This window comes from Mycolicibacter nonchromogenicus, assembly GCF_002101775.1.
Classification (GTDB): Bacteria; Actinomycetota; Actinomycetes; order Mycobacteriales; family Mycobacteriaceae; genus Mycobacterium; species Mycobacterium nonchromogenicum.
Genome location: NZ_LQPI01000021.1, coordinates 1 through 55246, shown reverse-complemented (window position 1 = coordinate 55246; position 55246 = coordinate 1). Strand labels below are relative to the sequence as shown.

General features: G+C 67.5%; 59 protein-coding genes and 1 pseudogene (1 of these 60 cut by a window edge). 15 read left to right on the top strand and 45 right to left on the bottom strand.

All coding sequences use genetic code 11. From position 1 onward, the window contains the following. Both AWC18_RS01870 and AWC18_RS01865 read left to right on the top strand, forming a co-directional pair. Nucleotides 1-532: pseudogene (locus AWC18_RS01870) on the top strand (ABC transporter ATP-binding protein) (its annotated part extends 146 nt beyond the left edge of the window); the annotation flags it as partial. 146 nt (nt 533-678) lie between these two features. Beyond that, a complete protein-coding gene (locus AWC18_RS01865) occupies nt 679-3177 on the top strand; it encodes an ABC transporter permease (protein ID WP_085137295.1) in 2499 nt (832 codons plus the stop codon). 5 nt (nt 3178-3182) lie between these two features. Here AWC18_RS01865 and AWC18_RS01860 read toward each other — a convergent pair whose 3' ends face one another. The 7 genes from AWC18_RS01860 to secY form a co-directional block, all read right to left on the bottom strand. Next, nucleotides 3183-3665: a hypothetical protein gene (locus AWC18_RS01860; RefSeq protein ID WP_133054965.1), complete on the bottom strand. Its 483-nt coding sequence runs from the start codon at nt 3663-3665 to the stop codon at nt 3183-3185. Continuing rightward, a complete protein-coding gene (locus tag AWC18_RS01855) occupies nt 3662-4324 on the bottom strand; it encodes a class I SAM-dependent methyltransferase (RefSeq protein WP_085137290.1) in 663 nt (220 codons plus the stop codon). Before AWC18_RS01855 ends, AWC18_RS01860 begins: the two co-directional genes overlap by 4 nt. Beyond that, nucleotides 4311-4901: a DUF4389 domain-containing protein gene (locus AWC18_RS01850; protein ID WP_085137308.1), complete on the bottom strand. Its 591-nt coding sequence runs from the start codon at nt 4899-4901 to the stop codon at nt 4311-4313. Before AWC18_RS01850 ends, AWC18_RS01855 begins: the two co-directional genes overlap by 14 nt. An 88-nt stretch (nt 4902-4989) precedes the next feature. Further along, on the bottom strand, nt 4990-6237 hold the full coding sequence (locus tag AWC18_RS01845; RefSeq protein ID WP_085137288.1) for an FAD-dependent oxidoreductase: 1248 nt from the start codon (nt 6235-6237) through the stop codon (nt 4990-4992). A gap of 60 nt (nt 6238-6297) precedes the next feature. Next, the gene (gene map / locus AWC18_RS01840) at nt 6298-7098 is read right to left on the bottom strand and encodes a type I methionyl aminopeptidase (protein ID WP_064998468.1); all 801 of its coding nucleotides are present in this window, start codon (nt 7096-7098) and stop codon (nt 6298-6300) included. Beyond that, nucleotides 7098-7649, bottom strand: a complete 552-nt coding sequence (locus AWC18_RS01835; RefSeq protein WP_064998467.1) for an adenylate kinase — start codon at nt 7647-7649, stop codon at nt 7098-7100. The genes map and AWC18_RS01835 overlap by 1 nt, the downstream gene beginning before the upstream one ends. Next, a complete protein-coding gene (secY, locus tag AWC18_RS01830) occupies nt 7646-8974 on the bottom strand; it encodes a preprotein translocase subunit SecY (RefSeq protein ID WP_064998466.1) in 1329 nt (442 codons plus the stop codon). The genes AWC18_RS01835 and secY overlap by 4 nt, the downstream gene beginning before the upstream one ends. A gap of 319 nt (nt 8975-9293) precedes the next feature. Between secY and AWC18_RS01825 the strand changes: the two genes are divergently transcribed. The 3 genes from AWC18_RS01825 (at nt 9294) to AWC18_RS01815 (ending at nt 12438) form a co-directional block, all read left to right on the top strand. Continuing rightward, nucleotides 9294-10217, top strand: coding sequence for a class I SAM-dependent methyltransferase (locus AWC18_RS01825; protein ID WP_064998465.1), 924 nt, complete (start codon nt 9294-9296; stop codon nt 10215-10217). 5 nt (nt 10218-10222) lie between these two features. Further along, nucleotides 10223-11131 carry an SAM-dependent methyltransferase gene (locus AWC18_RS01820; RefSeq protein WP_064998464.1) on the top strand — a complete coding sequence of 303 codons (909 nt, stop codon included), beginning with the start codon at nt 10223-10225 and terminating at the stop codon, nt 11129-11131. Between the two features lie 74 nt (nt 11132-11205). Further along, a complete protein-coding gene (locus AWC18_RS01815) occupies nt 11206-12438 on the top strand; it encodes a serine hydrolase domain-containing protein (protein WP_085137286.1) in 1233 nt (410 codons plus the stop codon). A gap of 15 nt (nt 12439-12453) precedes the next feature. Here the strand turns inward: AWC18_RS01815 and sppA are convergent, their stop codons facing one another. The 13 genes from sppA to AWC18_RS01750 all read right to left on the bottom strand — a co-directional run bounded on the left by sppA (nt 12454) and on the right by AWC18_RS01750 (nt 21949). Continuing rightward, entirely contained in the window at nt 12454-14223 is a 1770-nt protein-coding gene (gene sppA / locus AWC18_RS01810; protein WP_085137284.1) for a signal peptide peptidase SppA, read from the bottom strand. Nucleotides 14224-14329: 106 nt separating this feature from the next. Beyond that, a complete protein-coding gene (rplO, locus tag AWC18_RS01805) occupies nt 14330-14770 on the bottom strand; it encodes a 50S ribosomal protein L15 (protein ID WP_064998461.1) in 441 nt (146 codons plus the stop codon). Then, entirely contained in the window at nt 14767-14949 is a 183-nt protein-coding gene (rpmD, locus tag AWC18_RS01800; protein WP_019738973.1) for a 50S ribosomal protein L30, read from the bottom strand. The genes rplO and rpmD overlap by 4 nt, the downstream gene beginning before the upstream one ends. A gap of 2 nt (nt 14950-14951) precedes the next feature. After that, nucleotides 14952-15647, bottom strand: a complete 696-nt coding sequence (gene rpsE, locus AWC18_RS01795; protein ID WP_105295603.1) for a 30S ribosomal protein S5 — start codon at nt 15645-15647, stop codon at nt 14952-14954. 34 nt (nt 15648-15681) lie between these two features. Next, nucleotides 15682-16089 carry a 50S ribosomal protein L18 gene (gene rplR, locus AWC18_RS01790; RefSeq protein WP_064998460.1) on the bottom strand — a complete coding sequence of 136 codons (408 nt, stop codon included), beginning with the start codon at nt 16087-16089 and terminating at the stop codon, nt 15682-15684. Between the two features lie 2 nt (nt 16090-16091). Then, nucleotides 16092-16631 (bottom strand): 50S ribosomal protein L6, encoded by a 540-nt coding sequence (gene rplF, locus AWC18_RS01785; protein ID WP_064998459.1) that lies wholly within the window; start codon nt 16629-16631, stop codon nt 16092-16094. A gap of 13 nt (nt 16632-16644) precedes the next feature. Further along, complete coding sequence (rpsH, locus tag AWC18_RS01780) at nt 16645-17043, bottom strand: 30S ribosomal protein S8 (RefSeq protein ID WP_013830245.1); 399 nt, start codon at nt 17041-17043, stop codon at nt 16645-16647. Between the two features lie 19 nt (nt 17044-17062). Beyond that, entirely contained in the window at nt 17063-17248 is a 186-nt protein-coding gene (locus AWC18_RS01775) for a type Z 30S ribosomal protein S14 (protein WP_024440399.1), read from the bottom strand. Between the two features lie 2 nt (nt 17249-17250). Next, entirely contained in the window at nt 17251-17814 is a 564-nt protein-coding gene (gene rplE, locus AWC18_RS01770; protein WP_064998458.1) for a 50S ribosomal protein L5, read from the bottom strand. 2 nt (nt 17815-17816) lie between these two features. Then, complete coding sequence (rplX, locus tag AWC18_RS01765; protein ID WP_064998457.1) at nt 17817-18134, bottom strand: 50S ribosomal protein L24; 318 nt, start codon at nt 18132-18134, stop codon at nt 17817-17819. Then, on the bottom strand, nt 18135-18503 hold the full coding sequence (gene rplN, locus AWC18_RS01760; protein WP_024440402.1) for a 50S ribosomal protein L14: 369 nt from the start codon (nt 18501-18503) through the stop codon (nt 18135-18137). It lies immediately after the preceding gene. 229 nt (nt 18504-18732) lie between these two features. Continuing rightward, nucleotides 18733-19599: a formylglycine-generating enzyme family protein gene (locus AWC18_RS01755; protein WP_085137282.1), complete on the bottom strand. Its 867-nt coding sequence runs from the start codon at nt 19597-19599 to the stop codon at nt 18733-18735. A 1-nt stretch (nt 19600) separates the two neighbouring features. Continuing rightward, nucleotides 19601-21949: an arylsulfatase gene (locus AWC18_RS01750; RefSeq protein WP_085137280.1), complete on the bottom strand. Its 2349-nt coding sequence runs from the start codon at nt 21947-21949 to the stop codon at nt 19601-19603. A 224-nt stretch (nt 21950-22173) separates the two neighbouring features. Here AWC18_RS01750 and eccE point away from each other — a divergent pair, with 224 nt between their 5' ends. Beyond that, entirely contained in the window at nt 22174-23364 is a 1191-nt protein-coding gene (gene eccE / locus AWC18_RS01745; protein WP_085137278.1) for a type VII secretion protein EccE, read from the top strand. Nucleotides 23365-23432: 68 nt separating this feature from the next. Here the strand turns inward: eccE and rpsQ are convergent, their stop codons facing one another. From rpsQ to rpsJ, 11 genes are read right to left on the bottom strand one after another with little or no spacing between them, the layout of a single operon-like run. Then, the gene (gene rpsQ, locus AWC18_RS01740) at nt 23433-23750 is read right to left on the bottom strand and encodes a 30S ribosomal protein S17 (protein ID WP_085137276.1); all 318 of its coding nucleotides are present in this window, start codon (nt 23748-23750) and stop codon (nt 23433-23435) included. Continuing rightward, on the bottom strand, nt 23750-23992 hold the full coding sequence (gene rpmC, locus AWC18_RS01735; protein WP_085137274.1) for a 50S ribosomal protein L29: 243 nt from the start codon (nt 23990-23992) through the stop codon (nt 23750-23752). The genes rpsQ and rpmC overlap by 1 nt, the downstream gene beginning before the upstream one ends. Then, nucleotides 23992-24408, bottom strand: coding sequence for a 50S ribosomal protein L16 (gene rplP, locus AWC18_RS01730; protein ID WP_064998451.1), 417 nt, complete (start codon nt 24406-24408; stop codon nt 23992-23994). Before rplP ends, rpmC begins: the two co-directional genes overlap by 1 nt. 2 nt (nt 24409-24410) lie before the next feature. Continuing rightward, nucleotides 24411-25253, bottom strand: coding sequence for a 30S ribosomal protein S3 (gene rpsC / locus AWC18_RS01725; protein ID WP_064998450.1), 843 nt, complete (start codon nt 25251-25253; stop codon nt 24411-24413). After that, a complete protein-coding gene (gene rplV, locus AWC18_RS01720; protein WP_085137272.1) occupies nt 25253-25864 on the bottom strand; it encodes a 50S ribosomal protein L22 in 612 nt (203 codons plus the stop codon). Before rplV ends, rpsC begins: the two co-directional genes overlap by 1 nt. Continuing rightward, a complete protein-coding gene (rpsS, locus tag AWC18_RS01715; protein WP_006245110.1) occupies nt 25861-26142 on the bottom strand; it encodes a 30S ribosomal protein S19 in 282 nt (93 codons plus the stop codon). Before rpsS ends, rplV begins: the two co-directional genes overlap by 4 nt. A 17-nt stretch (nt 26143-26159) precedes the next feature. Then, nucleotides 26160-26996: a 50S ribosomal protein L2 gene (gene rplB / locus AWC18_RS01710; RefSeq protein ID WP_024440413.1), complete on the bottom strand. Its 837-nt coding sequence runs from the start codon at nt 26994-26996 to the stop codon at nt 26160-26162. 27 nt (nt 26997-27023) lie between these two features. Beyond that, nucleotides 27024-27326: a 50S ribosomal protein L23 gene (rplW, locus tag AWC18_RS01705; RefSeq protein ID WP_064998448.1), complete on the bottom strand. Its 303-nt coding sequence runs from the start codon at nt 27324-27326 to the stop codon at nt 27024-27026. After that, a complete protein-coding gene (gene rplD / locus AWC18_RS01700; protein WP_085137270.1) occupies nt 27326-27982 on the bottom strand; it encodes a 50S ribosomal protein L4 in 657 nt (218 codons plus the stop codon). Before rplD ends, rplW begins: the two co-directional genes overlap by 1 nt. After that, nucleotides 27982-28635 (bottom strand): 50S ribosomal protein L3, encoded by a 654-nt coding sequence (gene rplC, locus AWC18_RS01695; protein ID WP_064998446.1) that lies wholly within the window; start codon nt 28633-28635, stop codon nt 27982-27984. Before rplC ends, rplD begins: the two co-directional genes overlap by 1 nt. Before the next feature lie 26 nt (nt 28636-28661). Next, nucleotides 28662-28967, bottom strand: a complete 306-nt coding sequence (rpsJ, locus tag AWC18_RS01690; RefSeq protein WP_003883485.1) for a 30S ribosomal protein S10 — start codon at nt 28965-28967, stop codon at nt 28662-28664. Between the two features lie 400 nt (nt 28968-29367). Between rpsJ and AWC18_RS01680 the strand changes: the two genes are divergently transcribed. Next, a complete protein-coding gene (locus AWC18_RS01680; RefSeq protein WP_085137268.1) occupies nt 29368-29841 on the top strand; it encodes a hotdog fold domain-containing protein in 474 nt (157 codons plus the stop codon). A gap of 58 nt (nt 29842-29899) precedes the next feature. On the opposite strand, the gene purH is transcribed toward AWC18_RS01680, so the two are convergent. The 5 genes from purH to AWC18_RS01655 form a co-directional block, all read right to left on the bottom strand. Further along, complete coding sequence (purH, locus tag AWC18_RS01675; protein ID WP_085137266.1) at nt 29900-31465, bottom strand: bifunctional phosphoribosylaminoimidazolecarboxamide formyltransferase/IMP cyclohydrolase; 1566 nt, start codon at nt 31463-31465, stop codon at nt 29900-29902. Next, on the bottom strand, nt 31462-32049 hold the full coding sequence (gene purN / locus AWC18_RS01670; protein WP_064998443.1) for a phosphoribosylglycinamide formyltransferase: 588 nt from the start codon (nt 32047-32049) through the stop codon (nt 31462-31464). Before purN ends, purH begins: the two co-directional genes overlap by 4 nt. A gap of 121 nt (nt 32050-32170) precedes the next feature. Beyond that, entirely contained in the window at nt 32171-32641 is a 471-nt protein-coding gene (locus tag AWC18_RS21905) for a hypothetical protein (RefSeq protein WP_234806401.1), read from the bottom strand. Nucleotides 32642-32723: 82 nt separating this feature from the next. Continuing rightward, entirely contained in the window at nt 32724-34190 is a 1467-nt protein-coding gene (locus AWC18_RS01660) for a cell division protein PerM (protein WP_085137305.1), read from the bottom strand. Between the two features lie 45 nt (nt 34191-34235). Continuing rightward, the gene (locus AWC18_RS01655) at nt 34236-35153 is read right to left on the bottom strand and encodes a DUF5336 domain-containing protein (protein WP_085137264.1); all 918 of its coding nucleotides are present in this window, start codon (nt 35151-35153) and stop codon (nt 34236-34238) included. A gap of 155 nt (nt 35154-35308) precedes the next feature. Between AWC18_RS01655 and AWC18_RS01650 the strand changes: the two genes are divergently transcribed. Continuing rightward, nucleotides 35309-36157, top strand: a complete 849-nt coding sequence (locus AWC18_RS01650) for an LLM class F420-dependent oxidoreductase (protein ID WP_085137262.1) — start codon at nt 35309-35311, stop codon at nt 36155-36157. A 152-nt stretch (nt 36158-36309) separates the two neighbouring features. Here AWC18_RS01650 and AWC18_RS01645 read toward each other — a convergent pair whose 3' ends face one another. The 3 genes from AWC18_RS01645 to sucC all read right to left on the bottom strand — a co-directional run bounded on the left by AWC18_RS01645 (nt 36310) and on the right by sucC (nt 40013). Further along, complete coding sequence (locus tag AWC18_RS01645; protein WP_085137260.1) at nt 36310-37842, bottom strand: acetyl-CoA acetyltransferase; 1533 nt, start codon at nt 37840-37842, stop codon at nt 36310-36312. An 89-nt stretch (nt 37843-37931) separates the two neighbouring features. Further along, nucleotides 37932-38834, bottom strand: coding sequence for a succinate--CoA ligase subunit alpha (gene sucD / locus AWC18_RS01640; RefSeq protein ID WP_064998438.1), 903 nt, complete (start codon nt 38832-38834; stop codon nt 37932-37934). A gap of 3 nt (nt 38835-38837) precedes the next feature. After that, complete coding sequence (sucC, locus tag AWC18_RS01635; RefSeq protein ID WP_064998437.1) at nt 38838-40013, bottom strand: ADP-forming succinate--CoA ligase subunit beta; 1176 nt, start codon at nt 40011-40013, stop codon at nt 38838-38840. Between the two features lie 269 nt (nt 40014-40282). Between sucC and AWC18_RS01630 the strand changes: the two genes are divergently transcribed. Both AWC18_RS01630 and AWC18_RS01625 read left to right on the top strand, forming a co-directional pair. Then, nucleotides 40283-41299 carry a M23 family metallopeptidase gene (locus AWC18_RS01630; RefSeq protein WP_085137258.1) on the top strand — a complete coding sequence of 339 codons (1017 nt, stop codon included), beginning with the start codon at nt 40283-40285 and terminating at the stop codon, nt 41297-41299. Between the two features lie 53 nt (nt 41300-41352). After that, nucleotides 41353-41904, top strand: a complete 552-nt coding sequence (locus tag AWC18_RS01625) for a hypothetical protein (protein ID WP_085137303.1) — start codon at nt 41353-41355, stop codon at nt 41902-41904. Nucleotides 41905-41912: 8 nt separating this feature from the next. Here AWC18_RS01625 and pcrA read toward each other — a convergent pair whose 3' ends face one another. Next, a complete protein-coding gene (gene pcrA / locus AWC18_RS01620; protein ID WP_085137256.1) occupies nt 41913-44246 on the bottom strand; it encodes a DNA helicase PcrA in 2334 nt (777 codons plus the stop codon). Between the two features lie 257 nt (nt 44247-44503). Between pcrA and AWC18_RS01615 the strand changes: the two genes are divergently transcribed. After that, nucleotides 44504-44767 (top strand): chorismate mutase, encoded by a 264-nt coding sequence (locus tag AWC18_RS01615; RefSeq protein ID WP_064998435.1) that lies wholly within the window; start codon nt 44504-44506, stop codon nt 44765-44767. Nucleotides 44768-44855: 88 nt separating this feature from the next. Continuing rightward, nucleotides 44856-46520 carry a glucose-6-phosphate isomerase gene (gene pgi / locus AWC18_RS01610; RefSeq protein WP_085137254.1) on the top strand — a complete coding sequence of 555 codons (1665 nt, stop codon included), beginning with the start codon at nt 44856-44858 and terminating at the stop codon, nt 46518-46520. Between the two features lie 3 nt (nt 46521-46523). Here the strand turns inward: pgi and AWC18_RS01605 are convergent, their stop codons facing one another. The 5 genes from AWC18_RS01605 to AWC18_RS01585 all read right to left on the bottom strand — a co-directional run bounded on the left by AWC18_RS01605 (nt 46524) and on the right by AWC18_RS01585 (nt 51805). Beyond that, nucleotides 46524-47273, bottom strand: coding sequence for an SDR family oxidoreductase (locus tag AWC18_RS01605; RefSeq protein WP_085137252.1), 750 nt, complete (start codon nt 47271-47273; stop codon nt 46524-46526). Between the two features lie 48 nt (nt 47274-47321). After that, nucleotides 47322-48185, bottom strand: a complete 864-nt coding sequence (locus tag AWC18_RS01600) for an Fpg/Nei family DNA glycosylase (protein WP_085137250.1) — start codon at nt 48183-48185, stop codon at nt 47322-47324. Between the two features lie 64 nt (nt 48186-48249). Next, nucleotides 48250-48651: a phage holin family protein gene (locus AWC18_RS01595; protein WP_076049786.1), complete on the bottom strand. Its 402-nt coding sequence runs from the start codon at nt 48649-48651 to the stop codon at nt 48250-48252. Nucleotides 48652-48722: 71 nt separating this feature from the next. Then, the gene (locus tag AWC18_RS01590; RefSeq protein ID WP_085137248.1) at nt 48723-49007 is read right to left on the bottom strand and encodes a hypothetical protein; all 285 of its coding nucleotides are present in this window, start codon (nt 49005-49007) and stop codon (nt 48723-48725) included. A gap of 35 nt (nt 49008-49042) precedes the next feature. Then, the gene (locus AWC18_RS01585; RefSeq protein ID WP_165757965.1) at nt 49043-51805 is read right to left on the bottom strand and encodes an ATP-binding protein; all 2763 of its coding nucleotides are present in this window, start codon (nt 51803-51805) and stop codon (nt 49043-49045) included. Between the two features lie 214 nt (nt 51806-52019). Between AWC18_RS01585 and AWC18_RS01580 the strand changes: the two genes are divergently transcribed. The 3 genes from AWC18_RS01580 (at nt 52020) to AWC18_RS01570 (ending at nt 54595) form a co-directional block, all read left to right on the top strand. Beyond that, on the top strand, nt 52020-52922 hold the full coding sequence (locus AWC18_RS01580; RefSeq protein ID WP_076049783.1) for an AurF N-oxygenase family protein: 903 nt from the start codon (nt 52020-52022) through the stop codon (nt 52920-52922). Beyond that, nucleotides 52919-53644 (top strand): DUF4873 domain-containing protein, encoded by a 726-nt coding sequence (locus AWC18_RS01575; protein ID WP_234806400.1) that lies wholly within the window; start codon nt 52919-52921, stop codon nt 53642-53644. The genes AWC18_RS01580 and AWC18_RS01575 overlap by 4 nt, the downstream gene beginning before the upstream one ends. Before the next feature lie 78 nt (nt 53645-53722). Continuing rightward, nucleotides 53723-54595 carry a TIGR03619 family F420-dependent LLM class oxidoreductase gene (locus tag AWC18_RS01570; protein WP_085137244.1) on the top strand — a complete coding sequence of 291 codons (873 nt, stop codon included), beginning with the start codon at nt 53723-53725 and terminating at the stop codon, nt 54593-54595. Nucleotides 54596-55246 lie beyond the last annotated feature (651 nt).

The window sequence follows — 55246 nt, the reverse complement described above, 5'->3', positions numbered from 1 at the left end:
GCACCTGCTCGGGGCGCTCGACTCCCCCAACAGCGGTTCGCTCCTCTTCGACGGCACCGAGATCGGCCGCCTCGGGGATGAAGAGGCGTCGGCGTTTCGTCGACACCGGGTGGGATTCGTCTTTCAGTTCTTCAATCTGCTGCCGACCCTGTCGGCGTGGGAGAACGTGGCCGTTCCGAAGCTGCTCGACGGCAGCCGACTCGACTGGGTCCAGCGCGAGGCGATCGGGTTGCTGGAGCGGGTCGGACTGGGCGATCGAGTCGATCATCGGCCGGCGGAACTGTCCGGCGGTCAGTTGCAGCGCGTCGCGATAGCACGGGCGCTGATGATGGATCCGTCCCTGATTCTCGCCGACGAACCGACCGGAAACCTCGATTCCGCGACGGGCTCTGCGATTCTGCAACTGCTTGCCGAGGTGGCGCATGAGGGCGGCGGCCGCGCCCGGATGGTGGTCATGGTGACCCATGACCGCAACGCCGCGGCGGCCACCGACCGCGTGATCGGCCTGCAGGACGGCCGGGTGGGCTCAGACAGCTGGTCGCCGCCCAACGGCAGCGGCGATCGCAAGCGCGGCGAAGCCGGGCGCAGCGGGTCGCCGCCGAAAAACTCCGCCGATCGCAAGCGCGGCGAAGCCGGGCGGCGTTGGGCGCCGCGCAATGGTCGGGTCACGGTCCCACGATGATCTCGGCTGTCGCCGCCACCGCGAGCCGGCTTCGACTGTTCAGTCTGCGCGAACTGGCCGTCCACCGGCGGCGCACCCTGGCCTCGGTCACCGTCATGGCCGTGTCGGCGATGTATTTGGTTGCGGTGCTGGGCATCTTCGGGTCGATCACCGGTTCGGTGACCCGGCTCTCCGACGGGATCGCCGGGATCGCCGCACTCGAGGTGTCCGGCGTCACCGATGCCGGGTTTCCCGACTCGCTGGCAGCCGAGGTGGCCCGGGTTCCCGGCGTCGCGACCGCCGCCCCACTGATCCGGGCGACCACTCCCACCCCCACGGGGACGATGCTGCTGTTCGGCGCGGACGCGAGCAGCGTCGCGCTGGCCGGGGCTCTGGCCGATGCGTTGGCACATCCGCCGACGGGGCCATCACCCACGCCGAGCGGCGTGCAGGTGGGACCCGGCGTCGGCCATGGCAAAGGGGACGGATTCCGGCTGGGCACCACCTGGGTCACGGTGACACAGGTACTCACCGGCAAGCATCTCGCCGATCTCAACGGCGGCAACTACGTGCTGGCCCCACTTGCCCTGGCGCAGAACATCACCGGACGCATCGGCCAGCTGGACTCAATACTCATCACCACCACGCCGAACGCAGACCCCGCTGCGGTGCGCGCCGCGGTGACTTCGGCCGTCGACGGACGAGCGATCGTCGCCGAGCCACGGATGCGAGCCACCCGCACCGGTGACGGCGTTCGGCTGATGAACTACATGGCGCTGATGGGTGCGGCGGTGGCGTTGGTGGTGGGCGCGTTTCTGGTCTACACCACGATGACCATGGCGATCGCCCAACGCCGCCCGTCCATCTCGACACTGCGCGCGATCGGGGGCCGACGCTCCACCATCGTCACCGACCTGATCGGGGAAGCCGCGGCCCTCGGGGTACTGGGCGGAGCCGTTGGGGCGGCCTTGGGAATAGTCCTGGGTCACTTGGCGATCCACCGCCTGCCACCGGCCATCACGCAGGGACTCGAAGCCCGGGTCGAGTATTGGCTACCCGGCTACGCACTGCCGGTCGCCATCACCGCAACGGTTCTCAGCAGCGTGGCCGCCGCCGCTATGGCGGCGCGTCAGGTCTACAGGGTGTCACCGATCGAGGCGTTGGCGCCGGTTGGGGCGTCCACCGCTGACACCGTGCCCCGCCGGGTGCGGACGGTGAGCGCCCTCGTGGCCGTCGCGCTGATCGCGGTGTCCTCGTCGATCATCGTCGGACATCGCGGCAACACCTCTCTGGCCGCGATGATTGCGGTGTTCTGCGCCGAGATCATCCTCGGTTTCGCCCTGACCGCGGCCCTGGTCGGGGCGGCGGCCGCCACCGCCCGGACGTTCGGAACGGTCGGCGCGGTCGGAGCCGCGACCATCCAGCGCGCGCCGCGTCGGGTCTGGGCGACCGTGATGACCGTGCTGATCGCGGTGGTCACCACCGTGGTGATCACCGGCACCGACAACGACATGATCTCCTCGGCGCGCGCCATCTTCGCGCCCGTTGCGGAAGTCGACGTGTGGGTCAGCGCGAACACCCCCGACAGCTTTCCCACCGACGCGCTGCCGCAGGGCCTGCAGGAGCGGGTGGCCGCCGTGCCGGGGGTGGCCCGGGTCTGCCCGGGCGCCTACGGGTTTGCGGTGATAGGCGGAACCCGGGTGATGCTCGACGGCTTCTCCTCCGGATCCGCCGATCCGCTGTATCGCGCACTCGACGAGCAGACGCGCCGCGATGTGCTCGCCGGCCGGGGCGTGGTGCTCTCCCAGAACCTGGGCGCGACACTGGGTGTCGGCGTCGGCGACGAGCTGCATCTGCAGACACCGCGCGGCCCGCGGCGGGCGGCGGTGCTGGCGCTGGTGCCGTACTTCTCGACGGTCATCGGGACCGTCGGGATCGGGCTCGACCAGCTGCGCGCCTGGTTCGATCGCCCGGCGGTGACCACGCTGCAGGTGACCGCCGCCGACGATGTCGATGTGGCGCGGTTGCGCACCGACATCCGCCGCCTGGTCCCCGAACCGAACTACGTCTACGACGGTCGCACCGCTATGGCGGGCCTGGAGGCGCCGCTGCGTCAGAGCATGGTGATCGCCAACGCGGTATTGCTCATCGTGGTGTTCGTCGCCGCGGTGGCCCTGTTCACCACTCTGACGCTCTCGGTGCTCGAACGCCGCCGCGAGATCGGCGTGCTGCGGGCAATCGGCGCCGATCGGCGCTTCACGCTGCAGATGGTGCTGGCCGAGGCGGCCGGCATCGGTGTGATCGGTGGCCTGGTGGGGCTGGCGGTCGGCCTGATCGACCAATGGCTCTACAGTCTGGTCAGCGCTGAGATCATGAATTTCACCGTCACATTCCGACCCAGCGCGCTAGCACCGGCCTACGCCGTGGGTGCGGTGGCGATCAGTCTGCTCGGCTCGGTGCCGCCCGCACGACGAGCCGCCCGGCTCAACATCATCGACGCGGTCGCCTCGGAATAGCGTGCTCAGACCAGCCCCAGCTCGATGAGGTCGATGAAGAACTCGGCAAAGGGATCCGTGAACGGCAGAGAGAACGAGAAGTCCAGATCCGGATAGTCCGGAACGATGAACGTGTTCACCGTCTCGCCGGCCACCCCGATGCTCGCCGCCCCGAACCCCAGATTGTCCTCCGGGTCGGTGCCCGACGTCAGAATGTCGATGAACAACGGCGTCTCAAAGACGACCGCGACGTAGTTGTCGTCGGAGGGGTCGCCGGCCGAGGTCAGGGTGAACAACCCGAAATCAGTGGTGTGACTGATGAAGTCCGGGTCGTCGACCGTGGCGAACAGGACCGCCCCGAGATCGATGATGTCGTCGTAGAGCCACTGATCGGATCCGGTGCCGCGACCACCCCCGTCCGCGTAGGCCGGCGGGCTGATCGCCAACGGGGCGAGCCCGGCAGCCAAAGCTGCGCCGAGACCCACGCGGCTCGCAACTGTCCTACTCATGGCAACTCCAATCTTTCGAGGTTGTTCAGCCCGCGGTCATGGCGCACGGTGGCAAACCCCTGCAGCTGCGGTGTGCACGGCGGCGGTACTGGCGTACGGCGAATGCTGGACAGCATGGTTGTGTCGAACCCTGCGGCGGCAATGGCATCCAATGTCCGGCGGTTCGGCCGGCAGCCGGATGCCAGCCATGCCCACGGTTTCGCGATCAGGTCCTGGAATCGGCCCATGGCGCCGTCACCGCGGACATGCTCGAGAACCACCAGCCGACCCCCTGGCGCCAGCACTCGGTGGATCTCGGCGAGCGTGGCATCGACGTCGTCGACCGAGCACAACACGAGCCCTACATGTACCGAATCGAAACTGTTGTCCGGGAAGGGAATCGATTCGCCTACTCCGTCGACGATCTCCACCGTGACGCGGTGGCGACGGGCGGTGGCGGCCGCCATTCTGCGCATCGCCGGCTCCGGCTCGACGGCCGCGACCGACGTCACCGCTGCGGGCACGAACATCAGGTCCGCTCCGGGTCCGAGGCCGATCATCAGCAGCCGGCCCATGGCGTGGCTCATGGCTGCCCGCCGGTACCGCCGGTAGAACAGTCGGTCGAAGAACGGCATTCCGAGGCGATACACGTACGGGAACAGTGGATTACGGCGCGCCATCGGTCACCCACAGCTCACCCTGGTCCAGCCGAAACGGCGGATACTCGTCACGCATCAACGAGACGTACACGGCCACCCGGTAGCGCCACCGAACGATGCCCAACAGCAGATCTGACATGCCGGCCGGGATCGTTCCGGTGATCAGCAGCGTGACCGCGGTGATCACGCACAGCAGCTGCAGCGCAGGCTCCAGAGCCCAACACATCAGGATCTGCGGCAGCCCCAACAACCACCATTTGACCAGTACCGCCCGCTTGTCGAGTTGTTCGGGATAGTCGACCTGCAGATCGGCCGGATAGTCGGGCCGAGACGCCAGCGTGAAGGGCGGGAATCTGTCGGTGCTGTTCATCGGAAAGCGGTAGTTCATGACTCGCCATGACCAGCGCAGCACACCCACATTGAAGTCGAAGATCGGGCGCGGATATCGACCGGTGATCGCAATCGCTACGCCGGCAACGAAAGTCAGCGGCAGGTAGGCCAGATACAGGCCGATCAGGATCGGGTAGTGCGGGGTGGCCAGCAGACACCACTTGAACAGCCAGAGCCAGCGCGAAGGGTGGTCGAATTCGCCGCGCACCCGTACCGGATCGGTCGTTGCCGCAGCGACGGGATGCGTGGCCACCACCTCGACCTCTTGCGCGGGAAGTGCCATCTGTCCGCCCTCCTCAATGACCGTGATCTGTTGTCTGGCCGGCGGTTCGGCTGACATCGATCGGCCCGAGCCCGCGGCTGATCTCCGCCGACATCCGGTGATGACTGACCCAGCGCAGAAACATGGTCAGTCCCCAGGTGTGCAGGCGGTCCGGGATGAATGACGCCGGTCGCAACACCAGCTCACTGTGGGACAGCTGCAGCGCTGTCACCCGGGACACCGCCGCCACCTTGCGGCGGCGAGTGTTCTCGTACCGGCGCAACGCGCGCGCCAGGTCGTCCGGCGACGGTGCCGGCCGGAGATCTCCGAGCACCTTGCACAGCACCATGGTGTCGAGCAGCGCCTGGTTGGTCCCCTGCGCCATGGTGGGCGGCATGGTGTGCGACGCGTCGCCGATCAGCGTGAGCACGCCTCGACCCGCCCCCGGACTCCGATGGCGAAAGTGCGGGTAGGGCGATCCGGCCAGGTCGTCGTCGGTCAGTGCGGCCAGCACTCGATCGACCGGAGTGGACCAGCCCGCGAACTGTCGGCGGATCATGTCGATCGGGGATGGCGGCCGAACGAAGTCCGGTGACCACGGCAGGTCGAACCACCACTGCAGCTCGCAGCCACCGGCGGGCCACAGCCCGAGGTTTCCGTGCCTGCCGACCATCATCAGCGCCACCCGCTTGTCGGCGACGACGTCGGCGAGACTGACCAGCCCCTGCCAGCTGCTCCAGCCGGTCGGCTCGGCCGGTGGCGAGTCGCTGAGTTCCCGCACCCTCGAATGCAGTCCGTCCGCACCGATCAACACATCGCCGCTGACCGAGCTGCCGTCAGCGAAGTCGACTCGGGCCGCGCCGTGGGTTGCGCTCACGCCCACCGCGCGGGCGTTGCACCGGATGCGCTCAACCGGGAAATCGTCCAGCAGACGTTCCAGCAGGACCCGGCGCGGGACCATCCGAACCGGGGCACCCAGCCCGCGCGTCATCGCGGTCAAGTCGAGAGTGGCCAGTGGCCGTCCGGTGGAGGTCGTCACCTGGACCTCAGACAATGACTGCCCAACGCCCGCCATGTCGACACCCAGCTGCCCCAGCACCGTCGCGCCGTTGGACCAGATCGTCACGGCGCCGCCGCCGGGCTGAAGCTGTGGCCGCCGCTCGAAGACGGTGACGTCGTGCCCGTCCCGCAGCAGCCCGCGAGCAAGGGAAAGCCCCGCAACGCCTGCGCCGACTACCAGGATGCGTAAGGCTGATGGCGCGCTCGAGGCTCGCACCTTCATGACACGGTTCAGCGCGGAGTTTGGTTCATTCCCCCACCGGTCGGCCGACGGCCGCTACGGTCAGCCGGCCGGGCTGGTCAGAATCCTGGGCCCGTCCTCGGTCACCGCGACGCTATGCTCCCAGTGCGCGGCGCGTGACCCGTCGGCGGTGACCACGGTCCACTCGTCTTCGAGGATCACCGTCTGGTCGGTTCCCAGGGTCAGCATCGGCTCGATGGCCAGCACCGAGCCCGCCACCAGCAGCGGTCCGCGACCCGGGGCTCCCTCGTTGGGCAGGAAGGGGTCCATGTGCATCTGGCGGCCGATACCGTGACCGCCGTAACCCGCGACGATGCCGAAGGAGCGCTTGAACTGCGTCGAGGCGGCGCGGGCGCCCATTTCGATCGCGTGCGACACGTCGCTGAGGCGGTTGCCCACCACCATCGCCGCGATTCCTGCCTCCATCGCCTGCCGGGTGGCCGCGGACAGGTCTTGGTCGGCGGCGCTCACGGTTCCGATCCCGAACGTGACCGCGGCATCACCGTGCCAGCCGTCCAGGATCGCCCCGCAGTCGATGGACACCAGGTCACCCTCGGCCAGCACCTCGGCCGCCGTCGGGATACCGTGCACCACCCGGTCGTTGACCGAGCTGCAGATCGACGCCGGGAACCCGTGGTAGCCCAGGAACGATGGCGTGGCGCCCGCGTCCCGGATCACCGATTCGGCGATCTCGTCGAGTTGCAGGGTGGAGACTCCAGCGACCGCAGCTTCACGGACCGCGGCCAGCGCTGCGGCGACGACGGCGCCCGCCGCAGCCATCGCGTCGAGCTCACCCGGGCTGCGAGACGGCACGGCCTTGCGCCGCTTCGCCCACCCGACCACTACTGTCCCAGGGCGTTCAGGGCCCGGGCGAACACCTCATCGGGCGTGCCAAGCGCGTCCACGACGTGCAGGTCGTGCTCGTCCTGGTAGTAGTCCAGCAGCGGCGTGGTCTCCTCGCGGTAGACCGTCATGCGGTTGTGGATGACTTCGGCGGTGTCGTCGGCGCGCCCACGTTCCTTGAGCCGCTTGAGCAGCTCGCTCTCGGTGACGCGGAACTCGAGCACGGCATCCAGTTTGGTCTGGCGGCGCTCCAGCATGGTGTGCAGCGCCTCGGCCTGCTCCACCGAGCGGGGGTAGCCGTCCAGGATGAACCCGTTTGCGGCGTCGGGCTGGTCGATCCGGTCCTCGACCAGCGCGTTGGTCAGCTCCGGCGGCACCAGGTCGCCCGCATCGAGGTACTGCTTGGCCTGCTTGCCCAGCTCGGTGCCCTCGGCGATGTTGTGGCGGAACAGATCGCCGGTGGAGATCTGCGGGACGCCCAGCTTTTCCGCCAGCTTCACGGCCTGGGTGCCCTTGCCGGCCCCCGGCGGTCCCAGCAGTACGACTCTCACTTGAGGAACCCTTCGTAGTTGCGCTGCATGAGCTGGCTCTCGATCTGCTTCACCGTGTCCAGACCGACGCCGATCATGATCAGAACCGCGGTGCCACCGAACGGCAGGTTCTGAACGGTGCCCGAGTTGCCCATCTGCAGGAACAGGTTGGGCAATACCGAGATGACACCAAGGTAGATGGAGCCGGGCAGCGTGATCCGGCTGAGCACATAGCGCAGGTAATCCGCGGTCGGGCGTCCCGGCCGGATGCCCGGAATGAAGCCGCCGAACTTCTTCATCTCGTCGGCCCGCTCGTCGGGATTGAACGTGATCGACACGTAGAAGTACGTGAAGAAGATGATCATGCCGAAGTACAGCGCGATGTAGACCATGTTGGACGGGTCGGACAGGTAGGTGCTGACGAATTTGTCCCACCAGCTGTTACCGGGCCCGCTGCCACTGCGTACCAACTGGGTGATCAGCTGCGGGATGTAGATCAGCGACGAGGCGAAGATGACCGGGATGACGCCGGCCTGGTTGACCTTCAGGGGCAGATACGTCGACGTGCCGCCGTACATGCGCCGGCCCACCATGCGCTTGGCGTACTGCACCGGGATACGGCGCTGGCCCTGCTCGACGAAGACCACGCCGACCACGATGACCAGCGCGGCCAGGCAGACCATGGTGAACACCACGCCGCCGCGAGAGTCGAGGATGGTCTTGCCCTCGATCGGGATGCGGGCGGCGATACCGACGAAGATCAGCAGCGACATGCCGTTGCCGATGCCGCGCTCGGTGATGAGCTCACCGAGCCACATCACCAGCACCGCGCCGGAGGTCATCACCAGCACGATCACCAGCAGGGTGAAGATGCTGTGGTCGGAAATGATGTCGTGGCGCAGGCTGCAGGTCTGCAGCAGTCCACCGTTGGCGGCCAGCGCCACGATGCTGGTGGCCTGCAGTACGGCCAGCGCGACCGTCAGGTAGCGGGTGTACTGCGTCATCTTGTTCTGGCCGGACTGGCCTTCTTTACGCAGCTCCTCGAAACGCGGGATCACCACGGTGAGCAGCTGCACGATGATGCTGGCGGTGATGTAGGGCATCACGCCGATGGCGAACACCGTCAGCTGCAGCAGTGCGCCGCCGGAGAACAGGTTGATCAGGGAGTACACCTGCGCGGCGTCGCCACCGCTGACTTCCTTGATGCACTGCTGGACGTTCTGGTAGTCGACGCCGGGCGACGGGATCGCGGCTCCCAGCCGGTACACCACAATGATGCCCAGCGCGAACAGGATCTTGCGCCTCAGGTCGACAGTCCGCAGTGATGAGATGAAAGCCGAGAACACTCTTCTCCTCCTGCGCAGCCGAGGTCCGGTCGCGGCGTTCCAATGGGCTGTTCTGTCCCAGCCCCGGTTAGTCCTGGGTTAGTCCTGCGTTTTCGCGTCCACGTGCCGGCCGATCACGACGAGGCCACGCGAGTCCTAAGCGCGTCAGCAGTCTACGAGAGTAACAGCTGCGCACCACGGACCGGGCGGGCGTTGGCGGCACTGCCAGGCTTCGATCAGCGTAGCGGCGTAGAGTCATCGATGGCTCGTTAAATGCACTAACTATGTTCCCCGGCGGCGCTCGCCCGGCAGCCAGATAGACAGACAGGAGTGCGCACCTATGGCACGTACCGACAACGACACCTGGGACCTGGCCTCCAGCGTGGGTATCACCGCCACGGGCGTGGCCGTGGGCCGTGCGATCGCCAGCAGAGCAGATCATCACCTGATCGATGACCCGTTTGCCGAACCGCTGGTGCGCGCCGTGGGCCTGGATCTGTTCACCAAATTGGCCAGCGGTGAGATCGGACCGGACGACTTCGGCGACCAGGCCCCGATGGACCTGGCCCGGATGGCCGACAGCATGGCCGCCCGCACCCGATTCTTCGACGACTTCTTCGTCGAGGCGGGCGCCGCAGGCATCCGCCAGGTCGTCATCCTGGCCTCCGGGCTGGACTCGCGCGCCTACCGGCTGGACTGGCCGGCGGGCACCGTCGTCTATGAGGTTGACCAGCCGGAGGTCATCGAGTTCAAGACCCGGGTGCTGGGCGAGCAGGGTGCACAGCCCACCGCCGACCGGCGGACCGTCTCGGTCGACCTGCGCGAGAACTGGCCGGCGGCGCTGCGGGCGGCAGGCTTCGACCCCGCCCTGCCGACCGCCTGGAGCGCTGAGGGACTGCTGGGCTACCTGCCCCCGGACGCACAGGACCGGCTGCTCGACACCGTCACCGCATTGAGCGCGCCCGGCAGCCGGCTCGCCACCGAGAGCAACCCGGGGCTCGACGCGGACACCGAAGAACAGGCCCGAGCGCGCATGCGGGAAGCCGCGGAGCGGATGCGCAGCCACGGGGTCGACATCGACATGGCCGAGCTGCTCTATTTCGGGGACCGCAACGAAGCCGGCAGCTATCTGGCCGGCCACGACTGGCGCGTCGACAGTCACGACGTCAGCGCACTGTTCGCCCAGTACGGGCTGCCACCGCTGGATATCGACGATGAGCCCGGCTTCGGCAAGCTGGCCTACATCAGCGCGGTTCGGGGCTGAGCACCATGGCACGCACCGAGAACGACAGCTGGGACCTGGCTTCCAGCGTGGGCACCACCGCCACCATGGTCGCCGCCGCCCGCGCGCTGGCCTCCGCGGAAGCGAATCCGCTCATCTCCGACCCTTTCGCGGCGCCCCTGGTGCGCGCGGTCGGGATCGACTTCTTCACCAGGCTGGTCGACGGCACGCTGGACCCGGAGGTGGCCGCGGAGGCCGAGTCCGCGGCCGGCCCGATGACCGCCGTGATGGCAGTACGCACCCGGTTCTTCGACGACTTCTTTCTGCAGGCCGCGGACGCCGGCGTCCGGCAGTCGGTCATCCTGGCCGCCGGACTGGACTCGCGGGCCTACCGGCTGGGTTGGCCGCCGGGAAGTGTGGTCTTCGAAATCGACCAGCCGGATGTGATCGAGTTCAAGTCGGCAACGCTGGCCGGCTTGGGAGCCCGGCCTACCGCCGTCCGCCGCGCCGTGGCCGTCGATCTGCGCGACGACTGGCCGGCTGCATTGCGCGCCAGCGGTTTTGATGAGACGAAACCCACCGCGTGGAGCGCCGAGGGCCTGCTCGTCTATCTGCCGCCGGATGCGCAGGACCGGCTGTTCGACCACATCACCGCATTGAGCGCCCCCGGTAGCCGGGTGGCCACCGAATACCACCCCGACGGCGCGGCGGCGCTGGGCGCCTCGAACCAGTCACTGGGACAGCGCTTCGCCGACCAGGGCCTGGATCTCGACATCGCCACCCTGGTGTACTCCGGCGAGCGAAACCCGGTCGGGCAATATCTGACCGAGCGTGGGTGGCAGGTGCGCGAGCGTGGCCGAGAGACCGTGTTCGCCGACTACGGCCGCACCTTCCCCGACGGTGAGATCGTGGCCCGGCTGCGTAATTCGGTTGCCATCGAGGCGATTCGCACCTGAGCCTCGCAACCGGTGTTTCGGGCGAAATCGCCATTCGGCGATAGCGGGGTGACCAGCGACGGTATAACCACCCCATGGCGCTCAAGGTCGACGTTCCCCCCGATCTGATCGGCGGCGACGTCGATGCGGGCTACGGCAAGGTCGCCGATGCGTTCCGGGCCAACTTCGCCCGCGGCCGTGAGGTGGGCGCCGCGGTCTCGGTGTACCGCGACGGAGTCAAAGTGGTTGACCTGTGGGGCGGCTACCGCGACGGTGGCGCCCGTGAACCCTGGCAGCGCGACACCATGGTCAACGTCTTCTCCAGCACCAAAGGCGTGGCGGCCCTGACCGTGGCGCTGGCGGTCTCGCGGGGACTGTTCGGGTACGACGACAAGGTGGCAACCCACTGGCCGGAGTTCGGCCAGGCCGGCAAAGGCGACATCACGGTCCGCCAGCTGCTGGGTCATCAGGCCGGCCTGAGCTCGCTGAAGCCCGCACCCAAGCTGGCCGACGTCGCCGTCCCGGATCGGCTGGCGCCCATGCTCGCCGCCCAGAAGCCGCTCTGGGCCCCCGGCACCCGACACGGGTATCACGCGATCACGTTGGGCTGGTACGAATCCGAACTGATCCGTCGTACCGACCCGGCGGGTCGAACCCTGGGCCGGTTCTTCGCCGACGAGATCGCGCGGCCCCTCGGCCTGAACCTGCACATCGGCCTGCCGAGTTCGGTGACCCGCGATCACGTGGCACTGCTGCACCAGTGGAAGCGCGCCGAAACCCTGCTGCATCTCAATGTGATGCCCCCGGCCCTGGTGGCGGCGGCGTTCAACCCGTTCGGTCTGCTGGGACGAGCCAGCTCCATGCCACGCGACATCAAACCCTGGGACGGAGACTACGACCGCGACGACGTGCGCACCGTGGAGATCCCATCGGCCAACGGGATCGGTTCTGCTTCGGCGATCGCGCGGCTCTACGGCGCCGCAGCGACCGCGGATCCGGCCTTACCGCTGAGCCCCGGAGTGCACGACGAGCTTGCGGCGATGCCGGCACCGCCATCTCGGGGGGAACGCGACAAGGTGCTGGGCGTCGAGGTGGTGTTCTCACTGGGGCTGTCCAAGCCGGCGTTCGGCTCGGCCTTCGGGTCCTCGGACAGGGCTTATGGCACGCCGGGTTTCGGTGGCTCTTTCGGATTCGCCGACCCCGACACCGGAATCGGTTACGCCTACGTGATGAACCGCCTGGGCTTTCACCTCTACAGCGATCCTCGCGAACTCGCGCTGCGCCAGGCCTTGTTCCGCGACGTGCTGGGTGCCCGGCTGCAGTCCTGAAAGGTCAACCGCACGTCACCAGCGCGACTCCCCCAGCCACAGCACCTGCGCACCGTTGACGGAGCGGTCGAGCTGGTCGACCAGCCCGGTCACCGACCGCACCAGCAGGGCGCCGACGGCATCGGACAGCGCCGCCGCCGGCTGCGACGACTGACGCGGCCGGACGAACTCCCAGAACGACGAACCGGGGTAGGAAACGGTGCGGACCGCAGCTTCCGGGTCGAGGCCGGCCAGTACCTTGGCGCGGCGCACCGCAGTGCGCAGCCCGCCCAGCTCATCGACCAACCCCCGCTCGGCAGCGTCGGCGCCGGTCCACACTCGCCCACGCGCCACCGCATCCACCGCATCGGTGGACATGTTGCGGCCCTGCGCCACCCGGGCCACGAAGTCGTTGTAGAACAGATCGGCTTCGGTCTCGACCTGATCTTGCTGCTCGGCGGTGAACGGGGCGTTGATCGACCAGGCGTCGGCGTTGGCACCGGTGCGCACCGAGTCCGTCCCCACCCCGAGGCGGTCCTTGAGCGCACGGGCGACCAGCTTTCCGGTCACCACCCCGATGGATCCGGTGATGGTGGCCGGGTTGGCCACAATGGTGTCGGTGCCGGCGGAGATGTAGTAACCGCCGGACGCCGCGACCGCCCCCATCGAGGCCACCACCGGCTTGCCCGCTGCGCGGGCCTGCTGCACTGCTCGCCAGATGGTTTCAGACCCGGTGACCGAACCACCGGGACTGTCCACCCGCAACACGATCGCGGCCACCGCATCATCGGCGGCGGCCTCGCGCAGCGCCGCGGCAATCGTGTCGCCGCCGACGTTGCGGTTGCCCAGCGGCGACAACTGCGGCCCGCCGGAGCCGCTGACGATTGCCCCGGACACCGTCACCACCGCTATTGCCGGTTTGGCCTTGCGTCCGGGCAGCGTGGGTCCTGACTCAGCCGTGGCGTGGGCATAGCGCCCCAGGTACAGGCGCGGAGGCGCACCGTCGTCGTCGGCGCCCGTGGCGCCCTCGGCGCCGGCCAGCTCGGCGATCCGGTCATAGGCCTCGTCGCGGAATCCGATCCGGTCGATCAGACCCGCCTGGACTGCGTCGTCGCGCAGCAGTGGTGCCCGGTCGGCCAGCGCGTCGACGACATCGGCATCGAGCTTGCGGGATTCGGCGACGGCGGCGCGCACCTGTGCGTGCAGGCTCTGCACCAGCGCGGTGTCGGCCTCGCGGTGCGCGTCGGTGTAGGAATCCTGGGTGAACAGGTTGGCCGCCGACTTGTATTCACCCCGGGCCACGAACTGCGCCTCGATGCCGGCCTTGCCCAGCGCAGTGCGCAGGAAGGTCGCGTTGGTGGCGAAACCGATCAGCCCCACCGTCCCGGACGGCTGCATCCAGACTTCGCCGAAGGCCGAAGCCAGGTAGTAGGACAGCGTGCCCGGGTAGGTTTCTGCCCACGCCAATGTTGGTTTGACGGCGGCAAAGTCGGCGATCGCCGCCCGCAGCTCCTGTACCGGCCCGGCGGCCGCCGACGACAGCTGCACGCGTGCGATCAGGCCGGCGACCCGTGGATCTTCGGCCGCACGGTGGATGGCGGCCACCACATCACGCAGCACCGGCGGCCGCCCGCCGGATCGGATCAGGGCCAGCGGATCGAAGGCCCCGGTCTCGTGGGGCAGTTCCTGCAGGTCGAGTTCGAGGATGACGCCGTCGGGCACACCGTGGTGCCGGGCGGTGTCGATGCGGCGGGCGACGCCGCGCAGGTCATCCAGGCCGGGCACGCCGGTCAGCAGGGAGAACATGATTTCGAGCCTACCGTCGGCCTGCGAGACGGCCGCCAGACGCAGAATCGCACCCCACCGAGGAGGTGGGGTGCGATTCTGTTGCTGCTTGTGCGGGGGGCGAACCCTACAGCTCGGTGGCGGTGCCGCCGGCTGCGGTGATCTTGTCCTTCGCGCTGCCGCTGAACTTGTGGGCGGTGACGTCGGCCTTGACCGTCAGCTTGCCGTCACCGAGCACCTTGACCAGCGTGTTCTTCCGGACGGCGCCCTTGGCGACCAGCTCGTCGAGGCCGATGGTGCCGCCCTCGGGGAACAGCCGGTTGATGTCGCCGACGTTGACGACCTCATACTCGGTGCGGAACCGGTTACGGAAGCCCTTCAGCTTGGGCAGCCGCATGTGGATCGGCATCTGCCCACCCTCGAACCGGACCGGCACGTTCTTGCGTGCCTTGGTGCCCTTGGTGCCGCGACCCGCGGTCTTACCCTTGGAGCCCTCACCACGACCGACGCGGGTCTTCTTGGTGTTCGACCCGGGCGCGGGGCGCAGGTCGTGCAGCTTGATGGTCATTCTGCTTCCTCCACTTGCACGAGGTGGTGAACAACCCGGATCAGCCCACGGGTCTGCGGGTTGTCCTCACGCACCACCGATTGGCGGATCTTGCGCAGGCCCAGGGTGCGCAGGCTCTCGCGCTGCTTCCAACGCGCACCGATGGTGCCGCGGACCTGGGTGATCTTCAGGTTAGCCATGATTACGCCGTGCCTTCCCGCGCCGCGGCGGCAGCCAGAGCTTCGCTCTCGCGACGAGCCTTGAGCATCGCGGCCGGCGCAACGTCTTCGATGGGCAGGCCACGACGGGCCGCCACCTCTTCGGGACGCTGCAGCATCTTCAGCGCGGCCACCGTGGCGTGCACCACGTTGATCGCGTTGTCGCTGCCCAGCGACTTGGACAGGATGTCGTGCACGCCTGCACATTCCAGCACGGCACGCACCGCGCCGCCGGCGATGACACCGGTACCCGGGCTGGCCGGGCGCAGGAACACCACACCGGCGGCGGCTTCGCCCTGCACCGGGTGGGTGATGGTGCCACCGATCAGCGGCACCCGGAAGAAGCCCTTGCGGGCCTCCTCCACACCCTTGGCGATCGCGGCGGGCACTTCCTTGGCCTTGCCGTAGCCGACGCCCACCAGGCCGTGGCCGTCGCCGACGATCACCAATGCGGTGAAGCTGAACCGGCGGCCACCCTTGACCACCTTGGACACCCGGTTGATCGCGACGACGCGCTCCAGGTAGTTGCTCTTGTCGCCGTCCCGGTTGTCGCGGCCGCCACGGCCGCCGTCGCGGCCGCCCCGTCCACCGCGGTTGTCACGGTTGTCGCGCCCGTCGCTGCGGGGGGCACTGCCCGTGTCGGGACCTGCCGAGGAGGCCCCTGTCGGCTGCTCCGCCATCATGCGGTCCTTCCAGTCATCGTCAAGTCAGTCATCAGAAGTTCAATCCGCCCTCACGTGCCGCGTCGGCGAGCGCCGCGATACGTCCACCGTAGGTGTAGCCACCGCGGTCGAACACCACGTTCTGCACGCCGGCGGCCTTGGCGCGCTCGGCGATCAGTTGGCCGACCCGCACACTGTGGGCCTTCTTGTCGCCGTCCACACCCCGCACGTCGGCCTCGATCGAGGACGCCGCGGCCAGCGTGTGACCAGCGAGGTCGTCGACCAACTGGACGTGGATGTGCCGCGCGGAGCGGTGGACGACCAAGCGCGGACGCTCGGGGGTGCCGGCCACCTTCTTGCGCAGGCGCGCGTGCCGACGAATCCGGTGCGCACGGCGAACCTCGGAGATGTTCTGCCCGACGGGCTTGCGGTCCGGGGTGCCTGTCTGTGATTGCGCCATCGCTACTTACCTGTCTTTCCGACCTTGCGGCGAACCTGCTCACCCTCGTAGCGCACGCCCTTGCCCTTGTAGGGGTCGGGGCGGCGCAGACGGCGGATGTTCGCCGAGATCTGGCCGACCTTCTGCTTGTCGATGCCCGAGACCGAGAACTTGGTGGGCGTCTCCACCGCGAAGGTGATGCCCTCCGGAGCCTTGATCAGCACCGGGTGGCTGTAGCCCAGCGCGAACTCCAGGTCGCTGCCCTTGAGCGCGACGCGGTAGCCGACGCCGAAGATCTCCATCTTGCGGACGTAGCCCTCCGACACACCGGTGACCAGGTTGGCCAACAGGGTGCGGCTCAGGCCGTGCAACGACCGGTTGCGCCGGTCGTCGTCGGGCCGGCTCACCACGAGGGCGCCGTCGTCGTTGCGAATGACGGCGATCGGCTCCGCAACGGTGAGCTCCAGGGTGCCCTTGGGTCCCTTGACCGATACGTTCTGACCATCGATGGTCACGTCGACCCCGGCGGGAACCGGGACCGGCTGCTTACCAATACGCGACATGTCTGCTACTCCCTCACCACACGTACGCGAGGACTTCGCCGCCCACGCCCTGCCTGGCCGCCTGACGGTCGGTCAGCAGACCTGAGGACGTGGAGATGATCGCCACGCCCAGGCCACCGAGCACCCGGGGCAGGTTGGTCGACTTTGCATAGACCCGCAGGCCCGGCTTGGACACCCGGCGCAGACCGGCGAGGCTGCGCTCCCGGTTCGGGCCGTACTTGAGGTTGACCACCAGCGCCTTGCCCACTCGGGCGTCTTCGACGTGGTAGTCGGTGATGTATCCCTCGCGCTTGAGGATCTCGGCGATGTTCGCCTTGATCTTCGAGTGCGGCAGGGTCACCTCGTCGTGGTACGCCGAGTTGGCGTTACGCAGACGGGTCAGGAAGTCCGCGATGGGATCCGTCATAGTCATTTAGGCTGCTCCTCCACCCTCACCAGCTGCTCTTCTGCACACCGGGCAGCTCGCCGGCGTGCGCCATTTCGCGCAGGCAGATTCGGCACAGGCCGAACTTCCGGAGCACCGCGCGCGGGCGGCCGCACTTGTTGCAGCGGGTGTAGGCGCGCACCGCGAACTTGGGTTTGCGGGCGGCCTTGATAACCAACGCCTTCTTAGCCATGGTCAGTTCTCCTTGAACGGAAAGCCGAGAGCCCGCAGCAGCGCTCGTCCTTCGTCGTCGTTGGTCGCCGAAGTGACGACGGTGATGTTCATCCCCCGCGGGCGGTCGATGGAGTCCACGTCGATCTCATGGAACATCGACTGCTCGGCCAGCCCGAAGGTGTAGTTGCCGGAACCGTCGAACTGCTTGGCCGACAGCCCGCGGAAGTCGCGGATACGCGGCAGAGCAATCGAGGTGAGCCGGTCCAGGAACTCCCACATCCGGTCACCGCGCAGGGTGACCCGGGCGCCGATCGGCATGCCCTCGCGCAGCTTGAACTGTGCGATGGACAGGCGGGCCTTGCGGATCTCCGGCTTCTGGCCGGTGATCGCGGCCAGGTCGTTGACCGCGTTGTTGATCAGTTTGGCGTCCCGGGCGGCTTCGCCGACACCCATGTTCACCACGACCTTCACCACGCCCGGGATCTGCATCACGTTGGCGTAGTTGAACTCTTTGTTGAGCGCGTCGCGGATCTCTTCGCGGTAGCGCACCTTCAGCCGAGGCTGGGTCTTCTCTGCAGTCGTCATCTCTAGATGTCCTTGCCGTTGCGCTTGGAGACGCGAACCTTCTTGCCGGACTCGGCGTCCACCCGGTAACCGATCCGGGTGGGCTTTCCGTCAGAGTCGACGACCATCACGTTCGAGACGTGGATCGGGGCCTCCTGCGTGACGATCCCGCCCGAGGAGGCACCGGCCTGGTTGGCCGAGTTCGCGACGTGCTTCTTGATCCGGTTGACGCCCTGGACCAGTACTCGGTTGCGGGCGGGGTATGCCTGCAGGACCTTGCCCTTGGCGCCCTTGTCCTTACCGGCGATGACCAGGACGGTGTCGCCCTTGTGGACCTTCATCTACAACACCTCCGGTGCCAGCGAGACGATCTTCATAAACTTCTTCTCGCGCAGTTCACGGCCGACCGGCCCGAAGATGCGGGTTCCGCGCGGGTCGTTGTCGGCCTTGATGATGACGGCCGCGTTCTCGTCGAACTTGATGTAGCTGCCGTCGGCGCGGCGACGCTCCTTGACGGTGCGCACCACGACGGCCTTGACGACATCACCCCGCTTGACGTTGCCGCCCGGGATGGCGTCTTTGACGGTCGCGACGATGACATCACCGATGCCGGCGTAACGCCGCGACGAGCCGCCGAGCACCCGGATGCACAAGATCTCCTTGGCGCCGGTGTTGTCGGCGACCTTCAATCGCGATTCCTGCTGAATCACCAGATCTCCTAGATAATCGGGGCGACGCGCGGCATGGCGGTACCAGCCGGAGTCTCCCCGGACGTGCGTGGGTCTTGCAGTTCTAACGGAGCCGATGAGCACGCAGGGCCAACATTCGCTGGCCGAGGTCTGCTCACGGCAACCCCTGAAGTCTAGGTGACGCCTCGCCAGACTCCAAATTGCTGGTCGAGATGCAACCTAACCGCACGAAGCGGGCGTGCCCAGCCGGCTAATCGATGGCGCACCGGAAGCCGATATGGCTCGTGGCGGTGTCCTGCGACTGCGGGGACCGGGCCGCGGGACGATAGCGATGGCAGTACTCCGGCGCACACAGATGCGATCCGCCCTTGAGGGTCTGACTGATGTCCGGGCGGGCCGGCCCGGTCGGCGCGCAGCAGGACTTCGGCGGCGCGTCCAGGCGATGGTGGGCCGAGAACTCGGTGGCCGTCCACTCCCAGACGTTGCCGATCATGTCGACCAGCCCCCACGCGTTCGGCGGAAATGTTCCCACCGGCGAGGCCCCGGTCCAGCCCGAGGCACCGTCGTTGCGATGGGGAAAGTCGCCCTGCCAGGTGTTGGCCATCAACACCCCACCCGGCTTCTCGTCCTCGCCCCACGCATAGGTGCTCGTGCTCCCGGCCCGGGCGGCGTACTCCCATTCGGCTTCGGTCGGCAGTCGCCGCCCCGCCCACCGGGCATACGCCGCCGCGTCGGGATAGGCCACCTGGACCACCGGGTGGTCCGGCTTGTCCGCGACGGTGCTGCCCGGCCCCAGTGGGTGCCGCCAGCTGGTGCCGGGGATCCACCTCCACCACTGCCGCCAGTCGCGCAGGTCGACCGGCCCGTCGGGGGGATGAAACACCAGGGCGCCCGGTTCGACGTCGCCGTACAGTGCGGGATCGAGTGCCTGCTCGGCCAGGGTCACATAGCCGGTTGCGGCGACGAATGCGGCGTACTGCGCATTGGTCACCGGATGCCGTTCCAGCGCGAACGACTGCACCGCCACCGTGTGAATAGGCGCCTCTTCGGGATAGAAACTCGTCGAGCCCATCCGGAACACTCCGGCCGGGATCTCGACGAGGTCCGTCAGCGTCATGTCAATCTCGCGAAAACGCAGCCGCGATCTCTCTTTTCACATCCAGGTACGGTTCGCCGCTGACGTCCACGGCCACCTCACCGATGGTTCCGCCGGTGAAGGGGAACGGCGCACGGTAGGCCGACGACACCGCCTGGCCGGTATTGCGCCCCACGCTGACACCGCCGCCCGCCAGCGCGAAGGCGCCCGGTTGGGCGACCATGCCGGGCAGGGTGGCGACCACCTCGTCATCGATGTACAACGACGCATCGCCGACCGGCGTGTGACTGCCCTCGACCGTTCCGGTGCGATCGAACCGGACACCGAAAATGTGGTGCCCCACCGGAACCGGACCGGGCGAAGACAGCCACTGCTCGCGCTCGCCGAGGAAGTTGTAGACGTAGTGCAGTCTGCCGTCCTGGACGAACAGCGCATGCCCGCCGTGCCGGGCGCCCTGCTTGAACAACAGTCCCTCCGCCGCGGCCGAATCCACCGTGACCGTGGCCAATACCGAGAATGACCGGCCGCGAAGCTCCACGCACGCCCCCAACGGCACCTCGGCGGTGTTGGGGTAATAGGTGTAGCTGGTTCGGTCGCCTGCCAGGTAGGGCCGCTGCCGAGTGGTCATCTCGAAGATGTTCAAGTCCGCCAACGGCAGGCCGTTGTACTTCTGTGCCTCGGCGAACCACAGCGCCTGAAGCTCGGCGAGCTTCTCGGGGTGTTCTGCGGCCAGGTCACGAGACTGACTGCGGTCCTCGGCGAGGTGGTAAAGCTCCCACCGGTCGTCATCGAAATGACTCCAGCCCGACGGGGTCGCCGCATGCACCGTGTTGGCGAACCAGCCTCGGTGCCAGATTCCGCGGGTGCCCAGCATGGTGTAGAACTGGGTGTTCTTTCCGGTGTCGGCGGCCGGATCAAGCAGCGCCGCTTTGAAGCTCACGCCTTCCAGCGGTCGCTGGGCGACACCGCGCACGGTCTCCGGCGGCGTGATGCCGATCAGGTCGTAGACCGTCGGGGTCACGTCGCTGACGTTGACATAGTTGTCCCGAATCTCGCCACGCGCGGGGATTCCGTTGGGCCAGCTGACGATCGCGGGATCGGCGATGCCGCCCTCATGGGAGGCGTAGCGCTTGTAGAGCTTGTAGGGCGTGTTGAATGCCATCGCCCAGCCGACCGGGTAGTGGTTGTAGGTCTCCGGACCACCCAGTTGATCGAAAAGTTTCATCGCCTCTTCGACCGAGTCGAGGTAACCGTTGAAGAACTTGTTCTCGTTGGGTGATCCGTTCGGTCCCCCCTCGCCGCTGGCCCCGTTGTCGGAGATCACCACGACGATGGTGTTGTCCAGTTGCCCGGACTCCTCCAGGTAGTCCAGGATCCGCCCGATCTGGGCGTCGGTGTAGGTCTGGAAGCCCGCGAACACTTCCGCCATCCGGGCGAACAGACGCTTCTCGGAGTCATCGAGGCTGTCCCACGGACGGACCATGTCCAGCAACGGCCAGGGCTGGCCGTCGGCACTGGTGACGCCGGCGTAGGGGTTGACCTCGGTGAGCTCGGTGTCCTGCGGCACCAGCCCCAGCTTCTTCTGGTTCTCCAGCACGATCTCGCGATACTTCTCGTAGCCCATGTCGAAGCGCCCGGCGTAGCGGTCTGCCCATTCGGTGAACACATGGTGCGGGGCGTGGCCGGCGCCCGGGCAGACGTAGCCGAACCAGGGCTTGCCGGGCGCGATGGTCTGCGCATCGCGGATGAATTCGATTGTGCGGTCGGCGATGTCCTTCGACAGGTGGTAGCCGTCCTCCGGCGTGGCGGGCGGCTCCACCGGGTGGTTGTCGTAAACCAGATCGGGGTACCACTGGTTGGTCTCGCCGCCCATGAACCCGTAGAACCGTTCGAAGCCACGCTGGGTGGGCCAGTGCCGCCGAGTGGCGGCCATGTTGGACTCTTCCAGCGGGGTCAGGTGCCACTTGCCCACACAGAAGGTGTTCCAGCCCTGTTCGGCGAGAACCTCACTGAGCAGGGCGGTTTCGAAGGGGATGCGTCCGCTGCAGTTGGGGAAGCCGTCGGTGAACTCTTCGATGGTGGCCATGCCGACGCTGGTCGCGTTCCGCCCGGTCAGCAACGAGGCCCTGGTCGGAGAACACAGGGCGGTGGTGTGGAACTGGGACAGCCGGACGCCGCGCTCGGCGATCCGGCTCATCGTGGGCATCTCCACCAGCCCGCCGAAGCAGTCCCAGGTGGCGATGCCGGTGTCGTCCCACACCAGGTACAGCACGTTGGGTGCGCCCTCGGGGGCGGTTGGCGCTGCGAAGGGTCCCCAGTCGGGTTCGGAATCCCGGATGTCGAGACTTACCTTGCCCGTGAATTCCACCATGCATCACTCCGTTTGTCGTCCGCCGGATCCGATGAGACACTACCGGCCCGGTGACCGCCCGGCAGCGTTTGATGCCGTAGGCCGCCCGCGCGTCCGGCGATGCTCGGTTGCACCGCCTCGGGCAGGATCGCCGGATTGGGAGGTTTGACGCGGCCTCAGAACGGGTAGCCCGGTCACCGCATACTTCATGCAGTTCTGGGGGGAACCATGAAACGGATACGCCGATGAGGGCGCAGCATTCGCTGGGACTGGATCTGTCGTGGCTGCGCGTGACCACGGTTTTTCTGATCGACATCGCCATCTTGTGGGTCGCCGGTCATTGGCCGCCCCAGCTCGGCACCGCCGAGCGAGCCTGGTGGCCGGCGGTGGGTCTTGCCGCGGTGCTCACCACGGCCGCGTTGATCACCCATCGCCGGGTTCCCCTGACGGCGATCGTGCTGGCGCGGCTGCTCGATCGCTTCGCCACTCCTGCGGCACTTCTCACCGAAGGCTGCACACCCGGTTTCGACCACCGACGTCGCTACAGTCGCGACGTCGTCGGAGTACGTGAACACCGCGGGAAGCTGGTCTCGGTCATCGCCATAGCCGCCGCGGCGGCCGAGACGATCGGGCGCCATCGCCGTGTCCCGGCACCGGTGCCCGAACTTTCCGCTCAGGTCGTCGCCGCGGGTCTGCGCCAGTTCGACGTCCGCCTCGACGGGATCGACATCGTGTCAGTGCGCACGTGCCACTCCCCTGATGCCTCCTCCGGTGACGAACACAGCAGCGACACAGCCGCGGAGCACGCGCCGGGACCTTCGCCCCCACCGGACAACTGGCTGATCTTGCGGATGGATCCGATGCGCAACACCGAGGCGGTGGCGGTTCGCGACTCCGTCGCGGCGACCCTGGCCGCGGCCACCGAACGGCTGACCCGCGACCTGTGCGAACGTCATCTGGATGCGCGAGTCCTGTCAGCCGAGGAATTCGACCACGTCGACGCGGCCGTGCTGGCCGGGCTGCACCCGACCCGGATCCGCCGCCGTCGCCGCCGCCTGAAGCAGAAAGAGCGCAAGGGGCCCAAGCAGTTCGCGGCCACTTTCTGGGTGTCGCCACGCGACATCTCCACCGAGAATCTGGCGCAGCTGTGGGTGCCCGACACCGACACAACCGCGGTCACGGTGCGCCTGACGCCGCGACAGCGCCACACCGACGTCGCCGTCCTGGTGCGCTACCACACCGCCACCAGACTGCGCCGATCCACATCGGCCGGGTTGAACCGCCTCAACGGGCGCCAACTGACGGCCTTGAGCACCAGTCTGCCGACACCGACACGACGCACCCTGGCGGTGCCGGCTCGAGTGCTCAACAGCCAGGATTCGCTGCAGGTTCCGCTCGGTTCGGCTGCGCCGCAACAGGTCCAGGTGCCGGCGTGAGCCGAGCAAACCCTGAAACGACCAAGCCCCGCGACACCGGTCGCGGGGCTTTGTCGTCACTGCGTGTACTACTTGGCCTTCTCCAGGATCTCCACCAGGCGCCAGCGCTTCGACGCCGACAGCGGGCGGGTCTCCATCAGCGACACGCGGTCGCCGATGCCGGCCGTGTTGTTCTCGTCGTGCGCCTTGACCTTCTTGGTGGTCCGGATGATCTTGCCGTAAAGCGGGTGCTTCACGCGGTCCTCGAGCTCAACGACGATGGTCTTCTCCATCTTGTCGCTGACCACGTAGCCGATCTGGGTCTTGCGGCGGCCGCGCACCACGTCAGTGCGCGGGGTGTGCTTGGGACCCTTGTCCGCGGCGTTAGCCTTTGCAGCCTGTGCCATTACGATGCCTCGCCTTCAGAACCAGCGGGAGCGGGCGCCAGGCCCAGTTCCCGTTCGCGCAACACGGTGTAGATGCGCGCAATCTGATGGCGCACCGTGCGGAGCCGACGGTTGTTGGTGAGCTGCCCGGTCGCCATCTGGAAACGCAGGTTAAACAGCTCTTCTTTGGACTCGCGCAGCTGCTCGACAAGCTCGTCGCCGCTAAGCTCGCGCAGTTCGCCGGCGGTAACTCCCACTGCCATCAGAACTGCTCCTCTCGGGTCACAATGCGCGCCTTGATCGGCAACTTGTGGATCGCCCGGGTCAGTGCGGCGCGGGCGATGGCCTCGTTGGGGTAGCTCAGTTCGAACAGCACCCGGCCCGGCTTGACGTTGGCGACCCACCACTCGGGCGAACCCTTACCGGAACCCATACGGGTTTCGGCAGGCTTCTTGGTCAGCGGACGGTCCGGGAAGATGTTGATCCACACCTTGCCGCCACGCTTGATGTGCCGGTTGATGGCGATACGAGCCGATTCGATCTGCCGGTTGGTGACGTAGGCGTGCTCCAGTGCCTGGATGCCGTACTCACCGAACGTCACCGAGGTGCCGCCGCTGGCGATACCCCGCTGCTTGGGGTGGTGCTGCTTGCGGTGCTTGACCTTACGGGGAATCAACATGATCAGCTCTCCGTACTCTGCGTTTCCGCTGCGGCGGGAGCGGTCTCGGTGACCGTTTCCGCAGCAGCGGCGTTCTCGGTGCTCTCAGCGGCCCGCCCGGCGTCGGTGCTGGTCGCGGTGGTACCCGAGGCGCCGCTACGGCGCGGGCGGGTGCCCGACGGGCGCTCGCGGCGCGGACGGTCGGCCGACGGTGCGGCAGCGGCCAGCTCGCGCTTGCCACCGACGATGTCGCCCTTGTAGATCCAGACCTTCACCCCGATCCGGCCGAAGGTGGTCTTCGCCTCGTACAGCCCGTAGTCGATGTCGGCGCGCAGCGTGTGCAGCGGCACCCGACCTTCACGGTAGAACTCCGAGCGGCTCATCTCAGCGCCGCCGAGACGACCCGAGCACTGCACCCGGATGCCCTTGACGTTGGGCTGACGCATCGCCGACTGGATCGCCTTGCGCATCGCGCGGCGGAACGCCACACGGTTGCTCAGCTGCTCGGCGACGCCCTGGGCCACCAGCTGCGCCTGCGACTCGGGGTTCTTGACCTCGAGGATGTTCAGCTGCACCTGCTTGCCGGTCAGCTTCTCCAGGTCGGCACGGATCCGGTCGGCCTCGGTGCCACGGCGACCGATGACGATGCCCGGACGCGCGGTGTGGATGTCGACGCGAACCCGGTCACGGGTGCGCTCGATCTCGACGTCGGCGATGCCGGCGCGCTCGAGACCGCTCGACAGCAGCCGGCGGATCGCCACGTCTTCCTTGACGTAGTCCGCGTACTGCTTGTCGGCGTACCACCGTGACTTCCAGTCGGTGGTGATCCCGAGCCGGAAGCCGTGCGGGTTGATCTTCTGGCCCATTACTCCGAGCCCTCCTTCGCGTCGGACGTCTCAGGCGCCTTCTTGGCTGCCGCCTTCTTGGCGGGCGCCTTCTTTGCCGCCGCTTTCTCAGTCGTCTTCTCGGCAGCCTTGGCCGCGGAAGCCTTCTTGGCCGGCGCCTTCTCGGTCGCCTTGGCGGCCGAAGCCTTCTTGGCTGGCGCCGTCGCGGCGGCCTTGCTGCCCTGCGCACGCCGCGCCCGTGCGGCGCTGGCGGACTGCGCCGAGCCGCCACCGGAGGACGGCCGACTCTCCACCACCACCGTGATGTGGCTGGTGCGCCGACGGATCCGGTACGCACGCCCCTGGGCGCGCGGCTTGATCCGCTTGGCGGTCGGGCCCTCGTCGGCGTAGACGCTGGCCACCACGAGGGTGGACGGGTCCAGGCCGTCGTTGTTCTGGGCGTTGGCAGCAGCGCTGGCGATGACCTTGGCCACCGGCAGGCTGGCCTGCTGCGGTGCCCAGCGCAGGATGTCCAATGCGTCGGACACCGACTTGCCGCGGACCAGGTTGATCACCCGGCGCGCTTTGCTGGCCGAAACCCGCACGAAGCGGGCCTTGGCGACAGCGGACGGAAATTCAGTGGTGGCACTCACCGGCGCTTAGCCTTCCGGTCGTCTTTGATGTGTCCCTTGAAGGTGCGCGTCGGAGCGAATTCGCCGAGCTTGTGCCCGACCATCGACTCGGTGACGAATACCGGAACATGCTTGCGGCCATCGTGTACGGCGAACGTGTGCCCGATGAAGTCCGGGATGATCGTCGACCGACGCGACCAGGTCTTGATGACCTGCTTGGTGTTCTTCTCGTTCTGGACGTCGACCTTCTTGAGCAGATGGTCGTCGACGAACGGACCCTTCTTGAGGCTGCGTGGCATCGCTTTCCCTCCGATTCCTAGCGCTTCTTGCCGGTGCGCCGGCGTCGGACAATGAGCTTGTCGCTGGGCTTGTTCGGCCGGCGGGTGCGACCCTCCGGCTTACCCCACGGGCTGACCGGGTGCCGGCCGCCGGAGGTCTTGCCCTCACCACCACCGTGCGGGTGGTCCACCGGGTTCATGACGACACCACGGACGGTCGGGCGCTTGCCCTTCCACCGCATACGGCCGGCTTTACCCCAGTTGATGTTGGCCTGCTCGGCGTTGCCCACCTCACCGACGGTGGCGCGGCAGCGCACGTCGACACGGCGGATTTCGCCGGAAGGCATACGCAGCGAGGCGTAGGCGCCTTCCTTACCCAGCAGCTGGATGCTGGACCCGGCCGAGCGGGCCAGCTTGGCGCCGCCGCCCGGGCGCAGCTCCACCGCGTGCACCAGGGTGCCGGCGGGGATGTTGCGGAGCGGCAGGTTGTTGCCCGGCTTGATGTCGGCGTTGGCGCCCGACTCCACCACGTCGCCCTGAGACAGACCCTGCGGGGCGATGATGTAGCGCTTCTCACCGTCCAGGTAGTGCAGCAGCGCAATACGCGCGGTGCGGTTCGGGTCGTACTCGATGTGGGCGACCTTGGCGTTGACGCCGTCCTTGTCGTGACGACGGAAGTCGATCACGCGGTAGGCACGCTTGTGACCGCCACCCTTGTGCCGGGTGGTGATGCGGCCGTGGGCGTTACGCCCACCGTGGCCGTGCAGCGGCCGAACCAGCGACTTCTCCGGGTGAGAGCGGGTGAGCTCAGCGAAATCGGAGACGCTGGCACCGCGACGACCCGGGGTCGTCGGCTTGTACTTGCGGATTCCCATGTCAGTTAGATCTCTCTCTCACTCCGGTCAGGCCGGTGCGGCGAACAGGTCGATCGGCTTGCTGCCGGGGGCCAGAGTCACGATGGCGCGCTTGGTGTCCTTGCGCTTGCCGTAACCGGTGCGGGACCGCTTGCGCTTGCCCGGCCGGTTTGCGGTGTTCACCGACGAGACCTTGACCGCGAAGATCTTCTCGATCGCGATCTTGATCTGCGTCTTGTTCGAGTCCGGGTGCACCACGAACGTGTACACGTTGTCCTCGATCAGCCCATAGGACTTCTCGGAGATGACCGGCGCGATGATGATGTCGCGGGGATCGGTGATGGTCGCCATCAGGCCGAAACCTCCTCGGTTTTGGCAGTGTGAGCCTCGATGTAGGAGTTCAGGGCCTCGACGCTGAACACCACGTCGTCGGCACGCAGCACATCGTGGGTGTTGAGCTGGTCCGGGGACAGGATGTGCACACCCGGGAGGTTGCGCACGCTCTTGGCGCCCGTCTCGTCGGCCCGGCCGATGACCACCAGCACCTGCTTGCGGTCCGTGATCGAGCCCAGGAACTCCTTGGCGCTCTTGGTCGACGGGGTCTGGCCGCTCACCAGCTCGGTGATCGCGTGGATCCGGCCGTTGCGCGCCCGGTCCGACAACGCTCCGCGCAGGGCGGCGGCGATCATCTTCTTCGGGGTGCGCTGGCTGTAGTCACGCGGCTTGGGGCCGTGCACCACGCCACCACCGGTGAACTGCGGCGCCCGGGTCGAGCCCTGACGGGCCCGGCCGGTTCCCTTCTGCCGGTAAGGCTTACGGCCACCGCCGCTGACCTCACCGCGGGTCTTGGTCGAGTGCGTACCCTGACGGGCCGCGGCCAACTGAGCGATCACCACCTGGTGCATGAGCGCGATGTTGGCGGGAGCGTCGAACAGCTCGGCGGGCAGCTCAACCGAGCCGCTGGACTTGCCGTCCGGAGCTTTGACGTCAATCTTGATGCCGGCCATTACTTCTCACCCTTTTTGATCGCGCTGCGGACCAGAACCAGTCCACCGTTGCGGCCCGGAATGGCGCCCTTGATCAACAGCACACCGTTCTCGGCGTCAACCTTGTGCACCACCAGGTTCTGGGTGGTGACGCGGTCGCTGCCCATCCGGCCCGACATCCGAGTGCCCTTGAACACCCGGCCGGGGGTCGAGCAGCCACCGATCGAACCCGGCCGACGGTGCACAGCCTGAGCGCCGTGACCGGCGCCCTGGCCGCGGAAGCCGTGCCGCTTCATGGTGCCGGCGTAGCCCTTGCCCTTGGAGGTTCCGGTGACGTCGACGTAGCTGCCGTCCTGGAAGATCTCGGCGGTCAGCTCCTGGCCGACCTCGTAGGCGGCTGCGGCGGCCTCGTCGTCGAGACGCAGCTCGGCGAGGTGACGGCGGGGGTTCACTCCGGCGGCGGCGTACTGGCCGGTGAGCGGCTTGTTCACCTTGCGGGGGCTGATCTCGCCGTAGGCGAGCTGCACGGCGCTGTAGCCGTCGCGCTCGGGGGTACGGATGCGGGTCACCACGTTGGGTCCGGCCTTGACGACCGTGACCGGCACGACCTTGTTGTTCTCGTCGAACACCTGCGTCATGCCCAGTTTGGTACCCAAAATACCTTTGCGTGCCATGGTTTTCGGTAGCTTCCTACTGGGATCTATTGGATATTGACGTCGACGCTGGCCGGCAGATCGATGCGCATCAAGGCGTCAACGGTCTTCGGCGTGGGATCGAGGATGTCGATCAACCGCTTGTGGGTGCGCATCTCGAAGTGCTCCCGCGAGTCCTTGTACTTGTGCGGGGACCGGATGACGCAATACACGTTCTTCTCGGTCGGCAGCGGCACCGGGCCGACTACAGACGCACCGGTACGGGTGACCGTCTCAACGATCTTGCGCGCCGAGGCGTCAATCGCCTCGTGGTCGTAGGCCTTGAGCCTGATGCGGATCTTTTGTCCCGCCACGCTTCTGCTACCTCACTCCTGCAAAGGGGGTCCGTGTTTCGAACCCTGTGTGCCCCAGCTCGCCTGTTTCGGACCCGTGAGTCCGTGTCGACACTGCGCTGGGCGCTGCCGCCGCTGTTTACCTGTCCTGGTCCACCGGTCCCCGCGGTCGGGCGTGTCGCCCGCACACGGTCTCGTACACGGTGAAAAAGCTCCGTGTGGCGAGAGTGGGACCGGACGCGCCCGGGTGGGCGCTGGTCGTATGCCCGGCCAGGGGCAACCCCGGCGCAGGCGAACCTGAATAGTATGCCCCAGATCGGGTCAGCGGCCAAATCCCCAGCGATCGCGCTCCGCAGGCCTGGATTCGACAGCCCTGGAGCCACCCGCCATTCCACCTTACTTGCCGGTAAGATAGGTCATCGTGACCGGATCTACCAGTACTTATCGGGCATGGCGGCGACTGGCGGGTATCCCCGGCGGGACCCGGCTGTTCTCGGCTGCGGCGATGGCCCGGGTCCCCTACTTCGCCTCGGTGCTGCCGCACGTGGTCCGGATGGAACCGGGACTGGCCGAGGTGCTGGTGCCCAAGTGGCCGTTCGTCTACAACCACCTGCACACCGTGCACGCGATCGCCTCCTGCAACGCCGCCGAAGTGGCGATGGGGATGTTGATGGAGGCCACCGTGCCGCGCAGCCACCGCTGGATCCCCAAGGCGATGAACGTGGCCTACCTGGCCAAGGCGACGACCTCGTTGCGGGCCACCGCCCGACTGGACCCACCGGATTTCGCCGCGATCAACGAAGGCGCGGAGGTGGTGGTGCCGGTGAGCATCACCGACAAGGCCGGTGTGGAGGTGGTGCACGCCGACATCACCACCTGGGTCACGCCGGCCTGATCACGGAAAGAGAAGGCCGAACGCCCACCTCATCATTTGGCAGGGCAGTACCCCGGACCTAGTGGGCGAAGTGCCGGGCCCCCGTCAGGTACAGCGTGATGCCGGCTTCGGCCGCCGCCGCGGTCACCTCGTCGTCGCGCACCGAGCCGCCGGGGTGCACGATCGCCTTCACCCCTGCCGCGGTCAGCGTCTGCAGGCCGTCGGGGAACGGGAAGAACGCGTCCGAGGCGGCCACCGCCCCGGCGACCCGCTCGCCACCGCGCTCCACCGCCAACCGGGCCGCGTCCACCCGGTTGACCTGGCCCATGCCGACGCCGATGGTGGCGCCGTTGCCTGCGACCACGATCGCGTTGGACTTGACCGCCCGGCAGGCCCGCCAGGCGAAGGCCAGGTCGGCCAGCGTGGCCGGATCGGCCGGTTCCCCGGTGGCCAATGTCCAGTTCACCGGGTTATCCCCGGAAGCGTCCAGGCTGTCGCGGCTCTGCATCAGCAGCCCACCGCTGACCTGGCGCCATTCGGTGCCGCCCCGCAGCGGCTCGGAGGCCAACAGCACCCGGATGTTCTTCTTGCGCGAGAGGATCTCCACGGCTCCGGGCTCGTAGGCCGGCGCGACGATCACCTCGGTGAAGATGGTGCTGACGTATTCCGCCATCTCCACGCTGACCGCGGTGTTGGCCGCGATCACTCCGCCGAACGCGCTCAGCGGGTCGCACTCGTGCGCCTTGCGATGGGCATCGGCCACCGAAATCGCCGAGACCGCGATTCCGCACGGGTTGGCGTGCTTGATGATGGCCACACACGTCTCTTCGTGATCGAACGCGGCCCGCCAAGCAGCGTCGGCATCGGTGAAGTTGTTGTAGGACATCTCTTTTCCGTGCAGCTGCTCGGCCTGCGCCAGACCGGGCCAGGCGCCGGCGTCACAGTAGAGAGCGGCCTGCTGGTGCGGGTTCTCGCCGTAGCGCAGCTGCGCAGCGCGGCGGTAGGTGCGGGCGTACCACTCCGGCAGCGCCTGGCGCGGCTCCTCGGGCGCCAGGGTCGACGACATCCAGCTGGCGACCGCCACGTCGTACTCGGCGGTGTGCCTAAAGGCCAAACCCGCCAAGCGCTTCCGCTCAGCGAGAGTGAAGCCTCCGGCGTTGACCGCGGCCAGCACGCCGTCGTAGCCGAGCGGATTGACCACCACAGCGACGCTGGGGTGGTTCTTGGCGGCGGCCCGGATCATCGAGGGTCCGCCGATGTCGATCTGCTCGACGCATTCGTCCTCGCCGGCGCCGGAATCCACCGTCTCGCTGAACGGGTACAGGTTGACCACCACCAGCTCGAACGCTGCGATCTCCAGATCTTCGAGCGCCGCGGCGTGCTCGGGCTTGCGCAGATCAGCCAGCAGCCCGGCGTGCACCCTAGGGTGCAGAGTCTTGACTCGGCCGTCGAGCACCTCGGGGAAGCCGGTCACCTGTTCCACCGGCGTCACCGGAATGCCTTTGGCCGCAATCGATTTTGCGGTAGATCCGGTGGAGACGATGTCCACTCCGGCGGCGTGCAGGCCCGCGGCCAGGTCGACCAGTCCGGTCTTGTCGTAGACGCTGATCAACGCCCGACGAATCGGTCGCTTGCCGTAGGTCATCCTAGGGTTGCCTTTCGTCCGTTCCAGGTCACGCCGCCGGTCGCCAATGCGGCCAACACGTCAACCAGAAGCTTGCGCTCCACTTTCTTGATGCGTTCATGCAACGAGTCTTCGTCGTCGCCGTCGAGCACGGCGACGGGTTCCTGGGCCAGCACCGGGCCGGTGTCGGTTCCGGCGTCCACCAGGTGCACGGTGCAGCCGGTGACCTTGACCCCGTAGGCCAGCGCCTCGGGAACCGCGTGCGCTCCCGGGAAGGAGGGCAGCAGCGCTGGATGGGTGTTGACGGTGCGCCCCAGAAAACGGGACAGGAAGTGCGATCCCAGGATCTTCATGAAGCCCGCCGAGACCACCAGATCCGGGCTGTGGGCAGCGGTGGCCTCCGTCAGTGCAAGGTCCCACGCCGCCCGGTTGGGATAGTCACCCATCCGAACGGTGAAAACCGGCAACCCCGCCGCCTTGGCAACCTCCACCGCCCGGCAGTCCCGGTCGGTGCCGACGGCGACCACCCGCGCGGGGTAGTCGTCTACCGCTGCTGCCAGCAACGACTCGAGCAGCGACCCGGTGCCCGACGCCAACACCACCATTCGGGCGGGGACGCTGGGGGCCACATGGATCGGTTGCACGGTGACTGAGCCTAACGCGGTGTTCGCAGGCGCGACGACGCCGGGCGGCGCCGGTCACCGCCGCCGGCGGTGGTGATCGCGCTCAGGCGGAGCGCTGTGCCCGGGCCCGCGCCACCCGAAGTGCGGCCGCCACGCCGTCCGTCCAGATCTCGACCATGTCCCAGGTGGCCTCGGGATGGCCGGCCGGCTGGGTCATCTTGCCGAGCTTGCTGACCCTTCCGTACGCCAGCTCCTCAAAGTCCGGGTCGTCCAACTCGGGGAACTCGTCGTATTCACTGCAGAACCCCGCACCCGCCAGGTCGTCGTAAAGCGACTCCGGGAGGTCATCGGTCAGCCCGACAGAGCGCGCCGGCTCGATCATCTGCATTCCGGTCTCGACGCCGTCCACCCATATCAGGACCACCACGTCGAGCACCCGCTCATGGCCCGGCGGCAGGATCCGCCCGGCCAGCATCTCGGCCCGAGCGCCGGCCAACATGTGCAGGCTCCGCCGCCTCGGTGCGCCGGCTGAGATGGTGTGGCCGGCGGGCTCGGCGCTCACGACGTCGGTCATGTCGTCCCCCTGGAGTTCGGACGGTCGGCCCTACCATCCGATCAGCCCGAGGAGACATATATAAGGGACTGAAGTCCTCGATTTAGCGGTCGTATCCGTCGTCGTCGGTGAACATCAGGTCTTCGGGGTCCTCCAGCGGGCCGGGTGGCTGCGTCGGCGCGTGCGACCGGAACGTTCGGGGCGGCTCCGGTTCCGGCGTCCACTTCAGCGCGCCGCCATCGGTGACCTCGTCTGATTGGAAGCCCGGCTCGAAGTCGGCGTCGAACAGCTCGTCGGCTGCCAACGGCTCCTCGGGCGCCGCGAAGTCCTCGGGATCGACATCGGCCACCGGCGCCGGACCCGGCTCGGGTTCGGGATCCCCCGCGGGCTGCGCGGGCCGTTCCGGGGCGGGCGGCAACACCCGCTGGGGGCCCGTCACCGCGTCAGCCCGGACTCCGCCGATCATCACCACCGTCAGCGCTCCGATCGCGGCGAACCAGCCGAACACCGCGGGACCGAACGTCAGCTGGTCCACCCCGACGTCACCGAAGTTGCCCAGCCGTCCCCCACCGGCCAAGCCGAGTACGGCCATCGTCACCGCGGCGATGAACGCCGCCACCGCAACCTTGGCCAGCGCCGGAAGCAGCGGCAGCGGCCGGCGGGCACACTGCTGCCCGACGGCCACTCCAGAAGCCGCCCCGATGATCAGCAGCCCCACCCACGCGGGGCCCAAGGGCGGGGCGGGCGCCGCAGCCAGGATCGGCAGCGCGGGGATATCGCCGCCGAGAACGGTGAAGGCGCTGAACAGCGCGGGGCCGATGTGGGCGCTCGAGCCGACTGCTATGGCCGCGGCGCCGACGAGAACATTGGGCACATACAGCACCGCGAGCAATGTCAGGCTGAGCTGACCGAACAGCGAATCGGTGATGGCATAGAGGTCGTGCATGGTGCCCCAATGCCAGACCAGGGAGAGCACCGTCACCGCCCCGGCCAAGCCGAACAGCGCCAGCATGCCGGCGATCGCGGCGCGCACCGAGTCCGCCAGCCAACCCGGCAGCCGGGCCTCGGCCAGTGCCCGCCGGCCCACCCGCGTCCCCACTCCCAGCGCCGCGCCGATCGCGTGGACAACCAGCACGTGCGCGAAGGCGTTCAGGGCATGCGGGGTCTGCAGTTCGGTGATGACCGAGGCCGCATCGTGGATGACCGCCAGCGTCACCGCCGCGATCAACAACGGGCCACCCACCGCCGAGGCCACGATCCAGCGGATGACGAACCAGGAGGCCCCGCGGGCGGTGGCCTGCGCGGTGGTTCGCGCGGTCCCGGCCACCATCAGCAGCACCGGCAACAGGGGCAGTGCACCCAGGTCGCGGCCGCCGATCGAGATCGGCACCTGGTGCACACCCAGCCACATGCTGGCGATGGCCCCCGAGGCCCCCGTCATGTCGCTGTTGGCGATCAGCAACTGAAGCAGCGTCACCGCTGCGATGACCGTCAACGCCGCGACGGATGGGCCGAATGCGACCCGTAGCAAGTCGCGGGTCGGATTCGAGCCTGCCCTGCCGGCGGTCACCGATGTCACGCTGCGAGCACGTTCAACTCGGCGCGCGGGCGCGGGCTAGGGCTGCGCCGGCCCCGACGAGGTGGAGCCGCCCTGCGACTGCTGGCCACCCGTCGAGCTCTGATCCGAACCGGCTGCGCTGTTTCCACCGGTCGACGCGCTCCCCGACCCGCCGGACGACGACCCGCCGGACGACGGCGCGTTGTAGGAGGGGAACCCGGTGGGCGGGGTCGGTGGCCCCTGCGGCGCCGCCTGCTGCCCGCCGGAGCCGAAGGAGCCCGACGAAGGAGACGACGGTGCCTGATGCGCGCCGTAGCCGCCACCCGACGACTGGTAGCTGCCATAGGACGGGTAGCCGGGCTGCTGCGGACTCTGCTGACCCTGGGGACCGTGGTGGCCCTGGTTGCCGTAGCCCTGCGGGCCGGACTGGCCGTAGTAGTTACCGCCCGGGGGCAGCCCGTACTGGGCGTAGGGGTCGTACTTGGGCCGCGGCGCCGGAGCGGTCACCACGCCGGCCTCCAGCAGCAGCGATCCGACGGCTGCGGCGGCCTGCAGGACGCTGAAGGTCAGGATCAGCCAGAGCCCCCACCCGATGGTGTAGCTGCTGCTGGCGTCGGCGATCGTCGAAATGACCAGCAGCGCGCCCAGCGTGGAGATCACCGCGGTCACCGCCGTGAAGCTCTTCGTCTTGGGCAGCAGGGCCGCCGCGGCCAGCAATGCGGCCAGGATCGCCAGCGGAACGGTGTGGCCGGCGTCGCCGAGGATCAAGGGGTAGTCGACGTCGGTGATCGTCACGATCGGCCCGAAGTTGGCGAGGTAGACGCCCAGCCCCAACGCAACCACCGCGATGCGGAGGTACTGCGGCAATTTGCTCTCGACGTCTCCGCCCGGTTTCGCAAACGACGGGGTCGACGGCCCGTAGGAGCCTGGTGGTTGAGAAGGCTGGTAGCCGGGATTCCCGGGCGAGTAGGTCATGACCTCTCCTGTGCTTGTGGGCAGGACGCTTGTGGGCGGTGCGGCGCGCTCGACCATCCACGCTAGCGCACTGGCGGTGCTAGTCGCTGGGTCAACGCGGTGCGATGAGGGCCCCCGGTTGCCCCACCAAACAGGAACACGTTCTAATCGGTGATATGGATTACGGGCTCGTGCTGTTCACCAGTGACCGTGGGATCAACCCGGCAGCGGCCGCCAAACTCGCCGATGATCACGGCTTCACCACCTTCTATGTCCCGGAGCACACACATATTCCGGTGAAGCGCGAGGCCGCTCACCCGACCACCGGGGACGAAACGCTGCCCGATGACCGGTACATGCGCACCCTGGACCCATGGGTCAGCCTGGGAGCCGCGAGCGCGGTGACCTCGCGGGTGCGACTGTCGACCGCAGTGGCGCTGCCCGTCGAGCATGATCCGATCACGCTGGCGAAATCGATCGCCACCCTGGATCACCTGTCCGGCGGTCGGGTCAGCGTGGGTGTCGGGTTCGGTTGGAACACCGACGAACTGGCCGATCACGGCGTCCCGGCCGGCCGGCGGCGCACCATGCTTCGGGAGTACCTGGAGGCGATGCGGGCGCTGTGGACGCAGGAGGAAGCCTCCTTCGAAGGCGAGTTCGTGAACTTCGGCCCGAGCTGGGCGTGGCCCAAGCCGGTGCAGCCGCACATTCCGGTGCTGGTCGGCGCGGCCGGGACCGAGAAGAACTTCAAGTGGATCGCCCGCAGCGCCGACGGCTGGATCACCACGCCGCGCGACTTCGACATCGACGCACCGGTCAAGCTGCTGCAGGACACCTGGGCGGCCGCCGGACGCGACGGCGCACCGCAGATCGTGGCGCTGGACTTCAAGCCGGTTCCCGAGAAGCTGGCGCACTGGGCCGAGATCGGGGTGACCGAGACGCTGTTCGGACTGCCGGACAAGTCCGAGTCCGAAGTGGCGGCCTACGTCGAGCGCCTAGCCAGCAAGCTGGGCCTCAGCGCCTAACCCGCGCCCCCACCCCATTTCGCGCGCCCCGATTTCGCGCGAACGTGCGTGTCTGTACGCCGACACGCCGTTGGCGCTGTCATTCTGTGCACCCTCGCGGCCGTGACACGGGCACCCACGCACCGTGCCCCACGCGCCGTGCCCCGCGAACGTCAGCGCAGAGAGCAGCGGTTGCCGTAGTCGAACGCGTGCACCGTCACCGGCGCGCCCAGCGGCTCGCCGTCGGACAACAACGCCACCAGGTCTTCGTCTTCGGTGGTCGCCAGGAACCGGGTGCCGTCGGCGTCGAGGCGGCCGATGATGATCCCGGTGCGGGTCTTCCAGTCGTAGCGGACGCTGTAGGTCTCGATGGTGGCCGGGCCCTCGGCCTTCTCGGTGACCGGCACGGTGGCCGCGGCATCGATCTGCGGCTGCAGTTCGGCACTGCGATCCGGCGTCCAAGCCACCGGAGTGGTCGAATACACCCCGGCCGCGTACTTGCTCATCATTCCGCCGTTGGCCCCGACATAGGTGAACTGCCCGGGGACGCTCCGCGCCGCGGCGACGGCCTCGGCGATCGCGTGCATCGAATAGTTGTTGCCGGCACCGCCGAAGAAGGGCAGCCCACCGGTCAGGGTCAAGCCGCGTGGGTCGTCGGCGGACAGACCGAAGGCGTCGCAGATGGCGAACACCGGCACCGGGAAGCAGCTGTAGAGGTCCATGGCGGCGATGTCGTCGAAGCCGATCCCGGCCATCTCGAGCGCCTCGGTGGTGGCCGTCACCGCGGCCGGGTAGCCGCTTAAGTCCTCGCGATCCAGCAAACGCTGGGAACGCAGTGCGGCGTGACCGTGCAGGTACACCCAGCGGTCTTCGGGCACGCCCAGGCATTGGGCGGCCTCCACCGACATCACCAGCACCGCAGCGCCCTGGTTGACCTGATCGCGCGCCACCAGCAGCCGCGGGTACGGGTCGCAGATCATCCGGTTCTCGGTGCTGATCGTGATCAGCTCATCGACCGACCGCTCCACCGGCGAGGCCGAGAACGGGTTCTTGGCCGCGATTTTGGTCATGGGGGCGAACAGCTCGCCCATGGCCTGCAGGTAGTCGGCGGTGCTGCGGCCCAAGCGGGCCCGGCGGGCGTTCTCCAACAAGCCGTACTGCACCGCTGGGCTGGTCAGCCCGTGCACCACGGTGTACTTCTCGACGAAATCCTCCAGGCCGTAGCCGCGGTCTTCGAACTGGCCCTCGACGGTCTCGTTGAAATCCGGCTTCTTGTCGGCCTTGGCAAAGTGACGCAACGTCGAGGTCGCGTCGGATCCGCACAGCAGCACCACATCTGCGGCGCCGGCCACGATCTCGCCGGCGAATTCGGTCAGCAGCGCCTGCGGCCCCTGCCCGCCCACCTTGTCCAAGATTGCGCGTGCCGGGTCCGCGTCGATCCGGCGCGCCACCGACCGCGGGAAGTTGTTCGACTTCCCCAGCGGCGCTGGGGTATTCGGGATGGAAATCTCGAACTGGCGGGTGGCGACCACGGTGTCGATGGCCGACGCGACCTGGGCGGCGCTTGCCCCACAGTCCGCCAGCGCCGCCTGAGCAGCGGCAGCGGCCAGCTCCACCGGCGACATCGCGCGGTAGTCGGCGTCGTCGATGCGCTCGGCGGCCTGGCCGACGCCGACGACGACGGGAGTGCGGGGGTCGATACTCATGTGCTCATCCTTCTATGGCGAGCAGACGCAGAAGCGCGCTGTCAGAACAGCTTTCGCGCGATCCTGCGTCTGCTCGCGCCAAGAAACTCCTACAGGCTCTCGAGGATCTGTCGAGCCAGGGCGGCGGTGGCCGACGGGGTCTTGCCCACCTTCACACCGGCGGCCTCCAGGGCCTCCTGCTTGGCGGCCGCGGTGCCCGACGAACCGGACACGATGGCGCCGGCGTGGCCCATGGTCTTGCCCTCCGGAGCGGTGAACCCGGCCACGTAGCCGACGACCGGCTTGGTGACGTTGGCCTTGATGTAGGCCGCGGCCCGCTCCTCGGCGTCGCCGCCGATCTCGCCGATCATCACGATGACCTTGGTGTCGGGGTCCTTCTCGAACGCCTCGATGGCGTCGATGTGGGTGGTGCCGATCACCGGGTCACCGCCGATGCCGATGGCGGTGGAGAAGCCGAAGTCCCGCAGCTCGTACATCATCTGGTAGGTCAGGGTGCCGGACTTCGACACCAGACCGATCGGACCGGAGCCCGAGATGTTGGCCGGGGTGATGCCGACCAGGCACTCACCCGGGGTGATGATGCCGGGGCAGTTGGGCCCGATGATCCGGGTCTTCTCACCCTTTTCCACGTTGTACGCCCACGCGTAGGCACTGTCCTGCACGGGGATGCCTTCGGTGATGACGACCAGCAGCGGAATCTCGGCGTCGATGGCCTCGATCATCGCGTCCTTGGCGAACTTCGGCGGCACGAAGGCGATCGACACGTCAGCGCCGGTCTCCTTGATGGCCTCGGCGACACTGCCGAACACCGGCAGCTCGACGTCGGCACCGTTCTTATCCTTGTGCGCCACCGTGGTGCCGGCCTTGCGGGCGTTGACGCCGCCGACGATCTGGGTGCCGGCGGCCAGCATCCGCGCGGTGTGCTTGGTGGCCTCGGCACCGGTGATGCCCTGGACGATGACCTTGCTGTCCTTGTTGACGAAGATCGACATGACTTATGCGTCCTTTCCGGCGTTGGCCAGTTCTGCGGCCTTGTCGGCGGCCTCGTCCATGGTGGCGACGACGGTCACCAGCGGGTGGTTGGCCTCGGCCAGAATCGCCCGGCCCTCCTCGACGTTGTTGCCGTCCAGGCGCACCACCAGCGGCTTGGTCGCGGCGTCACCGAGGATGCCCAGCGCCGACACGATGCCGTTGGCCACCGCGTCGCAGGCGGTGATCCCGCCGAACACGTTGACGAACACGCTCTTGACCTGCTTGTCACCCAGGATGACGTCCAGGCCGGCGGCCATCACCTCGGCGGAGGCGCCGCCCCCGATGTCGAGGAAGTTGGCCGGCTTCACACCGCCGTGCTTCTCACCGGCGTAGGCGGTGACGTCCAGCGTGGACATGACCAAGCCGGCGCCGTTGCCGATGATGCCGACCTCACCGTCGAGCTTCACGTAGTTCAGGTCGTGCTCTTTGGCCTTGATCTCCAGCGGGTCGGTGGCGTCCAGGTCGGCGAACTCGAGGTGACCGGGCTGGCGGAACTCCGCGTTGCCGTCCAGGGTGACCTTGCCGTCCAGCGCCAGGATCTGGTCGTCGGGGGTACGCACCAGCGGGTTGACCTCGACCAGGGTGGCGTCCTCGGCGACGAAGACCTCCCACAGTTTCTGGATGGTCACCGCGGCGGCGTCGAGCACCTCGGCGGGCAGGTGGCCCTTCTCGGCGATCTCGCGAGCGAACGCCAGGTCGACACCCTTGACGGCATCAACGGGCACCTTGGCCAGCCGGTCGGGCTTGGTCGCGGCGACCTCTTCGATCTCCATGCCGCCCTCGACCGAGCACATGGCCAGGTAGGTGCGGTTGGAGCGGTCGAGCAGGAAGGAGATGTAGTACTCCTCGGCGATGTCGCTCGCCTCGGCTACCAGCAGCTTCTTGACAACGTGGCCCTTGATGTCCAGACCGAGGATGTTCTGCGCGTGGGTGAACGCGTCCTCCGGAGTGGCGGCGTACTTGACGCCACCGGCCTTGCCGCGGCCGCCGACCTTGACCTGCGCCTTCACCATGACCGGACGACCGATCTCGGTGGCGATGGCCTTGGCGTCCTCAGCAGAGGTGGTGACCCGGCCGGGGGTGGTGGGCACGTTGTGCTTGGCGAACAACTCCTTCGCCTGATACTCGAAAAGATCCATGGGCTCACTGTCTTATTGCGGGTCGCCGGCAAGCCGGCGCTGTCGGATTGTGCGGATTTTGCTCCCGAGGCACTGTATCGACAGTGCGGCGGCGTTCCCTCCTCGCATACCACTGCTGTGGCACATCTCACCGCCCGTAAAACGTGATTCGTTTCACATTAGCGGGTGGATTTGATCGATAGCTTGCCACGCCCCAGCGGGAGTGGTTACCGTCACCAAGTCCAGCTCTTTATAACGTTCTGATCACGACCAGAGGAACTTCCAGGTTGATGCAGCACGGTGCACCGATGCGTTCGGGTTACGGCGGGGCCCTCCCTCGACGTCGGCACGGTGCCCAAGGAGCTGCCCGCAGATCGTCGGTAGTCAGCCCCACCGAGGTCACCGACATCATTCCGTTCAACGAGTTCGGCTGGCCCGAAGATGCGTTCGGCGACGAAGTGTTCGACGAGGCGTCTGATGTGCTGCTGGCCCCCGAGCTCGACGACATGACCGACACGGACAACATGCCGGTCCTACAGCTGGCGTTCCCGCGCGACGACTACTCGCAGAGCTACTACCGTCCGCACGAGGCGGCCCAGCTGCCCCCGCGTCGCGGTAGGCACCGCCAGCCCGCCAGTGCCGCCAAGAGCCGCGTGATGATCGCGGCGATGGCCGCCGGTGCGGCCGCCGCGGCCGCACACGCCGCCACCCATCAGTCCGACGAGACCGTTGCGCGTCCCGCGGTGCTGGCCTCCAGCAAGACAATGCTGAACGACGCCACCACCACCACGTCCAGCCACGGCCTGCAGATGATCACGGTCAAAGCTGCCGCCAACGTCGTCATGCACAACGAGGAGCTGGCCAAGGGCATGGCGTTCGCGCAGGAGCGCGCCGAGCGTGAGGCCCGACTGCAGCGCCCGCTGTTCGTCGCACCGACGCAGGGCGCGTTCACGTCGAACTTCGGCTACCGCTGGGGCGTGCTGCACGCCGGCATCGACATCGCCAATGCCATCGGCACCCCGATCCTGGCGGCTTCCGACGGTGTGGTGATCGAGTCGGGCCCCAGCGCCGGTTACGGCATGCTGGTCAAGTTGCGCCACTCCGACGGCACCGTCACCCTCTACGGTCACATCAACCGGTCGCTGGTCAGCGTCGGCGAGCACGTGATGGCCGGCGACCAGATCGCCGAGATGGGCAACCGCGGTTACTCGACCGGGCCGCATCTGCACTTCGAGGTGCTGCAGAACGGCACCAGCCGTATCGACCCGACGTCCTGGCTCGCCAAGCGCGGAATCAACTTCGCCTAGTACCACGGATTCGAGCTGGCGCGGTCGCTTGCAGTCGCCGCTAGCCTGAAGTGGTGAGCGACCGCCACCAGCCACCCACCGGCGCCAGTCCCTCCAGGCCGCCCGGGATCGCTCCGGCGAGTCCTCCCAGTCGCATCATCCGCCGGGCACCCACCGGCGCCATCCCGATCGTCACCAACTCCGAGCGGATACCGCCGGCCATCCAGCCCGGCCGGGCGGCATTGCCGTCGCCAGACCCGTCAGCCGGCGTCGCGATCAGCGCCTGTGTGCTCGCCCTGGTCGGCTGTTGGGCCACCTCAGTGGTGTCCACCGATCTGATCGCCAGCTGGTGGCAGACCGACCGACTGTTCTGCGTCGCGGTGGGCTTCTTGAGCCTGGTGTTCGCCGGGACGACGCTGTCCGGCGTGATCATGCTGCTGCTGCGGCGTGGGCTCGGCCGCTATCTGATCGCGGTCGGGGCGGTGGTCGCGCTGCTGACGTACGGCAGTCTGTTCCTGGCAGGCGCCCGGGTGCCGGGGATCGTGCACGTCATCCCGGTCATTCAGATCGCCACCGTCGCGACGGCACTGCACCCGCAGACCAGACGCTGGCTGTTCGGCCCTTAAAGGCTTCCCTAGAGCTTGGTCACCGGCGCATGGTTGTGCATCAGCTTGACCCGCCCGGAACTGCCGAAGTCGATCAGCGACATAGCCGACTCCCCCACCCCCGAGACTTCCTCCACCCGGCCCAGGCCGTACTTGTCGTGCGTCACGCGATCCCCCGGCGCCAGCACCAGCAACGGCCGGTTGCCTGATCGGCTCGGTGCCGGTCGCGGGGTTCCGAACCGGCCGGCGCCGCTGACCGGAGCACTCGGCGCGGCGGTGACATCGGTCCGTCGCCAGTCGATGAGGTGCTGCGGGATCTCCCGCAGGAATCGCGACTCCGGGTTCAGCATGGGCTGACCCCACGACGAGCGCACCTTGGCCCGGCTCAGGTACAGCCGTTGCCGCGCCCGGGTCAGGCCGACGTAGGCCAGCCGGCGTTCCTCGGACAGCTCGCGGGCATCGCCCAGCGAGCGCATGTGCGGGAACATGCCGTCCTCCCAGCCGACGACGAACACCACCGGGAACTCCAGTCCCTTGGCGGTGTGCAATGTCATCAGCGTGACCATGCCTGCCCCGTGCTCGGGGATCTCGTCGGTGTCGGCGATCAGCGAGACCCGCTCCAGAAACGCCGCCAACACCCCGACGTCAGGCACGTCCTCCTCCTCGAGGCCGCCGCCCTGATCGGCGAGCGCATTGGCCCGGTCAATGCTGAATTCGTGTGCGACGCTGACGAGTTCGTTGATGTTGTCCAGACGGGCCAGATCCTGCGGATCGGTCGAGGCCTCCAGCTCGGCACGGTAACCGGTGCGGTCCAGCACCATCTCCACCAGACCGCCGAGGTCGTCGTCGCAGGTGTTCAGGTGCGCCCGTAGCTCGTCGAGCATCGCCACGAACGCCGCGATCGCGTTCTGCGAGCGGCTGTTGAGCATCGGTACGCCGCCCTCGGCGGCGGCGGCCAGCGCGGCGGCGAATCCGGTGCCGGTGTTCTCCGCGTGCACCGCGACACACGCCTCCGCACGGTCACCGATGCCGCGGCGTGGGGTGTTGAGGATGCGCCGCAGGCTCACCGCATCACCCGGATTGTCGAGCACTCGCAGGTAGGCGATGATGTCGCGGATCTCTTTGCGTTCGTAGAAGCGCACGCCGCCAACGACTTTGTACGGGATGCCGCTGCGGATGAACACCTCTTCCAGCGACCGCGACGCGTTATTGGTGCGGTAGAACACCGCGATGTCGCTGTAGTTGACCGTGCCGCCATCGGTCAGCTCGTCGATCTCCTGGGCGACGAACCGCGCCTCGTCGTGTTCGTTGTCGGCGACGTAACCGACGATCAGCTCGCCGTCACCGGCGTCGGTCCACAATCGCTTCTCCCGACGCCCGGAGTTGTAGGCGATCACCGCGTTGGCCGCCGAGAGAATGTTCTGCGTCGAGCGGTAGTTCTGTTCCAACAGGATGGTGGTCGCGTCGGGATAGTCGCGCTCGAAATCCTCGATGTTGCGGATGGTGGCGCCGCGGAAGGCGTAGATCGACTGATCCGCGTCACCGACCACACACAGCTCCGCCGGGGGGATGTCCGAGTCGCCGTTGCGGCCGGGTTCCCGCGCTGAACCGCCGTGCCCCGCGAGCTCGCGCACCAGCATGTACTGGGCATGGTTGGTGTCCTGATACTCGTCGACCAGGATGTGGCGGAAGCGGCGCCGGTAGTGCTGGGCGATCTCCGGAAACGCCTGCAGTATCGCGACCGTCTCGCCGATCAGGTCGTCGAAGTCCAGCGCGTTGGCCGAGCGCAGCCGGCGCTGATACTCGGCGTAGACCGCGGCCACCACCCGGCTCAGATCATCGGAGCTCTCGGTGAGATCGGCCAGCGCCCGGTCCGGGTCGATCAGTTCGTTCTTGAGGTTGGAGATCGCATTGGCCAGCAGCCGCGGCGAGTGCCGCTTGACGTCCAGCCCCATGTCCCGGCCGATCATCAGCAGCAGCCGCCGCGAATCGTCGGCGTCGTAGATCGAGAAATTCGAGTTCAGGCCCGGGACCACCGAGGCCTGGTTTCGCAGGATCCGCACGCAGGTGGAGTGAAACGTCGACACCCACATCACCCGGGCGCGGGGGCCGACGAGGCTCGACACCCGCTCACGCATCTCGGCGGCGGCCTTGTTGGTGAAGGTGATGGCCAGGATCTGGCCCACCCCGACGTCGCGGGCCGCCAGCAGATAGGCGATGCGCCGGGTGAGTACCGCGGTCTTGCCCGAGCCGGCCCCGGCCACGATCAGGAGCGGGGAGCCCTCGTGCAGCACGGCTCGGCGCTGCTGCGGGTTGAGGCCATCGAGGAGGTGATCGGTCTGCGGACTGGCGTGCAAGCTCATAGCGTCCCCAACGTACCGCCGCCCGGCGACAGTCTTTGCGCTGGCACTGCCCTTAGTGGCAGACTCGGTGCGTGCTCGACATGCAGCGTCGATTTTGCTCCCCCACATTTTATGGGCACTCCCAAGCGGTGCCCGTGGGTTAGCTGCAACGCCAAGCCCCGCGGTCCGCTTCGTCGGCCCGGGGCTCGTCTGTTGTGTGAGGCCGGATCGCCGATGGGACCAGAAACCACCAACAGCGAGAACCTGGAGTTTTGATCATGTCTGCCCAACCCCAACAGCTGCCCGACATTGACGAGCTGCGCCAGGAGATCGACCGGCTCGACGCCGAGATCCTGGCCGCGGTGAAGCGCCGCACCGAAATCTCGCAGGAGATCGGCAAGGCCCGGATGGCATCCGGCGGCACCCGTCTGGTGCACAGCCGCGAGATGAAGGTCATCGAGCGTTACAGCGAGCTCGGCCAGGACGGCAAGGATCTGGCCATGTTGCTGCTGCGGCTCGGCCGCGGCCGACTCGGCCACTAGGCAGCTGCGGCGGTTCCTCCGCGCCTGCGGCCGACACGGGCCATCCGGTGCCGCACCGTCGACGGCGACCCGCCGCTAATGTCGGGGTATGAGCCCCGTTCCCCCGATCCCGGACATCACCACCACGCCGGCCTGGAACGCGTTGCGCAAGCATCACCAGCAGATCGGCGAGAAGCACCTGCGTGAGTTCTTCGCCGACGATCCCGAGCGCGGCAGCCGGTTCACCGCCACTGTCGGTGATCTCTACATCGACTACAGCAAGCACCGCATCACCGACGAGACCGTGCGCCTGCTGATCGACCTGGCCCGCGCCGCCGGGCTGGAGGACCGGCGCGACGCGATGTTCGCCGGGGCGCACATCAACACCTCCGAGGATCGGGCGGTGCTGCACACGGCGCTGCGGCTGCCGCGCAACGCCGATCTGCACGTCGACGGCCAGGATGTCGTCGCCGACGTCCACGCCGTGCTCGACGCGATGGGCGAGTTCACCGACCGGTTGCGCAGCGGCGCATGGACCGGTGCCACCGGGAAACGCATCGAGACCGTGGTCAATATCGGTATCGGCGGCTCGGACCTGGGCCCGGTGATGGTGGACCGGGCGTTGCGCCACTACGCCGACGCCGGCATCTCGGCACGCTTCGTCTCCAACGTCGACCCGGCCGACCTGACCGCGAAACTGGCCGGCCTGGACCCGGCCACCACGCTTTTCGTCGTCGCCTCCAAGACGTTCTCCACGCTGGAGACGCTGACCAACGCCACCGCGGCCCGCCGCTGGCTCACCGACGCGCTCGGTGACGCGGCTGTGTCCAAACATTTCGTGGCGGTCTCCACCAACGCTGCCCTGGTGGAGGAGTTCGGCATCGACACCGCGAACATGTTCGGATTCTGGGACTGGGTCGGCGGACGCTACTCGGTGGACTCGGCGATCGGCCTGTCGGTGATGGCCGTCATCGGCCGGGACCGCTTCGCGGAATTCTTGTCCGGTTTCCATATCGTCGACGAGCACTTCCGTACCGCGCCTTTGGAATCCAATGCACCGGCACTGCTGGGCCTGATCGGTCTGTGGTATTCCAACTTCTTCGGCGCCGAGTCCCGCGCAGTACTTCCCTACTCCAATGATCTGGACCGCTTCGCCGCGTACCTGCAACAGCTGACCATGGAATCCAACGGCAAGTCGACCCGCGCCGACGGCACTCCGGTCAGCACCGATACCGGTGAAATCTATTGGGGCGAGCCAGGAACCAACGGCCAGCACGCGTTCTACCAATTGCTGCACCAGGGCACCCGGCTGATACCGGCCGACTTCATCGGTTTCTCGCAACCGGTGGACGACCTGGCCACCGCGGACGGCACCGGCAGCATGCACGACCTGTTGATGAGCAACTTCTTCGCCCAGACCCAGGTCCTGGCGTTCGGCAAGAGCGCCGAGGAGATCGCCGCCGAAGGCACACCCGCAGATGTCGTGCCGCACAAGGTCATGCCCGGCAACCGCCCGACGACCTCGATTCTGGCCACCCGGCTGACGCCCTGCGCCGTGGGCCAGCTGGTCGCGCTCTACGAACATCAGGTGTTCACCGAAGGGGTGGTGTGGGGCATCGACTCCTTCGACCAGTGGGGCGTGGAGCTGGGCAAGACGCAGGCCAAGGCGCTGCTGCCGGTGCTCACCGACGACGCCGCCCCACCGCCTCAGTCCGACAGCTCCACCGACGCGCTGGTGCGTCGTTATCGTGCCGAGCGGGGCCGGCCGGCCTAGCGATCAGGCGAAGCGCTTCGTGTACCGCGGCGGCATCCGCCGCAACAGCCAGACCAGCGGGACCCACGGCCAGGGCGGGACCACCGCCCGGCCGGTCTCATGTTCGATGGCACGCACCATGGCTTTGACCCCGGATTCGTTGTCCACCATCAGCAGGGTGGACGCCGATTTGGCGGTCATCTCCGATTCGATGTAGCCCGGTTCCAGCACGGTCACCTTGATCGGGCCGCGGGAATACTCGGCGCGCAGCGACTCCCCCAGCGAGGACACCCCCGCCTTGCTGGCGGCGTAGGCGGCCTTGACGCCTGGGACGCCCTTGTTGCCCAGCACCGATGAGATCAACACCAGGTGGCCGCTGCCGGCGGATTTGAATATCTCCAGCGCGGTCTCGATCTGCACCAGTGCAGCGACCAGGTTCGTCTCAATGGTTGCCTTGTTGGCCCACAGCTTGCCGGATCCCAGCGGAGCGCCCTTGCCGACGCCGGCATTGACGATGATCCGGTCGATTCCGCCCAACTCGGCGGCGAAGTGGTTGAAAACCTTGGGTATTTCGTCGTGGTCATTTACATCGAGCGCAGCGACCGCAACCTTGATTCCTGGAAACTTGTCCGTCAGTTCGGCTTTCAGTTCATCAAGCCGGTCGGTCCGGCGGGCACACAGAGCGAGGTCACGTCCCTGGGCGGCAAAGGCGCGGGCCATGCCGGCACCCAGTCCTGAACTGGCACCAGTGATGAGAATTCTCTGACGGGTCACCAGGGCAGCTTAACGGCGTTCGCGCCCTGCCGAAGTCACGTCGATGAATTACTTGAGCAGTCGCGACATCCGTCGGTCGGCCAGCACCTTGCCGCCGGTCTGGCAGGTTGGGCAGTACTGAAATGACTTATCGGCAAAAGATATTTCCCGAACCGTGTCGGCGCACACCGGGCATGGCAGCCCGGTTCGGGCGTGTACCCGCAGACCGGAACGCTTCTCGCCCTTCAAGGTGGCGGCCTGTTGGCCGACCGAGCGGGAGACTGCGTCGGTCAGCACGGCACGCATCGCCTGGTGCAGTGCGCTCAGCTGCTCCGTCGACAGTTTGCCGGCGGTGGCGAACGGAGAAAGCCGAGCGGTGTGCAGGATCTCGTCGCTGTAGGCGTTGCCGATCCCGGCGATCACCTTCTGGTCGGTCAGGACGGTCTTGATGCGGCCGGTGTTGCCGGCCAGCAGGCCGGTCAACTCGTCGACATCGATCGCCAACGCGTCCGGCCCCAGGGTGGCGATGCCCGGCACCCGCATCGGGTCGTCGACCAACCAGACCGCCAGTCGCTTCTGGGTGCCGGCTTCGGTCAGATCGAAGCCGGGCGCCTGCCCCGGGGTGCCCAGGTGCACCCGCAGTGCGATCGGCCCTTTGCCCGGTCGCAGCGGCGCAGCCGCCAGCTGATCCGACCATCGCAGCCAACCCGCCCTGGACAGATGGGCGATCAAGAACAACTCACCGGCCTGCAGCCCCAGATACTTGCCCCATCGGTGTGCGCCGCTCACCTGCCGGCCGTGCAGTGCCGTCGGTGGTGGGTCGAATGTCTTGAGCACTGACAGCGCCGCCACATCGATGCGGCCGATGGTGCAGCCGACGGCGTGGCGACGCAGATGATCGGCGAGTGCTTCGACTTCGGGCAGCTCCGGCATGCCCCCGAGTCTGCCTGTTTCCGCGCTGACGTGCCCGGCTGTCGGATCTCGGCCGGCGCGTCGGCTACCGGGTGAGGCGACGGGCGTCGCGCACCACCAGCGACAACACCCAACCCACCAAGGACAAGACGATCGCCGCCCAGATCGCATCCCACCAGAAGTCGGCGATGTAGAGGCCCCAGTGCTTGGCGGTCTTGTCGGTGATCCACGCGGTGATCCAGAGCATCAGCGCATTGACCACGATGTGGAACAGACCCAGCGTGATGATGTACAGCGGTATCGACAGCAGTTGCACCACCGGCTTGATGAAGGCGTTCACCAGCCCGAAGATCACGGCGATGACGAAGATGATGCCCACCCGCTGCAGCGTGGTGTCACCACCGACGATCTCGACCCCCGGAACGATCTGAGTCACGATCCACAAGGCGAGTCCGGTCAGCGCGGCACGGAGCAGGAATGGTCGCATGCGCAGATCTTGCCACGGGGCAAACACCGTGAACCGGACTTTCCCGATTGCGCCGGGGAGCGCAGCAGCCCCTACACCCAGCCCTCATCGGCCCCGATGCGGGCCCGAACTCCAGCCGTGATCCGGTCGACTCGCCATTCCGCTTGGCGGCAGGCCGTCACGACCGCCTCGGAGGAGTCGGCGGAGACCACCGCGAACAGGGTTTCGTCGCTGGGTGAGGTCAAGGCGAGCACCAGCTTCGCGTGCACCTCGGCCACCGCCGATGCCAGCCGGTCCATCACCGTGTCTACGGTCGCGTCGGCCAGGTCCGGTTGGTACCACTCCACCAAGAAGCACTGATGTGCGCTGTCGCCCATGCGCCCGACGCTAGCCAACCCCGCCTCGTTGCGAATCAGGGTTTTCCCTGGACATCTCCGGAATTGAGGGCGGCGAAGAGCCCGGCGCGGGACCGGATGCCCAACTTGCGGTACACCGAGCTCAGCGTCATCTCGACAGTCTTCTCCGCGATGAACAGCTCCGCGGCGATCTGCTTGTTGGACAGCCCCGCCGCGGCGTGTTCGGCGACCCGCCGCTCGGCGCGGGTAAGGCCCGCGCCGGAGGTCGCCGCTGTCATGCGGTCCAGCTCGGCCCGGGCCCGCTGCGCCCACAGCGGAGCCCCCAACCGTTCGAAGGTGGCCAACGCGGTGCGCAAGCTCGCCTGAGCATCCTGTTTGCGCCGACGACGCCGCTGGACCTGGCCCAGCAACAACTGAGTGCGCGCCGTCTCGAACGGCATCTGCAGCCGCCCGTGGTGCAGCAGCGCCTCCAGGGCCGCGCGCTCAGCGGTGTCGAGCTCACCCCGCGCGGCCAGCCAGTGGCTGCGCCCGCGGGCACCCACCCCCAGCATCCAGGGCCGGTCCAGCCGTGCGCCGTTGCTGTCCAGAGCGTCGATCAAACGCTTCGCCTCGTCGAGGCGGCCCAGCGCCGTCAATGCCTCCACCGCGTCGGGAAGGTAAGCGCCGACGAGGATCTCGGTGTCGTGATCGGAATCGAATCCGGCCAACGACGGCTCCAGTGCCGCGACGGCGGCCGTATAGTCGCCCCGCGACACCTCCAGAAATCCGAGCGCTGTGGCCGCCGATCCCACCAGAAACGCGGCCCCGGTTTCCGACGCCGCCTCCCGTGCCGCCGCCGCGACGCGACGTGCCGTTCCTTCGTCGCCACGCAATGCCGCGATCGACGCTTGCGTGCACCAGGCATGGACGAGCAGGTGCTTTCCGCCCATCTGTTCAGCGCGCTGGACACTGTCGTCAGCGAGTTCCGCCGCCGCTGTCAGATTTCCCAGCCACATATCGAACATGGCCACATAGTTGGCCGCCCACAACGTGTCGATTTCCGTCCCGTGGGCCAAGAAGCGCTGGTGAATGACGCGCATCTGGTCCCGCCCCGCCTGCACATCCCCGGCCACGGCAGCCATGACGGGCAGGGCTGCGCTGGCTTGGAACGTGGCCGCCGCCCCACTGTTGTGGTCTTCGTTCTCCGCCGCCCAGACCAAGGTCTTGCGATCCACTCCCAGGCCGTACAGGAGGCGCATGTACGCCGAGATGGTCAGAGCTTGACTGCGAAGCCCCGCGACATCCAACTTCTCAGCCTGTTCCACCGCGGTGCTCGCCAGCTCGACCGCCCTCTTCATGTCACCGATCAAGCCCGCCAACGGCACGAGCAGCAGCCTTGCCCGCAGTTGCAGACCGGGGTGATCGGCGGCGTCATCTACGGCCTCGGTGAGCAGTTCTGCGGCCGTCACCAGACTTTCGTCATAGCCGGTGACAGCGGCAAGCAGCATCAACGCCATGCATCGCAACGGGTTCCCGGACGGCAGATCATCCAGAATGGACTGCAGATGCAAGCGCGCGCGGATCATCTCACCGGATCGGAAATGCTGCTCGGCGGCTTGAATTCGGCGAACCGGATTGTCATCGCCCAGTTTGATGGCCAGCTCGATCAACTCCGCTGCCACCGCGGGGGCGCCTCGAGCCCGGGTGGCGGCGGCCGCTCCGTCGAGGGCTTGGAGCACTTCGGGGTCGGCGGTGGTGGCCGCCAGCGCCAGGTGGCGGGCCCTGACCTCGGGTTCGGTCACGATGCCGCTGAGCCGGCGGTGCATGTCCCGCCGCTCCGACGCGCCCGCGGCGCTGTAGACGCCATTGGCGAACAGCGGATGGCGGAACCGGATCCGGCTACCGATGACCTCGACAACCCCGCTCGCGGGTGCTGATTCGGCCAGCTCCACTACCCGCTCGGGACTGATGCCGGTGGCCTGACTCACTCGCTCCACGGTCGGCGATACGGCGCAGGCCGCGGCCAGCAACACCGTGCCGACTTCCGCATCGACCTGGCCGATGTGGTCATGCACCAGCGCCGCCAGGCTGTCGGGCAGGCCGATCGCGGCCCGGTCTGGATCTTCGGCGATGAACCTGGCCAACTCGAGAGCGAAAAACGGGTTGCCACCAGACGTTTGGTGAATCCGGGTGATTGTGGGTCGCGACAGGGTACGTCCCAACCGTGCCGATATCAGCGCGTGCACCCCGCCCAGCGTCAACGGGGAGATCCGCACTCGCTCGATCGACCCGGGGACAGCGGGACTCAGCCAACTCAAGTCGGCGGCGTCCATCTCACCGGTTCGCAGAGTCAACAGCAGACCCACCCGCCCGGTGAGCCGCCGTTGCGCGAAACCGATCACCATGCGGCTGGACATGTCCAGCCATTGGATGTCATCGACACACAGCAACACCGGGGCCACCGAAGTCAGCTTGCGGATCACCGCCAGAAACGCGGTGGCCACCACCCGCTCGTCGCTGTCGGGGCCGTCACCGCCACCCAGCAGGATCCGGTCCACTGCCGCACGCTGTTCTGCGGGCAGCTGCCCGAGCACCTCGGCGTCGACGTCGCCGAGCAGGTCGGCCACTGCGGTATAGGCGTAGCGCACCTCGGTCGGCGCACCCGACGCCGAGAGCACCTGGCATCCCCGCTCGGCGGCTACCGCGGCCGCTTCCCACAAGAGGGTGGACTTTCCGATACCTGCTTCGCCTTCGAGCAGCAGGGTCGCGGGGCGGGTCGAGGCGGACTGCAGAAAGGCGTGCACGGCTGCGCCCTCAGCCTTCCGGTCTGCCAACCCCACCCGCACCTCCACAATTGTGGCATGTGAATTCCGCTTGACCAGGCGGTTACCGCCTGCCGACGCGCCGCGTTGCGGATATACCCACTCCGCCGGAAAGCACACCGCGCCAGGGCTGCGTGCCGGCCAGTTACCGCAAGTATCCGGTACCGCCGGTATTGACATCTTTGGGGTGGGCTCTTAGGTTTTGGGAACCGAAGCGAGAAGGGATTGCGTCATGACCAGTGCGGTGCGGCCGAGCGAGCCGACCCGGGAGGAATTTGCCGAGCGCCTGCTGAAGGGCTCGGTGAAAAAGTCCTACGAACCGGTCGTCGACATCGACTGGGACGCCCCGCTGGAGGAGGACAAGTTCTTCCTGCCGCCACGGATGTGCACCCTCTACGGCACCGGCCTCTGGGAGTCCATGACCCGTGAACAGCAGATCGAGATGTCACGCCAAGAGTTGGTCAACGTCTTGTCGGCCGGCATCTGGTTCGAGAACATCCTCAACCAGGCGCTGCTGCGCGACATGATGCACAAGAATCCCACCGCACGCACCACCCACTACTCGCTGACCGAACTGGGCGACGAGACCCGCCACATGCTGATGTTCGGCAAGACCATCGACCGGATCGGCGGAGTGCCGATCCGCCCGCGACTGCATCAGCGCATCGTCATCAACGCGCTTCCGTTCCTGTTCCGCGGCAGCATCCTGTGGGGTGCCGCGCTGGTCGGCGAGGAGATCTTCGACGCGCTGCAGCGCCAGATCCTCGACGACCCGGACCTGCAGCCGATCGTGCGCCGGGTGATGCGCATCCATGTCACCGAGGAAGCCCGCCACATCCAGTACGCCCGCGATGGTCTGCGGCGCAGCGTCCCGGCGATGCCCCGCTACCGCCGGATACTGCTGGCCAATCTGCAGGGTGTCGGCGGACCGTTCTACCGCCACCTGTTCACGCTGCCCGCTGTCTACCACCGTGTCGGACTAGACGGTCGCGAAGCTCGCCGGGTGGCGCGCGCCAACCCGCACTTCCACGCTGCGTCGCGGTCGTCGTTCGCACCGCTGGCCGCGTTCTTCACCGAGGTCGGACTGATGGGCGGGCTGGCCCGTCGGATGTGGCGGCGGGCCGGATTCCTGTGAGCACCGTCCACGACGTGGTGGTGCTGGGCGACCCGGCGCCCCTGCACGGGTTGATCGACGGTTTTCATGCCGTCGATGCGACGAGCGTGACCACCCGATTCGACAGCGGCACCGACACCTGGGCGGTGACCACCACCGACGGCGAACAGCTGACCGCCCGCATCCTGATCGGCACCGCCGCCTCACGCGACGACGCCGTCGCCAGGCATGGCATCCCCAACCGATTCCAGATCCCCGGCCCGCACGCGCACCGGCAGGCCCGCTATGTGGCCCGGCTCATCGATGCCCTGCGGCGCAGCGGGGCCAGCCGCATCGAGTCGCGGTCGCCCCGCCTGCGGGTGCACCCACTGTTGCCCACCCGGGGGATCTCCCGGTTCTACCTCACCGGCAGCGGGGACGTGGACGTGGACGCCGAAATCTACGACGGCCCGGCGGTGCTCACCCACAATGGCGAGGATTACCCGACGCGAGTCCGACTGATCGGCCACTTCGATCCGATCGATGGCCAATATCATTGGCAGGGAATGTTTTTCAATGACCTGCCGGGCGCGAGTGCCACCGGCTCGAAGGTCAGCATCCGAATCGGCGAGCACACCGCGCAGGGACGCGTTGCCGAGCGGACGCCGTGGGGCACGCTGACGGTGATCGGCGCCGCCGGCTATCCGCCGTATCCCCTGGAGTACCCCGAAGAGGTCGAGATCGCGGTTCGGCCCCGGGTCTGATCGCACTCCCCACTCGGGTCGGCAGGCAAAGTCTGCTATGCAGAGAACAGCGCCAGCACCCAACCCCGAGGAGACGATGTGCGGTTCACCTACGCCGAAGCGATGACCGACCCGAGCTATTACATTCCGCTCGCCAAGGCCGCCGAGGCCGCCGGGTACCACAGCATGTCGATCCCCGACAGCATCGCCTACCCGTTCGAATCGGACTCGAAATACCCCTACACGCCCGACGGAAACCGGGAATTCCTCGACGGCAAGGCCTTCATCGAAACCTTCGTCTTGATCGCCGCCCTGGGCGCGGTCACCAGCACCCTGCGGTTCACCCCGTTCGTGGTCAAGCTGCCGATTCGCCCGCCGGCCTTGGTGGCCAAGCAGGCCGGTTCGCTGGCCGCGATGATCGGCAACCGGTTGGGGCTGGGCGTGGGCACCAGCCCGTGGCCGGAGGACTACGAGTTGATGGGGGTGCCGTTCGCTCGGCGCGGCAAGCGGATGGATGAGTGCATCGAGATCATCAAGGGGCTCACCTCGGGCGACTACTTCGAGTTTCACGGCGAGTTCTACGACATCCCCAAAACCAAAATGACCCCGGCCCCGTCGCAGCCGATCCCGATTCTGATCGGCGGCCACGCCGACGCGGCCCTGCGCCGCGCGGCACGCCACGACGGCTGGATGCACGGCGGTGGCGACCCGGCCGAGCTCGACGGCCTCATCGCCCGGCTCAAGCAGTTCCGCGAGGAAGAGGGCCGTGCCGACGACCCGTTCGAAATCCACGTGATCTCGATCGACGGATTCACTCTCGACGGCATCAAGCGCCTGGAGGACAAGGGCGTCACCGACGTCATCGTCGGCTTCCGGGTGCCCTACATCATGGGGCCCGACACCGAGCCGCTGGACACCAAGATCCGCAACCTGGAGCGGTTCGCCGAGCACGTGATCGCCAAGGCGGGGTGACGCCCGTCACCTCCGTGCCCGCGTGTAAGCACCCCCACGGTTTTGTCCGGCTGATTCGGGAAACAATTCCCCACTGCCGGCGTTGAGCCAAATGTGCACTGACCGCCCAACCCACCGCGGTCGGGTACTGCAGTTCTCAATGCGTGACCTGCAGGGGGTATTGACACATGAAGACGCAGGAATATCGACCGGTCGACTGGCGAGACGGCCATGGCGACCACCAGCGGGTTATCCGCCTGCTTCGCGCCGCGGCGTCGAAGCGCGGGCAGAGCGACGCCCGGAGTCAGTGGATCCGCGCCGCCACGCGGTGCTGAGGCAACCTTCGTCCAGTCGCGTTGCGTGCACCTGCTGTGCCGCCGGCGGAATCGTCGTGAGGACGCGTCCGCCGGCGGCCAAATCGGATTCGTTTTCGGCCGCGCCCTTGCGCGCCGTTAAGCAGGTCATTTAACTTCTCAGACAGGCCTCAGAAACAGGGGCGTCCTGGGAAGGTTCGCCGAGATGTCTCGTCACCGCAGCAGAGTCGTGGGCAGCAAAGTTGTCGGCGTCGCCACGTTCTTGGCTATGACTACTGCAGCCGCGCCGGCGCACGCCGATCTCGAGGACATGTTCGACGCCCTGTTCACACCGTTCGTCACCACCGAAGGCACCCTC

What these genes read in the sequence shown, in the direction of transcription:
- AWC18_RS01865 (WP_085137295.1), top strand. Translation starts at nt 679, where the DNA reads ATGATCTCGGCTGTCGCCGCCACCGCGAGCCGGCTTCGACTGTTCAGT.
- AWC18_RS01860 (WP_133054965.1), bottom strand. Translation starts at nt 3,665, where the DNA reads ATGAGTAGGACAGTTGCGAGCCGCGTGGGTCTCGGCGCAGCTTTGGCT.
- AWC18_RS01855 (WP_085137290.1), bottom strand. Translation starts at nt 4,324, where the DNA reads ATGGCGCGCCGTAATCCACTGTTCCCGTACGTGTATCGCCTCGGAATG.
- AWC18_RS01845 (WP_085137288.1), bottom strand. Translation starts at nt 6,237, where the DNA reads ATGAAGGTGCGAGCCTCGAGCGCGCCATCAGCCTTACGCATCCTGGTA.
- AWC18_RS01825 (WP_064998465.1), top strand. Translation starts at nt 9,294, where the DNA reads ATGGCACGTACCGACAACGACACCTGGGACCTGGCCTCCAGCGTGGGT.
- AWC18_RS01820 (WP_064998464.1), top strand. Translation starts at nt 10,223, where the DNA reads ATGGCACGCACCGAGAACGACAGCTGGGACCTGGCTTCCAGCGTGGGC.
- AWC18_RS01815 (WP_085137286.1), top strand. Translation starts at nt 11,206, where the DNA reads ATGGCGCTCAAGGTCGACGTTCCCCCCGATCTGATCGGCGGCGACGTC.
- sppA (WP_085137284.1), bottom strand. Translation starts at nt 14,223, where the DNA reads ATGTTCTCCCTGCTGACCGGCGTGCCCGGCCTGGATGACCTGCGCGGC.
- rplO (WP_064998461.1), bottom strand. Translation starts at nt 14,770, where the DNA reads ATGACCATCAAGCTGCACGACCTGCGCCCCGCGCCCGGGTCGAACACC.
- rpmD (WP_019738973.1), bottom strand. Translation starts at nt 14,949, where the DNA reads ATGGCTAACCTGAAGATCACCCAGGTCCGCGGCACCATCGGTGCGCGT.
- rpsE (WP_105295603.1), bottom strand. Translation starts at nt 15,647, where the DNA reads ATGGCGGAGCAGCCGACAGGGGCCTCCTCGGCAGGTCCCGACACGGGC.
- rplR (WP_064998460.1), bottom strand. Translation starts at nt 16,089, where the DNA reads ATGGCGCAATCACAGACAGGCACCCCGGACCGCAAGCCCGTCGGGCAG.
- rplF (WP_064998459.1), bottom strand. Translation starts at nt 16,631, where the DNA reads ATGTCGCGTATTGGTAAGCAGCCGGTCCCGGTTCCCGCCGGGGTCGAC.
- rpsH (WP_013830245.1), bottom strand. Translation starts at nt 17,043, where the DNA reads ATGACTATGACGGATCCCATCGCGGACTTCCTGACCCGTCTGCGTAAC.
- AWC18_RS01775 (WP_024440399.1), bottom strand. Translation starts at nt 17,248, where the DNA reads ATGGCTAAGAAGGCGTTGGTTATCAAGGCCGCCCGCAAACCCAAGTTC.
- rplE (WP_064998458.1), bottom strand. Translation starts at nt 17,814, where the DNA reads ATGACGACTGCAGAGAAGACCCAGCCTCGGCTGAAGGTGCGCTACCGC.
- rplX (WP_064998457.1), bottom strand. Translation starts at nt 18,134, where the DNA reads ATGAAGGTCCACAAGGGCGACACCGTCCTGGTCATCGCCGGTAAGGAC.
- AWC18_RS01755 (WP_085137282.1), bottom strand. Translation starts at nt 19,599, where the DNA reads ATGACGCTGACGGACCTCGTCGAGATCCCGGCCGGAGTGTTCCGGATG.
- AWC18_RS01750 (WP_085137280.1), bottom strand. Translation starts at nt 21,949, where the DNA reads ATGGTGGAATTCACGGGCAAGGTAAGTCTCGACATCCGGGATTCCGAA.
- eccE (WP_085137278.1), top strand. Translation starts at nt 22,174, where the DNA reads ATGAGGGCGCAGCATTCGCTGGGACTGGATCTGTCGTGGCTGCGCGTG.
- rpsQ (WP_085137276.1), bottom strand. Translation starts at nt 23,750, where the DNA reads ATGGCACAGGCTGCAAAGGCTAACGCCGCGGACAAGGGTCCCAAGCAC.
- rpmC (WP_085137274.1), bottom strand. Translation starts at nt 23,992, where the DNA reads ATGGCAGTGGGAGTTACCGCCGGCGAACTGCGCGAGCTTAGCGGCGAC.
- rplP (WP_064998451.1), bottom strand. Translation starts at nt 24,408, where the DNA reads ATGTTGATTCCCCGTAAGGTCAAGCACCGCAAGCAGCACCACCCCAAG.
- rpsC (WP_064998450.1), bottom strand. Translation starts at nt 25,253, where the DNA reads ATGGGCCAGAAGATCAACCCGCACGGCTTCCGGCTCGGGATCACCACC.
- rpsS (WP_006245110.1), bottom strand. Translation starts at nt 26,142, where the DNA reads ATGCCACGCAGCCTCAAGAAGGGTCCGTTCGTCGACGACCATCTGCTC.
- rplB (WP_024440413.1), bottom strand. Translation starts at nt 26,996, where the DNA reads ATGGGAATCCGCAAGTACAAGCCGACGACCCCGGGTCGTCGCGGTGCC.
- rplW (WP_064998448.1), bottom strand. Translation starts at nt 27,326, where the DNA reads ATGGCGACCATCACCGATCCCCGCGACATCATCATCGCGCCGGTCATC.
- rplD (WP_085137270.1), bottom strand. Translation starts at nt 27,982, where the DNA reads ATGGCCGGCATCAAGATTGACGTCAAAGCTCCGGACGGCAAGTCCAGC.
- rplC (WP_064998446.1), bottom strand. Translation starts at nt 28,635, where the DNA reads ATGGCACGCAAAGGTATTTTGGGTACCAAACTGGGCATGACGCAGGTG.
- purH (WP_085137266.1), bottom strand. Translation starts at nt 31,465, where the DNA reads ATGACCTACGGCAAGCGACCGATTCGTCGGGCGTTGATCAGCGTCTAC.
- purN (WP_064998443.1), bottom strand. Translation starts at nt 32,049, where the DNA reads ATGGTGGTGTTGGCGTCGGGCACCGGGTCGCTGCTCGAGTCGTTGCTG.
- AWC18_RS21905 (WP_234806401.1), bottom strand. Translation starts at nt 32,641, where the DNA reads ATGACCGACGTCGTGAGCGCCGAGCCCGCCGGCCACACCATCTCAGCC.
- AWC18_RS01655 (WP_085137264.1), bottom strand. Translation starts at nt 35,153, where the DNA reads ATGACCTACTCGCCCGGGAATCCCGGCTACCAGCCTTCTCAACCACCA.
- AWC18_RS01650 (WP_085137262.1), top strand. Translation starts at nt 35,309, where the DNA reads ATGGATTACGGGCTCGTGCTGTTCACCAGTGACCGTGGGATCAACCCG.
- AWC18_RS01645 (WP_085137260.1), bottom strand. Translation starts at nt 37,842, where the DNA reads ATGAGTATCGACCCCCGCACTCCCGTCGTCGTCGGCGTCGGCCAGGCC.
- sucD (WP_064998438.1), bottom strand. Translation starts at nt 38,834, where the DNA reads ATGTCGATCTTCGTCAACAAGGACAGCAAGGTCATCGTCCAGGGCATC.
- sucC (WP_064998437.1), bottom strand. Translation starts at nt 40,013, where the DNA reads ATGGATCTTTTCGAGTATCAGGCGAAGGAGTTGTTCGCCAAGCACAAC.
- AWC18_RS01630 (WP_085137258.1), top strand. Translation starts at nt 40,283, where the DNA reads ATGCAGCACGGTGCACCGATGCGTTCGGGTTACGGCGGGGCCCTCCCT.
- pcrA (WP_085137256.1), bottom strand. Translation starts at nt 44,246, where the DNA reads ATGAGCTTGCACGCCAGTCCGCAGACCGATCACCTCCTCGATGGCCTC.
- AWC18_RS01615 (WP_064998435.1), top strand. Translation starts at nt 44,504, where the DNA reads ATGTCTGCCCAACCCCAACAGCTGCCCGACATTGACGAGCTGCGCCAG.
- pgi (WP_085137254.1), top strand. Translation starts at nt 44,856, where the DNA reads ATGAGCCCCGTTCCCCCGATCCCGGACATCACCACCACGCCGGCCTGG.
- AWC18_RS01600 (WP_085137250.1), bottom strand. Translation starts at nt 48,185, where the DNA reads ATGCCGGAGCTGCCCGAAGTCGAAGCACTCGCCGATCATCTGCGTCGC.
- AWC18_RS01595 (WP_076049786.1), bottom strand. Translation starts at nt 48,651, where the DNA reads ATGCGACCATTCCTGCTCCGTGCCGCGCTGACCGGACTCGCCTTGTGG.
- AWC18_RS01590 (WP_085137248.1), bottom strand. Translation starts at nt 49,007, where the DNA reads ATGGGCGACAGCGCACATCAGTGCTTCTTGGTGGAGTGGTACCAACCG.
- AWC18_RS01580 (WP_076049783.1), top strand. Translation starts at nt 52,020, where the DNA reads ATGACCAGTGCGGTGCGGCCGAGCGAGCCGACCCGGGAGGAATTTGCC.